Origin of the sequence: Streptomyces sp. NPDC060002, assembly GCF_042737245.1 — a bacterium.
Lineage (GTDB): Bacteria > Actinomycetota > Actinomycetes > Streptomycetales > Streptomycetaceae > Streptomyces.
The window spans coordinates 1-56,363 of the sequence record NZ_JBHWUW010000017.1 but is presented as its reverse complement, the minus strand read 5'-3'; the positions used below and the strand labels follow the sequence as shown (position 1 = coordinate 56,363).

Here is a 56,363-nt window from a genome sequence, read left to right as displayed (position 1 = left end):
TGGCATGGAGAAACGCGAGGAGCAGACTCCGGCCGGCACAGCCGACACAGCCGACACGGCCAGGCGGAGCCCCGCAGGCCAGAACCCCGCCGGCCAGAACCCCGCCCCCTTTCCCGGGCTGGACCTGCCCGCCCCGGGGGGTGAAGCGGCACCGCAACCGGTCCTCCAGGCCGTGGCCCGGGACGGTACGCCCATCCGCCTGAGCGGCCCGCTGGAGAGGCTGCCGGTGTCCGACACCGCACGCGCCCTCGCCGCCTCCGGCCGGGCCGGGGAGTCGGACACCACCGAGATCGACGCGGGCGGCCACAGCTACCGCCTGCTGACGACCGCGCTCGGCGAGAGCCGGGGCGCCCTGCAAGTGGCGGTCCAGGTCGACCAGACCCGCGACGTGCTGGCCGGCATGGCACGCCAGATCGCGGCGGTCAGTCTGGCGGTCATGCTCGTCGCGGCGGCCGCGGGCCGGCTGCTCGCCGGACGCGTCACCCGACGTCTGGCCCGGCTGGCCGAAGTCGCCGAAGAGGTCAGCACGGACGGCCGGGTCACTCACGACGCCTCAGAACCGGTGGGCGGACGCGACGAGGTCGGACGGCTGTCCGCGTCCTTCAGCAGGATGCTCGGCCGCATGGTCGCCGCCCGCGAGGCCCAGGAACGGCTGGTGCACGACGCCGCCCACGAGCTGCGGACCCCGCTGACCAGCCTGCTGGCCAACGCCACCGTGCTGCACCGCGTCACCGAGCTGTCCCCCGACTCCCGCGACCGGCTCCTCGACGACGTCCAGAACGAGACACGCGAACTCGGTCACCTCGTCGACGAACTCGTCGAACTGGCACTGGCAGGCCGCCGCGGGGAGACCGAAGAACCCGTGGATCTGGCCGAGGTGGCACGCCGAGCCGCGCGGCGCGTGTACCGGCGCACCGGACGCCTGGTCCACGTGGACGCCGATGACTCCGTGGTACGCGGCAGCTCCCCGGGCCTCGAACGCGCGGTGGGCAATCTGCTGGAGAACGCCGCCAAGTTCGACGCCGACGGCGGCGAGCCCATCGAGGTGCACATCCGCCAAGGGGCGATCACCGTCCGCGACCGGGGGCCCGGCATCGCCGCCGAGGACAGCGGCCGGGTGTTCGACCGCTTCTACCGGGCCGACAGCGCTCGCGGTCTGCCCGGCTCCGGACTCGGCCTCGCCATCGTCCACGACGTCGCCGCGGCCCACGGCGGATCCGTGTCGGCGGGTACGCGGCCAGGCGGCGGCGCCGCGGTGGGCTTCACCGTGAGCCGATCACGTCTCCTGCCGGCCTCCCGCCCACGGACGAAGACCGCGACCGCGGACTGACCGCACTGCGTCACCGGCGCCACGCGGCGGCCCGGCCCGGCCTGCCCACGCCCGCGCTCCCGCATCCGGGAACGCCACCTCGGTCGATGTCAGGCGTGACCGTCTGCCGCAGCTGCCATGGACAACTGGGCTGCCTGCTCGGTGGTGTTCGGAGGGACGACCAGCAGATCCCAGCGTCCTCGGCCGGGCGCGAGCAGGACGACGGTGTCCGGGGCGGACGCCGTCACGGTTCTGCGCAGTCGTACGACCTGGTTGCAGACGAGTGTCCGGCCGGGCGTCGCGGACCAATTCGCCCCGCTGACAGTGACGCTGGTGATCTGACCCCACTCGGGCGGCAGTCCGCCCAGGAGGCGGGGGAGCTCGGCGAGCAGATCGTAGGAGCGGGGCCACCAGGCGCCGTCGATGGGCCGTGGCATGGTGCTGCGGGGCGCCAGGCTCAGGCGGAGAAGGGGATGGGAGGGAAGCGGGGGCTGAAGCGCGGTGGTCATATGTGCTCCTGTCTGCTGCCGTGCGGCGATCGGATCAATGGCCGGTGGCAGGTGGTTGGCGGTCGGCGGCCGGTGGCAGGTGGTCGGCGGCAGGTGGTCGGCGGCCGGTGGCAGGTGGTCGGTGGTCGGCGGCAGGTGGCCGGTGGTTTGCGGCCGGTGGTTTGCGGCCGGTGGCAGAAGGCCGGTGGTCGGCGGCCGGTGGTCGGTGGCAGGCGGCCGGTGGCAGAAGGCCGGTGGTCGGCGGCCGGTGGTCGGTGGCAGGCGGCCGGTGGCAGAAGGCCGGTGGTCGGTGGCAGGCGGCAGGCGGCAGGCGGCCGGTGGTCGGGCGGGTTCAGGCGGCGTCACCGTCGCGTAGCGCCGCCCGCCGCCGTTTCGCTCGGGGCCGCGCCGAGCCGGGCCGGGCCGTCCGGTGGGTAGGGGGAGGCTCCGTCGCGACCACGGGGCGGCACGACGGTGTTCGACGGCGGCTCCGCCGGGGTGATGGGAGAGGGGAGCGACATGCCGGGCTCCTCGCCTCGTCGGGATGAACCCGCCGGGCTCTTCGGCCTCGTCGGGGTGGAACCGCTCCGTCGAGGGCGCGGCCGGGGGCGCGTTGCCCTACGCGGGGACGGATGCCGCGGGGGGTCAGCTCCTTCTGCCGTACACGATCGGCTGCCCGCGCGAGTCGTCGTCCTCGCACCTCGCGGGAGAGCCGCCGGTTTCGTCGCAGGCGAAGAACCAGCGGAGCGCGTCGGAGACCTGCCGGGCGACCGCCGGATACGACGACATGCTCGGCGCGGCCGGGGCACGGTCGGACAGGTGAGCTGCTTCGGCGGCCATACGGCGGAACCTGCCTCGAGCGCGAAGCACCCGGTGTGGTCGAACCAGGAGGACGAGACCGGCCTGAACGCCGGTGTACGAAGGATCCTCGTTCCCCCAAGCTACTCCCTCGCGTCCCGGAACGACGCGGGAGGAAGGGGCCCGCTTCGAAGACGCGGATCGCGTTTCGCGGCTCGGGAGGCACGGGTACCCGGGGTTCGCACAGCACATCGGACAGGGCTGAGGCGATCGCTATGACGGACAACAACACCACCACCAGCGCGGGCCCGGCCGGTCGGCCCGATGCCGGCGTGAGCACGCTGAAGGGCCGTACCGGGGCCGGGGCTCCGGCGAAGACTCGGGGCAAAACCACCATGGCGGACGGTGTGGTGGCCAAGATCGCGGGCATGGCCGCCCGTGAGGTGCCGGGCATCCACCATCTCGGCGGCGGCATGGCCCGCGCTTTCGGCTCCATGCGGGAACGCGTCCCCGGCGGAGGCGGTGGCGGTGGCGTCACGCGAGGAGTGAAGGTCGAGGTCGGCGAGCGCCAGGCCGCCGTCGACCTGAACCTCGTCGTCGAGTACGGCGTCCCCATCGTCGACGTGACCGGTGACGTGCGCTCCAACGTCATCGGCGCCGTGGAGCGGATGACGGGCCTGGAGGTCGTCGAGGTCAACATCGCCGTCGACGACGTCCACCTTCCCGACGACGAGGAGGAGGGAGAGGAGTCCGAAGCCGGTGAGGGCCGCGTGAGGTGAACCGCGGACGTCGCCCGACAGCTGCTCGGGGCGGGCCTGCTCGACGAGGTGCGCGTCCGTCTCGTCCCCCTGCCGACGGGGCAGGGCACGCCGCCGTCCGCCGGGGAGCGGGCCGAGCCGGTCCCGCAGGGGCACCCCTCGTGGGGTCCTCGCACCTCCACCTGCGCTACCGGTCGGCGACGGCCCAGCGGTAGGTCCGCAGTAGCAGGGGGCGGGGCCCGGAGGCCGGAGTCGGCGGGACAGCCGTCCGGCGGTCCTCGGGCCGCGAAGCCGCGGTGCCCACCCCACCTCCGCAACCGCCACCGCCACCGCCACCGCCACCGGCTGCAGGGCGCCGCCGGCTGCATGCCGTCGTCACCGGCGGCTGACGCGCGTCACGCCGTCGGGAGCCTGACCGACTGGCTGTGGCGGAAGAAGTTGCGCGGGTCGTACGTCTTCTTGACCTGCTGGAGCTTGGCGTAGTTGTCCTTGTAGTACAGCTCGTACCAGGGGACGTCGGAGGTGTTGTACGTCGGGTCGCTCAGGTCGATGTCCGGGTAGTTGACGTAACAGCCGTCGGTCACGTCGTTGAGGACCGGGACGCCGCCCGTGCCTGCGTAGACGCCGTGGTAGAACTCGCGCATCCAGCGCAGCGAGTCGGCCTCGTCGGCCGGGTCGGTCCACCAGATCGACCAGGCCGCCTTGTACGCGGCCCCGCGGTGCGGGAAGGCGGTGGCGTCCGGGGCGACGGCGTTGATCCTGCCGCCGAAGGAGCTCAGCTGCACGTTGGCGGTGGTGTTGGCCAGGTCGTCCCGCGTCAGGTGCTCGTAGAACGCGTCGATCTGCGCCGCCGGCATGGCCGTGCGGTAGTACGCGGACTTGTTGTCGCTGTTGAGGCTGGGGTCGTTCAGCGTCGGGTTGGTGGTGCCGGCGTAGCGGGCGGCCTGGAGCCATGACATCCGGCGCGGCTCGGCGAACTCGGGCATGGCCGCCATCTCGCCCATGGGGGTGACCATCGGCTCGCTCGCCACGTCCAGGCCCTCGGTCATCGCGGCCAGGAAGTCGTCCAGTACCCGCCGCGCGTCCGGGACGGTCGCGTCGAGCTGGGTGACCAGGCCGATGTAGCCGCTCGACTTGTGGGTCAGCCACAGCGCGCTGAACAGGTGGTCGTGGACGGTGCCGGGCGCGAGGTGCTCGGCGTGCCAGTCGCCGTAGTTCGTGATCAGGCGCGCGAAGCGTTCCCTGGTCATCTCGGCCCATGGCCAGGACGCGGCGTGCAGCAGCACCTCGGCGGGCGGCTGCGGAAGCAGCTTCGCGGGGTCGGTGCCGACCGCCCCCGGGGAGCGGAACCAGAAGCGGGTGATGACACCGAAGTTGCCGCCCCCGCCGCCCGCGTGCGCCCACCACAGGTCGCGGTGCGGGTCGTTCGGCTCGCGGGTCGCCACCTGGACCTTGACCGAGCCGTTGGCGGCGACGGTCACCACCTCGACGCCGTACAGATGGTCGACCACCAGGCCCAGCTGGCGGCAGAGCAGGCCCCAGCCGCCGCCGCTGACGTGGCCGCCGGCGCCGACCTGGAAGCAGACGCCGGCGGGGATGGTGACTCCCCAGCCGCGGTACATGCGCTCGTACACGTTCAGCAGCTGCGCGCCGGCCTCGACGCAGACGGCGTTCTTCTCGGAGTCGAAATAGACCCTGTTCATCTTGGCCATGTCGAGGACGACCCGTACGTCGGAGTTGAAGACCCAGTCCTCGTGGCAGTGGCCGCCGCTGCGCACCGTCAGGCGCTTGCCCGCCTTCACGGCGCTCTGGACGACGGCCTGGACCTGCGCGGTCGTCTCGGCGAGGCATATCCTCTCGGGCGTGGCGGACCAGCGCTGGTTGTAGCCCCGCACCAGGTCCTGGTACCGCTTGTCGCCGGGGGTCACCGTGGTGATCGGCTCCGCCGCGGCCGCGGCTCCCTCGGCCGCCGCGGCCGGTGTGGAAAGGCCCGTCCCGGTCAGCAGCGCGGCACCGCCGGCGGCCGCGCCCCCTGCCAGGAAGTTCCGCCTCTGGATGCCTTGATCGTGGCGTGCCATCGTCCCATCCCCCTCGTCCCGACGCATCAACACGCCCACGCTATGGACCGGTTGGGGCCGCGGCACTCAGAAAGTTGCGCTTGTACTCGGCTCCCCGCTCAACCGGCGCGCAGCGCCCTCACCTCGCCGGGTCCGTACACCGGGTGCGGCTGGGCGCGGAGCGACCGGCGGATCCGTTCGTGCCGGCAGACCCTGCGGACCTCCGGCGGCAGCAGCAGCGCGCCGGGATGCGGGGCCGCGGGGCGAGCCAGTTCCCGGGCGACCCGTTCTGTCAGCCATCCGTCGTCGGCGCGGTGCCGCGCGTCCGGGAAGAGCTCCGCCAGCCGTGCCCGCGTCGCGTCCGCCGGGCCCTCGAGCACCGCGCACACGCCCTTCTCCGCCACGGCGACCAACACCGGCCCCTCATCGGTGACGCCCACGGCCGAGCGGATCTCGACGCCCGCCCCGCCCGCGCGGAACGCCTGCGGGGTCATGCCGAGGATCGCCGAGGAGACGGCGTAGAACTGGCCGTTGGTGCTGAAGCCCGCCTGGTAGATCGCGTCGGCGACGGTCCGCGCCCGGATCAGCATCTCCCGCACCCGCCGGGCCCGCACCGCCGTCCAGTAGGTGTGCGGCGTGAGGCCGGTCAGCGACCTGAACACGCGGTGGAAGTGGAAGCGGCTGTAGCCGGCGCTCTGCGCCAGGTCGTCCAGGTTCGGCGGCTCCACCGCCGCGTCCATCAGCAGACAGGTGCGGGCCACACTGTCGGCGTGCCGCCGGTTCTGCCGCTCGCCCGGCCGGCAGCGACGGCAGGGCCGGTAGCCCCGCGTGTGGAGTTCGTCCAGCGACGCGTGGAACTCCACGTTCTCGCGCCGGGCCAGCCGCGCCGCGCACGAGGGTCTGCTGTAGATGCCGGTCGTCTTCACCACGTAGTAGAAGCGTCCGTCGGCGGCCTCGTCGCGCTCCCGGACCGCACGCCAGCGCTGCTCATCGCTTTCGTACATGCGGGCCTCTGCCGTCCGTCACGCGCTCGTCCGGACAGCCGGTCCGAAGCCGGGCCTCGGTCTCTTCTGCCGTGCTCACCTCTGCCGTGTTCATGTCTGCCGTGTTCATGGTCCGGAGCGTGCCAAGCCCGGTTGGTGCCCTGGTGGGGCACCGCTGGAGGAGGGCCGCCGCAGACCCCCGTGCGGCGGCCCTCGGATGCCTTCAGACCGCTCGGGCGGGCAGCCGCCCCTCCTGGACGGCGGTGACGAGTGCCTCGTGATCGCGCTCGTTCTGGTCGGCGTACTGCTCGGCGAAGGTCACCAGCGCCCGGTCGAAGCTGTCGCCGCCGCCCAGGTAGGCGGCGATGGCGATCCGGTCGCCGGATCGGGCGTGGGCCCGGGCCAGCGTCGCGCCGCACAGCGCGCCGAAGGTGCGCATGCCGCGGGGCACCATGTCCTCGGACACGGCGACCCACTTCCAGTCCCGCAACTGCCGTACGTAGAAGTCCCGTCGCCGGCCGTCGATGCCCTCGACGCGCTCCCAGCCCAGGAAGATGTCGCTGGTGGCCTGCATCAGCCGCTGTCCGGCGACCACCCGCTCGCCCTGCGTCCGGTACGCGCTCACCCCGGCGAAGGGCGCCAGCACCGACTCGTCGGCCTCCTTGGCCTGGAGGAACAGCGGATCCTCGTCGTCCTTGCCGAGCAGCAGCACGATCCAGCAGCGGGTGCCGACGCTGCCGACGCCGACGACCTTGCGGGCCATGTCGGCCACCCGGTACTGCTCCAGCAGGTACCGCCGGTCCGACTGGACGGACTGGCCGTAGCGCTCGATCAGCCGGCGGATGCCCTTCTCCACATCGCCGCCGCGTCCTTCGCCGGGCAGCAGGTCGTCGAGGCGGGTGATGAGCGGTGGGTCGGGGGCGATGAGGCGCCTGCCGTCGACGACGTGGGTGAGCTTGTCGAAGACCTGAAGGGTGTCGTGCGAGAGCGCCTTGGTCACGGCCTGCGCCCACCGCTCGCGGCCCCGCGCGGACAGGTCCGCCCCGAAGCGGTCCCGTACCCAGTCGACGTCGAACTGGGCGTACCAGACGGCGAGGTTGCCGAGTCCGGCGAAGGACCGCATGTTCTCCCGGTACGACCGCACGGTGGTCCGTACGATCGCGGCCCGCTCCTTGGTGCTGAAGCCGTTCGCCCGGCCCGCGATGGCGAGGCTGGTGGCCAGGCGCTTGACGTCCCACTCCCAGGGGCCCGGCAGCGTCTCGTCGAAGTCGTTGATGTCGAACATGAGGCGCCGCTCGGGTGAGGCCAGCAGCCGGAAGTTCAACATGTGGGCGTCACCGCACAGTTGGGTGCGCAGTCCCGTCGTCGGGGTGTTCGCGAGATCGGACGCCATGATGGCGGCGGCCCCCCGGTAGAACCGGAACGGCGACTCGGACATCCTGGCGTAGCGGATCGGTACGAGGTCGGGCAGCCGTGTCGCCGACTGCTTCTCGATGATCTTCAACGGGTCCGGCCGCTTCGGTCCGGGGGCGAACTCGGCGTGGCTGGAGCGGGGCGCGTCGGCCCGTGCGGCCTTGCCGAGCGCGGCCCGTTCCTGCGGGGGGCGGTGCCGCACGTCGTGTCCGTCCAGGTGGTTGTCGGTCATGGCTGCGGCTCCGTGGGGTTATCTCGCCGAACGCCCGGGGCGGTGGCGATGGTCATGGCCATGGCGAGGTTTCGGCTCCCTTCGGCCGATCCTGAACGGTCCGTGCGCCCGCGCCTCGGCGGGAGTGCGGTCGGCGCCGGCCGGTGCGAGGTCCCGGGCGCCCGCCGCGTCGCCGGTGTGTCCGCTTCCAGGTCACCAGAGATCCGCGCCGCGAACTTCACCCGCCTCGGGTGATCTCCCATCCCCGGCCACGGCACAGGCTCGAAGACGCAGTACCGCACGTCGCACATCCCCGACGAAGTGAGGAATCCGCCATGACCACGAGCACGGTGCACCGCAGGTCGTCCACGTCCGAGGCGGCCGCCGGCGGCCTGGTGACATTCGCCGGCGTCATGCTGTTCATCGCCGGTGTCCTCGATCTGTTCCGGGGCATCATGGCCATCGCCGACGACGACATCTACGTCTCCACCCCCAACTACGTCTTCAAGTTCGACCTGACGAGCTGGGGCTGGATCCAGCTCGTCCTCGGGGTGATCGCCATCGGCGTGAGCGTCGGCCTCTTCTCGCGTGCCACCTGGGCGCGGGTCGTCGCGGTCGGCATCGCGGGGCTGCTGATCATCGCGAACTTCCTGTCGATCCCGTACTACCCCGTCTGGTCGCTCACCCTGATCGCGCTGTACGCCTTCGTGATCTGGGCCCTGTGCACGGCCCCACGGGAACGCTGACGCGCGAGCGCACGCGTCACGGCGGGGCCACGGCCCGGCGAGCCACGGCCCCGCCGATCCCGCCGATCCCGCCGATCCCGCTGGCGGGTCGCGGGCGCGTTCCGCGTGATCGTGGCGAGAATGCGACCATGGCCCGCACAGCGAATACGCACGGGAGTTCGAAAACAGCGCGGATCGTCCTGCTCACACTCGCGGCGGGCCAGTTCCTGATGGCGCTCGACAGCTCCGTCATGAACGTGTCGATCGCCACCGTGGCCGAGGACGTGGACTCGACCGTGACCGGGATCCAGGGCGCGATCACGGCCTACACCCTCGTGATGGCGATGCTCATGATCCCCGGCGGCAAGGTCGGCGCGCTGATCGGCCGCAGGCGGGCCTTCATGATCGGCTGCTGCATCTACGGATGCGGGTCGCTGACCACGGCGTTCGCGCCGAACCTGACGGTCCTGCTGGTCGGCTGGGCGCTCCTGGAGGGGATCGGGGCGGCGCTGATCCTGCCCGCGATCGTGGCACTCGTCGCCGGCAACTTCGCCGTGGAACGCCGCCCCGCCGCCTACGGCCTCGTCGCCGCCGCCGGGGCCGTGGCCATCGCGCTGGGTCCCCTCATCGGGGGCGTGGCCACCACGTACTTCTCCTGGCGCTGGGTGTTCGCCGGGGAGGTGATCCTCGTGCTCGGCATCCTGGTGCTCGCCCGGCGGGTCGTCGACGCGGTACCCGACAGACGTCCGCGCATCGACCTCGTCGGGGCCGGGCTCTCCGCCCTGGGGCTCGGGATCTTCGTGTTCGGCGTTCTGCGCTCGTCCCAGTGGGGCTGGTTCCGGCCGAAACCCGACGCGCCTTCCTGGCTGGGAGTCTCGCCCGTCGTCTGGCTGATGCTCGCGGGCCTGTTCCTGATCTGGGTCTTCCTCCGCTGGGAGACCCGGCTCGTCGGCCGGGGCGGGGAGCCGCTCGTGGAACCGGCCCTGCTGGGGAACAAGCAGCTCACCGGCGGCCTGACGATGTTCTTCTTCCAGTACCTCGTGCAGATGGGCGTGTTCTTCGTCGTACCGCTCTATCTGTCGGTCGCGCTCGGCCTGTCGGCGCTCAAGACCGGCGCGCGCATCCTGCCGCTCTCGCTGACCCTGCTGGCCGCCGCCATCCTGATCCCGCGGCTCCTCCCGGACGTCTCACCGCGCCGGGTCGTGCGGCTCGGGATCCTCGCGATGTTCGCGGGGGCGGTGGTCCTGATGGCCGCGCTCGACGCGGACGCGGGCGCGGAGATCGTCACGATCCCGCTGCTGCTGATCGGTCTCGGCATGGGCGCGCTGGCCTCCCAGCTCGGCTCGGTCACCGTCTCCGCGGTGCCGGACGAGCAGAGCGCGGAGGTCGGCGGCGTCCAGAACTCCGTCACCAACCTCGGCGCCTCGATCGGTACGGCACTCGCCGGGTCGATCCTGATCGCCACGCTGACCACCTCGTTCCTGACCAGCGTCGAACAGAACCCGGCGGTCCCGGACCGGGTCAAGAGCCAGGCGGACGTTCAGCTCCGCAGCGGGGCGCCCTTCCTGTCGGACGCCCAGCTCAAGACCGTCCTCGAGGACGCCGACGCGACCGCGGCCGTGACCGACGCCGCACTCGACGCGAACGCCGAGGCACGACTCGACGGACTGCGCGCCGCCCTCGCCATCCTCGCGCTCACCGCCCTGATCGCGCTGTTCTTCACCCACCGGATCCCGACGACCCAGCCGGGCTCGGCCGAGCGGTAGCGGGGGCAGGCGCGGGGGCGGGGGCGGGGGCTTTCGTCGTCCACCGTGGCGGCGCTCTCCACGTCCGGCCGGGTCCTCCACTTCCGGCGGGGTCCTCCGCTTCCGGCGGGTCGGTCGGCGTTCGGAGCGAGCCCGTCATCGGCGTCAGTACCCGAGGTTCGTCACCCGAGACTCGGCACCCGAGGTTCGTCACACGCCGCACCGTTCGGCACCGGTCCCTCCCCTCGTGCGGACCGGTGACGAACGGTGCGGGCGGAGTCGACCACGCCATGACGGCGCGGTTCGCGCGCCGGGCGCGCGGTCGCCCGCGATACGCCCGGTTGATGCGCTTCTGCCTCCGGATCCTGCCAGCTGCGGCCCGAACCGAGGAGGATCCGATGTCCAGTCAGCCACTTAACCGCAGGTCAGCCATATAAAGTGGTTTTTCCGGTCCGGATTGCAGGCGCGGGGGAAGTTAGGGGTGGAGGCCTTGAGTTCCGACTCGGGCGCACGCACAGTCTTCGCGGAACGACTCGCGCTGCTGTACAAGGAAGCCGGCAACCCTCCCCTCAAGCGCGTGTCCGAGACGGTCGGCCGACTTCACCGGGTCGACGAGCGGGGACGACCCGTAAGGGTGTCCACCCAGCGGATCAGCGACTGGCGACGGGCCAAGAACGTGCCCGCCCAGTTCGCGGCCCTGGCCGCGGTGCTGCACGTCCTGATACCCGAGGCGCGGCGCGCCCGGCCCGCACCGGTGTCCAGCGGGCTGTACGACCTCGTCCAGTGGCAGCGGCTGTGGGAGCGGGCGGTGGCCGATCCGGTCGCCGGCGATGTCCCCGTCGCCCCGGTGACCGAGGAGGAGGGCGAGCGGTCGGCGGCCGAGGCTCAGGGTGTCCCCGGAGGGGTGTGCCCCTACCGCGGGCTCGCCTCGTACCGTGAGCAGGACGCCCGGTGGTTCTTCGGCCGGGAGCGGAGCACGGACGCCCTCGTCGCCCAGCTCCGCGCGGCGGAACGGACGGGCGGCCTGGTCATGCTGGTCGGCGCCTCCGGAGCGGGCAAGTCCTCCCTGCTCAGCGCCGGTCTCGTGCCCGCCCTCCAGAACGGTGCGGCGGCCGACCGGAACAGCGGCGGCCGGGCGACGAAGGCCACCAACTCCGCGCACTCCTCGAACGCGACGCACTCCTCGAAGGCGACGCAGGCCTCGAAGGCGACGGAGGCCGTGAGCGCCGCGAAGGTCCTTCAGCTGGTGCCGGGCGCCGATCCGCTCGCCGAGCTGACCAGCCGTATCCCCGAGCTCGCCCCTTTCACCGCCTCGGCCTCGGCCTCGGAGACGGCTACGGCCACGACTACGGCCGCTGACAAGAAGCCCGGCACCCCCGGCTTCACGAGGGCCGTACGGGAGGCCGTCACCGCCTGGGCGCAGCGAGACGCGGCACCCGCCTCCGAACCGTCCGGCCTCTTGGGCGTCTCCGGCCCCGCCGACCCGCACGCCCGCCCTGCCCGCCCTGCCCGTCCCGCCCGTCCCGTCATCATCGTCGACCAGTTCGAGGAGGCCTTCACCCTCTGCCCCGACGAGGCGGACCGGCGCCTCTTCATCCAGCTCCTGCACGCCGCCTGCACCCCCGCCGGCAGCGGCACGGCCGTCTCCTCCTTACCGCCCCCCGTCCTCGTCGTCCTCGGTGTCCGTGCCGACTTCTACGAGGAGTGCCTCAGCCACCCCGAGCTCTCCGACGCGCTCCAGCACCGGCACATGGTGCTGGGGCCGTTGTCCACTCCGGAGCTGCGCGAGGCGGTGACCGGGCCGGCCAGGGCCGTAGGGCTGGAGCTCGAGCCGGGGCTGGCGGAGCTGATCATCCGCGAGGTGACCGTCGACGGTCAGCGCGGAGCGCACGCGGGCGCGCTTCCCCTGCTCTCGCACGCCCTGCTCGCCACCTGGCAGCGCCGGAAGGCGGGACGGCTGACGCTGGCCGGCTACCGCGCGGCGGGCGGTATCCAGGGTGCGGTGGCGGCGACCGCCGAGCGGGCCTGGTCCGGGCTCGACCCGGCGGCGCGTACGGCGGCCCGGCTGCTCCTGATGCGGCTGGTCCGGCTCGGCGAGGACACCCAGGCCACCCGGCGCCGGGGCACGCGCCGGCAGCTGGCGGAGGAGTCGGCCGACCCCGGCAAGACGGAGGAGTCGCTCGAGGCCCTGGTGCGCGCCCGGCTCGTGACCCTCGACGCGGAGACCGTCGAGATCACCCACGAGGCGCTGCTGCACGCCTGGCCCCGGCTGCGCGACTGGATCGACGAGGACCGCAGCGACCATCTGCTGCGTCAGCGGCTGGAGGAGGACGGCCGGGCCTGGGACAGCTCGAGCCGCGACGCGGCGCTGCTCTACCGGGGTTCCCGGCTGGAACAGGCCCACAGCTGGGCGAAGTCCGCCGGCGACACCTTCCTGACCCGCAGCGCGGTGGAGTTCCTGGCCGCGTCGGTCAGGCTGCGCAGGCGCATCGTGTGGATCAGCCGGGGCGCGGTGTCGGCGCTGGTGGTGCTGGCGATCCTCGCCGTCGGCGCGGCCGTGGTCGCCTGGCAGCAACGCAACGACGCCGTGTTCGAGCAGGTCGTCGCGGAGGCCGACCGCGTCCAGTACACGGATCCGTCGCTGTCCGCGCAGCTCGACCTGGTGGCCCACGACCTGCGGCCGGGCGACGCGGGCACCAACAACCGCCTGATCTCGATCGTGAACGCGCCACTGGCCACGCCGCTCCTCGGCCACACCGGTGCCGTCTACCTCACCTCGTTCAGTCCGGACGGCAAGGTCCTGGCCACCGCCAGCTACGACCGGACCGTCCGGCTCTGGGACGTCGGCGACCGGTCCCGTCCCAAGCCTCTGGGCAAGCCCCTCACCGGCCACAAGAGCTGGGTGAGCAGCGCGGTGTTCAGTCCGGACGGCCACACCCTCGCCAGCGCGGGCGACGACGGCACCGTCCGGCTGTGGGACGTCCGGGATCCCGCCCACCCGCGCCCGCTCGGGAAGCCCCTGGCGGGCCACACCGGCACGATCTACCTGCTCGCCTTCAGCCCGGACGGGCGGACCCTGGCCTCCGCGGGCGAGGACCACACCGTACGGCTGTGGAATGTGACAGAACCGGGCCGGCCGACGGCGCTCGGCACCCTGACCGGCCACACCGCCGCCGTGCGTTCCGTGGCGTTCAGCCCCGACGGCCGGACCCTCGCGGCCGGCGGCGACGACGACACGATCCGCCTGTGGGACACGGCCGACCCGCGCCGGCCGCAGCGGATCGACCGGGTTCTGACGGGACACACCGACACCGTGCACTCCCTGGACTTCAGCCCCGACGGCGACACCCTCGCCAGCGGCAGCACGGACGACACGATCCGGCTGTGGAACGTGACCGACCCCGAGCGGGCGAGCCAGCTCGGCCCACCGCTCACCGGGCACACCGGCCCCGTGTGGTCGGTGGCGTTCAACCCCGCCGGGACCATGCTGGCCGCCGGCAGCGCGGACAGCACGGCCAGTCTGTGGAACGTCAGCGACCCGGCGTACCCCTCGCAGGTCGGCGAGCCGCTCGCGGGGGGCAGCGGGGAGATGTACGCCGTCGGCTTCAGCCCCGACGGCCGGACCCTCGCCACCGGCAACGGCGACAGCAAGGTCCGGCTGTGGTCGATCCCGACGTCGGACATGATCGGCCGCAGCGGCTCCTTCCGGCCGGACGGGCGGGTGCTGGCCACGGCCGCCCGCGACGGCAAGGTCCGGCTGTGGAACGTGGCGGACCCCGACCGGCCCGTGACACTGGGCGCGCCCTTCATGTCCGACGACGGCAGCGAGCGCACGCTCGCGTTCTCCCCCGACGGCCGTACGCTCGCGGTGCTGACGGCCAACCGCGCGGTGTACCTGTGGGACGTGACCGACCCGGCCCGGCCGGTCTCCGCAGGGCCGCCCGTCGAGCTGCGCACCCGGTTCCTGGGCCCCGACGCCCTGGCCTTCGCCCCGGACGGACGCACACTGGCGACCGCCTACGACGACCGGACCATCCAGCTGTGGGACGTCGGCGACCCCGCCCACGCCCGCGCGCTCGGCTCCCCGCTCACCGGGCACAAGGGGTTCGTCAACTCCCTCGTCTTCAGCCCGGACGGCCGCACCCTCGCCAGCGGCAGCGCGGACCACACCGTACGGCTGTGGAACGTGACCGACCCCCGGCGCACCACGGCCATCGGCAAGCCGCTCACCGGGCACGTCGGCCCCGTCAACGCGCTCGTCTACAGTCCGGACGGTCACACGCTGGCCAGCGGCAGCGACGACGACACGGTACGGCTGTGGGACGTGACCGACCCGGCGCAGGCGTCCCGGCGGGGCTCGCCCCTCACCGGCCACACCGAGGCGGTGGTGTCGCTGACCTTCAGCGAGGACGGCGACACCCTCGCCAGCGGCGGCAACGACAACACGATCCGGCTGTGGAACGTGACCGACCCGGCCGGGGCCTCCCCCATCGGGCAGTCGATGAGCCCCAACGCCAAGACCGGCAACTTCCTGTCCTTCAGCCCCAGCAGCCACATGCTCGGCGTCTCCAGCGGCGCCGACACCGTACGGCTGTGGAACCTGGACGTCGACGCGGCGATCACCCGGATCTGCGCGACCACGCGAGGCGTGCTGACGGCCGGCAAGTGGCACGAGTACCTCCCCCGGCTCTCCTACGAGCCCCCGTGCGAGGACTGACCGGGAGAGTGATCCCGATCACAACGACAGGCCAGCTGAGAAGTCGGCTCCCGTCGACCCGGCAGCCTTGTTAGCCTTGGCCATAGCCCGGTCGCTGGTGCATCCCCCGTCGCCAGCGACCGGGCCTTTTCCTGCCCGGCCCTTCTCCGGCCCTCCGGCCGCTTTCCCGCCCGGCCCCTCCCCGCGAGTCCTCGGTGAACCCTCGGCGGGTTCCGGTGACCGGGAGTCGTAGGCTGGCGACGTGCCGATACCCAGCAAAGTGAGCGCGGTCCGCGACGGCGGGGGGCGCGAGCGCCCACAGCGCCCGGAACTCCCGGCACTTTGCCTGGAAGTGCCCTCATGAGCCGGCGCATCGTCATAGTCACCGCCGTGCACGCCCCTTCGGCCCGGTATCTGCCCGAGGCCTACGAGTCGCTGTGCGCACAGGAGTTGCCCGCCGGCTGGGACTGGCACTGGGTGATCCAGGAGGACGGCGCGACGGACGAGGTCGCGCACCGCGTGCCCGCCGACGCCCGGGTGACCTTCCGTCAGGGGCGGCCGGGCGGACCCGGAGTCGCCCGCACGATCGCGCTCGCGCATGCCGAGGGCGAGTACGTGAAGGTCCTGGACGCCGACGACCGGCTCGCGCCCGGCACCCTCGCCCGCGATCTGGCCGCCCTCGAACGCGATCCGGGCCTCGGCTGGGCGACCTCCAGCGCCCTCGACCTCCTGCCGGACGGCTCCACGGTCGGCTTCCCCGGCGATCCCGCCGAGGGGCCGATCGAGCGGGGGGCCGTACTCGACCACTGGAAGGCGAACGGCTTCCGCGCGCCCGTGCATCCCGCGAGTCTCTTCGTACGGCGGGACCTGCTGACCGCGCTCGGCGGCTGGATGGCCCTGCCGGCGTCCGAGGACACCGGCGTCCTGCTGGCGCTCAACTCGGTGAGCCGCGGCTGGTTCTCGGCGCGGACCGGGCTGCTCTACCGGAAGTGGGACGGCCAGGTGACGGGCCAGTCCGCGCACGTCGACCCCGCCGAACGGGAGGCGCGCATGGCGGTGGTGGAGGCGCGGACCCGGGCGCTGGAGTCCTTCCGCTGGAGCTACCCGCCCCGGGGAACCCCTGGAGACTGACGGCCCGTCGCCGGCAGCGCTCGGCCGTCATGCGACGCGTCCGCCCTCCGGCCGGATCACTCGACCGGCCCGCCGGCCAGGGCCACCCAGTGGGCGACCCTGCGCAACGTGGCCTCGTCCACCTGGTCGACCAGGGTCCGGACGGCCGTCACGTCGTCCGGCGCGAGATCGTAGAGGCCGGCCTTGCTCAGGCCCGCCATGAGGACCTGGTGCCGACGGTCCTCCATGCGTTCCGCGAGCTTGGCATGACCGGGCCGCGCGGCGCCGTCGCCCGACGACGGGGGCACGGCCTCCGGCGCGGACGCGGCCCGGGACGGGTCGAAGCGCTGCCACTCACCGTCCTTCGGCCCCCACAGGGCGACGGCGAAGTCATCGCCCCGGGCACGTTTGACCTGCGTCATCTCGCCGATCGCGTACAGCACGGGCGTGCGGTCGGGGGATTCGGCGCCCGGTCGCCAGGACACCGACGCCGGGTCGTAGAACATCGCCACCCAGCGGGGTGCGCCCGGCGGCTGCGGGCTCCGGGGAGCACGGGTCGGACGGTCCGGTTCGGTCTCCATGGCGCTCGCCCCTTCCGTATCGGCATCGGTATCGGCATCGGCCCGGGTTCGGCTCGCCAGGGCGACCATAACTGACGGACCGTCAGCTAACCAGACGGCCGAGGGTGGATTGCCCGGCGGCCCGGGGTGGATTGCCGGGCGGCCCGGGGTGAGTTGCCCGGCGGCCGGGGGTGGATTGCCCGGCGGCCCGAGACGGGTTGCCGGGCGGCCCGGGGTGGGTTGCCCGGCGGCCCGGGACGGGTTGCCCGGCGATTGCACGAGCCCGCTCCCGGAAGGGCCCGGAGGTCTAGATGCCGCCGGCGCTCTCGCGGGTGAGCGCCACTTCCCGGTCCTCGTTGCAGCGCGGGAGGACGGCGAGGTCCGCGGCCGGGTGCCTCTGGTGGGCCTGGAGAGCGGCGCTGACCAGCGTCATGAGCAGGTCGATGTCCGTCTCGCACTCCAGATGGACGGTGACCCAGGGCGAGCCGGGCAGCAGCCGGATCGCGGTGGAGTGCCTCAGGTCCCTCTCGAACCGGCGGATCGCCTTGCCGGTGAGATGCAGGTCGACACTCCGGTCGGAGTGGAAGTGCGCGATCTCGACACCGCCCGAGCGCAACGCCCGACCGGTGCCGCAGCTGGGCCTGACCTCCGCGAGGTCGGGCCAGGTCGCCAGTCGTGTCAAGGCACGCGAGGCCGCCGTCATGGCCCCCATCATGAAGCGCTCACCGCCCGGCCACCAGAGGTTGAGGGAGCCTTAACCGGGCTGTATCGCGGAGAGATCCACTCCCTCAGTTGTTCCACGACTCGTCGTAGGGGTCCCGGGGGGTCGGGGTCGGTCGGGCGGTGGTGACGCTGATGAAGGGGATCGGGCCGTTGTTGACCGGGTCGTGGGTGGTGCGGGGGGTGTAGGTGCCGGTGACGGTCAGCCAGGTGTCGGGCTGGAGGACCGGGGGGATGTCGCCCGTCAGACCGACCTTGACCGGCTGGGCGTCGGCGGCGCAGCAGTTGAGGGCCATGCGGACCAGGTAGGGCGTGCCGTCGTGGTCCAGGGCGACGAAGCCGGTCAGGCGGACCTCGCGGCCGGTGAGGGTGTGGCCGTGGTCGTATACGGCTCGGCCCGCGTAGTCCACGACGCTCAGGGGCAGCGGGTCCGTGGCGGAGAGGGACGGGTAGGCGAGGGGCTCCTGGAGGGCCGTACCCGTGCGGGTCGCGCTGTACGAGCCCAGGGCCGGCGGGGCGACCAGGATCAGTGCCAGGAGGGGGAGGATCAGGAGCCAGGAGACCCGGGGTTCGGGGTGGGCGTGTTCGGGGTGGGCGTCGGCGTGAGTGTCCGCGTGGGTGTCCGCGGCTGCTCGGTGCTGCTCCTGCCGGCGTTTCGCCTTCGTCCTGCGGTGCTCGTACCACGCCGTCGCCAGCGCCGTGACGATCAGGATCGCGCCGGACGCCAGCAGCAGCGGGCGCAGGCCCGCCTTGACGTAACGGAGGTAGAGGTCGGTGGTGCCGGCGTGCAGCAGGGCCGCGCCGAGGAGGAAGAGGACGGCCGCCTGGGACTGTCGGTTCACAGCAGCACCCATCCCGTCAGGACCGCCGACGCGATGGCCAGCACGAAGGTCGCCGGGGCGAAACGCAGCGCGAAGCCCCGGCCGAAGGTGCCCGCCTGCATCGCGAACAGCTTGAGGTCGATCATCGGGCCGACCACCAGGAAGGCGAGCCGGGCCGTGAGGGAGAACTGGGTCAGCGACGCGGCGACGAACGCGTCCGCCTCCGAGCAGATGGAGAGGACCACCGCGAGGACGGCCAGCGTCAGGACGGCGACCGCCGGGTTCTCCGCGGCCGTGCGCAGCCAGCTCTCCGGGGCGACGGCCTTCAGGGTCGCCGCCGCCATCGCGCCCAGGACCAGGAAGCCGCCCGCGTGCATCACGTCGTGCCGGACCGAGTCCCAGAACGCGGCCCCCTTCGTCTCCCCCTCGTGCGGCGCGTGGGCCGGCAGGCGCAGCCAGTCCGTGCGGCCCAGCCGTTGCCACAGCCAGCCCATCACGCACGCCACGAGCAGACTGGCGACGAAACGGGCCAGCACCATCTCGGGGTTGCGGGGGAAGGCCACGGCCGTCGCCGTCAGCACGATCGGGTTGATCGCCGGGGCGGAGAGCAGGAAGGCGAGGGCCGCGGCCGGGGTCACACCCCGGCGGACCAGGGCGCCGGCCACCGGGACCGACGCGCACTCGCAGCCCGGCAGCAGCGCGCCCGCGACCCCGGCGACCGGGACGGCGAGTCCGGGGCGGGACGGCAGGGCGCGGGCGAAGAAGGAGGGCGGCACGTAGACCGCGATCGCCGCGGACAGCAGCACCCCCAGCACCAGGAAGGGCAGGGCCTGCACCACCACCGCCACGAACACCGTCGTCCAGCTCTGCATCACCGGGGCGGACAGCGCACGGCGGATGGGGCTCTGGAGCAGCACCATCAGGAGCAGCACCATGGTCAGGACCAGGGGCGAGGTGAGACGCCCGGGTTCGTCGGGCCTCTCGGGCGCTGCCTGCGGTCGGTCCCGGCGGGCGCCCTCCTCGGGCGGCGCCGCTCTGGTGATGGCCACGGGTCGCGCACCTCCGGCTTCCGTGTTCTGCCTGATGCCTGTTTCTCGCATTCCCTCCCCTTTCATACGGGAGTTCCGTACGGGGTGTTCACCCGTGTTCACCTCATCCGTGGAACCTCCCGCCCCGGTGAGGCAGTCTTCTCCCTCGTGGGGAGCGTTCCGAATCAGGGTCAGCCGCCGGGCACCGCCGGCGCGCACATGGTGGTGTGCGGTGACGACGGTCTGGCGCACCGGCTCGCGGCCGAGCTGCGGGGGGTGTACGAGGAGCAGGTCACGCTCGTCGTGCCGCCCGCCGACCGGGTGGCACGGCCACCGGTCGTGGGGCGGGCCCGCGCCGTGTCGGCGGCGCTGCTCGACCGGGTGGTGAGCGCGGCCGTCAACCGGGCGGCGGGCAACGGCACGCCGACCGCCCCGAGCGAACCCGCGAGCGGGCAGCGGACCCTGGAGGCCGTGGAGGCCACCGAGGCCGTGCTCGCCGAGGCGGGTGTGGAACGGGCCGCCGCGCTGGCGCTCGTGTACGACGACGACGAGACCAACATCCGTGCCGCCCTCACCGCCCGTCGGCTCAACCCCCGGCTGCGGCTCGTCCTGCGGCTCTACAACCGGCGGTTGGGCCAGCACATCGAGGAACTCCTCGACCAGGCTGCCGCGTTGGCCGCCGGAGGCGCGCCGGGAGACGGCGCGGCGAGCGACGCCTCGACCACCGTCCTGTCCGACGCGGACACCGCCGCACCCGCACTGGCCGCAACCGCCGTCGTCGGCACCAGCAAGGTCGTCCAGACGGACGGACTGCTGCTGCGGGCCGTGGAACGGCTGCCGGCCGAGCCCGGGGGGCCCGACCTGCCGGGTCTGCCCACGCTCGCACTGCTCTCCGCGAACGCCAACGACCCCGCCTTCGCGGACGGTTCCGAGGCCAGCGGTGAGCAGGGGCCGCTGCTGCTGCCCGACGCGGCGGCGGTGCGGGACGCGGCCGGGCGGCGCGGGTCGGTGGTGCTGGAGCAGGTGTCGTACTCCGCCGGGCCCGCGCTGCCGTCCGGGCGAGGGATGGGGATGGTGCCGTCGTTCGCCTCACTCTTCTCGCGGCGGCTGCGGATCTCGCTGGCCGGGCTGGTGGGATGCGTGTTCGCGCTGGCGGTGGCGTTGTGGCTGGCGACCGGCATCCATCCGCTGGGGGCCCTGTACCTGACGCTGCTCGACCTGTTCTCCGTCAACGACCCGGCCATCGGCTCGAGCACCGACCGCCAGATCCTCCAACTCCTCTCCGGACTGGTGGGGTTGCTGTTGCTACCGGTGCTGCTGGCGGCGGTACTGGAGGCGCTCGGGACGTTCCGCGGGGCGGGGGCGTTGCGCCGGCCTCCCCGGGGGCTCGGCGGGCACGTCGTACTACTCGGACTGGGCAAGATCGGCACCCGGGTACTGATCCGCCTGCGCGAGCTGAACATCCCCGTGGTCTGCGTCGAGGCGGGACCCGAGGCGCGCGGCCTGGCTGTGGCCCGACGGCTCCGGGTACCGGTCGTCCTGGGCGACGTCACCCAGGAGGGCGTTCTGGAAGCCGCGAAGATCCGCCGCGCGCACGCACTGCTGGCGGTGACCAGCTCCGACACCACCAACCTCGAAGCGGCCCTCTACGCACGCTCGCTGCGCCCCGACCTACGGGTGGTACTCCGCCTGTACGACGACGACTTCGCCACCGCCGTGTACCGCACCCTGCGAGCCGCCCACCCCCAGGCCCTGACCCGGAGCCGGAGCGTGTCGCACCTGTCGGCGCCGTCGTTCGCCGGGGCGATGATGGGGCGGCAGATCCTGGGGGCGATCCCGGTGGAGCGGCGGGTGTTGCTGTTCGCCACGCTGCAGGTCGGGGGGCACGCGCAGTTGGAGGGCAAGACGGTCGGGGAGGCGTTTCGGGCGGGGTACTGGCGGGTGCTGGCGCTGGACACCGGCCGTGAGGGCCAGGGCGGATCCGGACTGCTGTGGGACCTCTCGGACGGGCATGTCCTGCGGGGCTCGGACCGGGTGGTGCTGGCGGCCACCCGGCGGGGTCTGGCGGAGCTGCTGCGACGCAGACGGCGAGGCGGGTCGGGGGCGTAGGGGTGGGCGGGGGCGTAGGGGTGGGCGGCGATTCATGGCCCCGCCGGCGGGCCTTCACCGTGCGTGGCGGTCGGCACCTCGGCTGCAGTCGCGGTGCCGGGCTCGCGCGGTGACGCGAAACCAGGCGAGTCAGGCTCGCCGCGCGGCTCCTTCGGGCCAGACCACGTCGACAGGGAGGCCCGCGTCCAGCGCCTCCAGGACGGTGTCCGCCGTGCCGCCCCCCTTGCCGCTCGGGGGTTCGCCGTTCCAGACCGCGACGAGCCGTTGGGCGCGACGCAGCAGTGTGCGGTTGGCGTCCTCGTACGCTTTGCGGTTCGCGGTCTCGTGCTCCAGGACGAGTACCTCGTCCGCGGCTGCGGTGAACCGGTCAAAGGTGGAGGCGTGGTCCGGCTTCACCTTGTTCTGCCGGTAGTCCCGCGAAGGAATCACCGCGATCAGACGGCCACCGAGTCCCAAGACGATCTCCGCGAACAGGGAGTCGGATCCCTGGGCGAGGCATGAGACGCCCGTCAGGCCGTCGCCCGCGTACGGCTGGAGCGTCTCGCGCAAGGCGTTTTGCACCAGGGGAACGCTGGCCTCGGTCAGGTCCATGTGTCCGGTCACGGCGATGGTGGTCACGGCACTCCTCAGTTCGACAGCAACTCGCGGATCCTCGCCCGCGCTTCGGCGACCGTGTTGCAGCAGCACATGGACATGACGTTCGGACGCAGGCTCACATAGGACCGGCCTTGCCCCTACGCTGGCAGTGACGAAGCCTAGGAGGGGCAAGGCCGTGATGTCTCGAGACGCTACCCCGGGCCCGTACGCCGATCCGCTGAAGTTCGGCCAGCGTGTGCAGATCCTCCGCGAGCGCCGGGGGATGACCCAGTCTCAGATCGCCGACCTTCTCGGCATGTCGCCTCACACGTACCGAAAGATCGAGAACGGGCAGCAGAAGCCTCCCGGCCTTGAAACAGTACTGCGCATCGCCCAAGTCCTGAGGGTCCGCGACCTGGCGGACCTGACTGGCCTCCCCGAAGCGCACGTCGACCTGTTCGTCGGCCCAGGACACCCGCGGCTGGCCGGCGTCAGGGCCGCCATCGACAACTTCGCCCTCACCACGGGAGTCGAGCCACCACCTCTGGCGCACATTGACGCCCGGCTGCGTGCCGCGTGGAAGTCGCGGCACGCATCCAAGAATCATCGCGAAGCGATCGGCGCGCTGCTGCCCGACCTGATCCGCGACGCTCAGGTCCTGGTCAGGAGCGCCGACTCGGCTGCGGATCGGCGTGCGGCGCAGGTTCTGCTCGCGGAGACCTACAGCCTCAGTCAGTTCTTCATCGCCTATCAGCCTGACAGCTCGCTGCTGTGGCGGGTTGCCGAACGCGGCATGACCGCTGCTCAGGAGAGCGAAGACCCGCACGCGATCGGTGTCGCCTCCTGGCTCCTGGCCCAAGCACACCGCGACAGCGGACCACGACACTACGACGCAGCCGACGCCGTCAACCTTGAAGCGGTCCGGTTCCTGAAGCCGCTGCTTCCCGACGGCTCGGACGACGTTCTGGCGATCGCCGGCGCCCTGGAGTTCGAGCTGGGTTACACCGCCGCCCGCCGACGGGAGACGGGCGCCGCGTGGCGGCACTGGGACAAGGCGAACGGCATGGCCGGACGGCTGCCCGCCGACTACTACCATCCGGTCACTTCCTTCTCCCGGGCCGTGATGGGCGCGCATGCGGTGACCGTTGCCGTCGAGCTGCACCAGGGCGGCGAATCCGTACGGCAGGCCGCCCGGGCAGACGAATGCGTCATCAAGTCGCGGCCTCGGCGGGCCCGGCATCGGATCGAGGAAGCTCGCGGCTATCAGCTCGACAACCAGCCGGACGTGGCGGTCGCCTCGCTGGAGAAGGCATTCGAAGCCGCGCCGGAGACGGTTCGTTACAACGGCTACGCCAAGGCGATCCTCCTGGAGGAGATCGAGTCGACGCAGGCGCCTCGTCGTCGGCGCGCCTCGGAGCTGGCGGTCAAGGTCGGCCTTCTCGCTCGCTGAGGGTAGCGACCGAATTACGGTCGGCGATCACCTGCGGACGGTCCTACGGTCCAAAGCGTCAGACCCCGGCGAGGTGGTGAGACCTCCCGGGGCGTGGCCCACGCTACGTAGGAGCGCCGACATGACAAACCGTACTGCCCCGCCCTTGAGTTGGCCTCCGAGTACCGGGATGACGATCCGGTGAGGGCGATCACCGGCCTGTTCGTGAACGTAGCGGCGGTCACCGCCCCAGTCCTCGCCCCGGCGCCGGCGCGGACGCCGCACCGACTCACTCGACGCACCCCCATGGCGGCCGCTCCGGGACAGGGCCGCACCCCGAACGCCCCGCCCTGGTGGGCGGAACCTGGAAGGGTCCAAGCCGCCGGGCGCGGGGTGCTGCATCACCGCATCGACAGCCACGACCAAGGAGGACATGACATGCGCAAGGCCCGGATCATCACCGCTGTGGACACAGGACACAGCGGAGCAGGACACAGCGGAGGTGGAGGGGACGGGGGCGACGGACACCCCGGCCAGCCCTGGACGCCGCCGCAGGAGCCGCCGTCCCCTGACGGCGACACCCCACCCGGTGACGGGACACACCGCAGGTGACGCTCGACTCCGCACAGGTGGACCGCCCCAGCCGCAAGGAGCTGGGGCGCGTCCTCGTGGAAACGCGTGCGCTGTCGTCGGACTGGGCTCCGACCTTCGCGGCCGTGGATCGAGCCGCATTTCTGCCCGACCTGATGTGGCCGTTCGACATGGACACGGGCAGGAGCGTCGGCGTGGACCGGGCGGGCGACCCGGACGCCTGGTACGCCGCGGCGGACAGCAACGCCCCCATTGTGACCCAGTGGGATGACGGTAAGCACTCCGGCAGCAAGCCCGGAAGGGTGTCCACCAGTTCCTCCTCCATGCCCTCCGTCGTGTACGCGATGCTTCAGACCCTTGAAGTGGACCAGGCAATGCGCGTGCTTGACGCCGGCACAGGCACCGGCGAGACGGCAGGAGCCCTGACACACCGGCTCGGTCGCCGGAACGTGACCACGATCGAGGTGGATCCGTCGGTGTCGCGACAGGCCCGCGAGCGACTCCGGGCGGCCGGGCTGTACCCGGAGGTGGTTGTGGGCGACGGGTTCGAGCGCCATGCGGCCGCAGCACCTTACGACCGCGTTCTGGCCACCGTCGGAGTCCGGGAGATCCCCGGTGCATGGATCGAGCAGACCCGGCGGGGCGGCCTGATCGTCGCCCCGTGGGGCACGCACTACAGCAACGCGGATGCCGTCACCCGGCTCGCCGTCGGTGCCGGGGAGGCGTCCGGGCGCTTCACACGTCCCGTGGAGTTCATGAAACTACGTGCTCAGCGACTGTCGTTGCCGAAGCATGGCGAGTACATCCCGGCGGAGGGCATGGAGGGGGCCCACACATCCGCCACGGAGATCACGGAGGCGGAGTTCGTCACCGGGAGGTACACGGCTCTTCCCTTCGCTCTGGGGCTCCGCGTACGGGACTGCGCCCAGGCTGCGGCCGACAAGCGCGACGGAGCCCGCCCGGTGTGGTTCTACGGGCTCGATGACCGCTCCTGGGCGTGCGTGATGTTCCGCGACGGGGAGAAAGAGGCCCGCGTCTGGCAGTCGGGGCCCCGCCGATTGTGGGACGAGGTGGAGGCGGCCTACCGGTGGTGGGTCGGCCGCGACAAGCCCGGGCACACGCGTTTCGGCCTGACAGTCACCGCCGAGGGACAACGGGCCTGGCTGGACGATCCGGCCCGCTCCTGGCCTGTCTGAGGTGGGCATGGACGGCCGCCCCCGACGGTCCGTTTCCGACCGATCGCCGAGAGCGGACGTCGCCCGCTCGAAGGATCCCCCGCCTACCCCAAGTGCCGCTCCGCGAACTCCAGTTCCAGTCGTACCTGCTTGATGCGCTCGTCCACCACCAGTGAGCCGTGGCCCGCGTCGTAGCGGTACACCTCGTGCACCGCTCCCCTCGCCTCCAGGCGCTTGACGTAGTTGTCGATCTGGCGGATGGGGCAACGGGGGTCGTTCACACCGGCCGAGATGTAGACGGGCGCCCGCACCTTGTCGACGTACGTCAGCGGGGACGATGCCTCGAAGCGCTCCGGGACCTCCTCCGGGGTGCCGCCGAGCAGCGTGCGGTCCATCGCCTTCAGGGCCTCCATCTCGTCGTGGTAGGCCGTGACGTAGTCGGCGACGGGGACGGCCGCGATGCCCACGGTCCACGCGTCGGGCTGGGCGCCGAGGCCGAGGAGGGTGAGGTAGCCGCCCCAGGAGCCGCCGGTGAGGATCAGCCGGGCGGGGTCGGCGAGGCCGGAGCTCACCGCCCATTCCCGGACCGCCTCGATGTCCTCCAGCTCGATCAGGCCCACCCGGTGCTTCAGGGCGTCCGTCCAGGCGCGGCCGTAGCCGGTGGAGCCCCGGTAGTTGACGCGGACGACCGCGTAGCCGTGGTCCACCCAGGCCGCCGGGGCCGCCGCGAAGGCGTCGCTGTCGTGCCAGGTCGGGCCCCCGTGGATGTCGAAGACGGTGGGCAGCGGGCCGATGGCGTCGGCGGGCCGCTGGACCAGCGCGTGGATGCGGCCACCGGGGCCCTCCACCCACACGTCCTCCACCGGGACCGAGCCCGGGGACTTCATGCCGGGGGGGTCCAGGACCACTTCGCCGCTCGTCGAACGGACCGCGGGCGGCCGGGCCGCGGACGACCACAGGTACTCCACGCTGCCGTCCGGACGGGCCGTGGCCCCGGAGACCGTGCCCGGCGGGGTGGTGATCCGTTCCAGCGCGGCGCTCGCGAGGTCGTAACGGAACAGTTCGCTGCGGGCCTCGAAGCTGTGCGCGATGAGCAGGCCCGAGCCGTCCGGGTACCACTCGGCGCTGACGTCGCCCGGCAGGTCCAGGTCCAGGTCCGTCTCCGAGCCCGTCGCCACGTCCCAGACCAGGGGCTCCCAGCGGCCGCGGCGCTGGTGGCCGATCAGCAGCCGGGTGTCGCCGTCGACCGGGGCGAAGCCCAGCACCTCCAGGCCCAGTTCCTCGACGCCGCCCTTGGTGTCGTCCAGCTCGGCGACCTTCGAGCCGTCGGGACGCAGTACCCGCAGCGCGGAGTGCATCGCGTCGCCGTGCTCGGTGTGCTCGACGGCGATGAGGGTGCCGTCGTGGGAGAGGTCGCCCACGCCCGCCGACTCCCGGTGGCGGTACAGCTCGAAGGGGGGCTCACCGATCCGCGCCACATGGATCGTCGTGCCCTCCTCGTCCGTGGAGCGGCCGACCACCGCGGTTCGGCCGTCCCGGCCGAGGGCCAGGCCGGCCGGGTAGGAGGCGTCCAGGCCCGGGGTGGCGTGCTCGTCGGCTCCGCCGGCGAAGGGCTGGCGGCGCCAGACGCCGAACTCGTCGCCGTCCTTGTCGTCGAACCACCAGATCCACGCGCCGTCCGGGGAGAGCACGCCGTCCGTCGTACCGTTGGCCCGGTCGGTCACCTGACGCTGGTGGCCCGTGGACCGGTCCCAGGCGTACAGCTCGTACGTCCCCGTCGCATTGGAAACGAACAGGGAACGGTCCGGCGCGTCCTCCGCCCAGTCGGGCAGCGACACCCGGGGCGCCCGGAAGCGCTTCTCCCAGTCCGGCATCTCCTCGTACTGCTCGGGTGCGGCGGACCCGTTGCTCTCAGTCATGACCCCATACTGCCCGCCCGCGACGGCAATGGGACGCCAAGGTCCCCAGGCTGTGGATAACTTCCCACCGACTTCGCACCTCCTTCCCACCGATGAGCCTCACGCGGGCCCTCCCGAGCGCTCCCGGGCCTCACCCCGCGGGGTGGCGCCCTGCGGCCGCCCCGTACCGTGGAGGGCGTGTACCGGTTCCTGCTGACGCCCCGCTGGTGGGGGATCAACGTCTTCGTGCTGCTGGCCATCCCCTTCTGCGTGTTCATGGGGTCCTGGCAGCTGAGCCGGTTCGAGGCGCGGGTGGACGACCACCGCAGCGCGAAGGAGCTGGCCGAGTCCGCCCGTACCGAGGGCGCGCGGCCGCTGGCCGAGCTGCTGCCCGTGGACAAGTCGACCTCCGGCCGGCGCACCACCGCCACCGGGCACTACGGCGAGCAGTTGCTGGTGCCCGACCGGCAGCTGGACGGCAGGAACGGGTACTACGTGCTGACCCTGCTGCGCACGGACGGCGGCAAGGCGCTGCCCGTGGTGCGTGGCTGGCTGCCCGGCAGCGCCGACTCCGCGAAGGCCCCGAAGCCGCCGGCCGGCCGGGTCGGCGTCACCGGCACGCTCCAGGCCTCCGAGACGCCGGGCGACAACGGGGTGAGCGCGCGGGGCGGCCTGCCGGCCGGGCAGACCTCGGCGATCAGCGCCGCGTCACTGGTCAACCTGGTGCCGTACGACCTCTACGACGCCTGGGTCACGCTCGACACCGCCGACGCGGGGATGACGGCGGTGCCCGCGACCGCGGCGGCCGGCACGGGGCTCGATCTGAAGGCGTTCCAGAACCTGGGCTACACCGGCGAGTGGTTCGTCTTCGCCGGGTTCGTGGTGTTCATGTGGTTCCGGCTGCTGCGCCGCGAGGTGGAGTTCGCCCGGGACGCCGAGCTCGGCATCCTCCCCGAGGAGCCCGAACCCGCCGAGCCCGGGGAGTCCGGGGAGTCCGCGGAGTCCGACGCCGAATCAGCCGGCCGCCCCGAGCAGCGGGTTCAGGAAGACGCCAGCACGCCCGTCCGGTAGATCGTCCCCGCGCACGCGCCGGACAGCGTGGCCACGCTCGTCGGGGAGCCGCTCTCGGCCGTGTAGGACACGTTCACGCTGCCGTCGACCGTGCCGTCCTCGGTGTACAGCTGGGCCGAGGTGCCGGAGGTGGTCTCGCCGGTCGTGCCCGACTGCTCGGTCGGGGTCGGTGAGGGGGACGCCGAGCCACCGCTGTCGCCGCCGCCGCTGCCGCTCGTGGTGGGGCAGGTCTCGGAGGGCACCCAGGCGAACTTCACCGCGTAGGCCGAGCCGGGGGCGAGGGCGTGCTGGGTGACGTAGAGGGAGGGGTCGGGCAGGCCGGCCGCCACGTCCCCCGAAGCGTGTTCCACGACGGTGATCTTCGCGGCGTCGGCGGCGCCCTGGGCGCCGAAGGTCACTGAGACGGCGCCGCTGACGGTGCAGGTGGCGCTGGACGCGTTCTGGACGAGGAAGGCGCCGTAGACGGTGCCGGCCGAGTCGGGGACGGCGACGCTGGGGGTGCCGGCCTCGAGCTGGTCCGCGGCGCAGGCGGGCGCGCTCGCCGCGGACTCGGAGGCGGGGCCGGTGCCGCTGGAGGCGGTGCCGCCCTCGGACTCCTTGCCCTGGCCGGAGTCGGTGGCGCCGCCCTTGCCCTGCTCACCGGCCTTGCCGGAAGAGTCGCCGACCTTGCCCGAGGAGCCGCCGTCGGGGTTCTTGCCCTGGTCCGCTCCCCCCTGCGCCTGTGAGGCCTGGCCGGCGATGGAAGGGTTGGCGTCGGAGCCGCCGGCGTTCGAGACGTGCAGGACGGCCGGGACGGCGGTGCCGAGGAAGAGGGCCGCGGCCGCCATGCCGACGGCAGCCTGCCGCTTGCGGGCCCGCCGGACGGGGACGGCCCGCCGCAGGTGGTCCAGCGAGCCGTCGCGCGGCTCCATCTCCTGGACGGCGTCGTGCAGCATCCGGCGCAGTGCCAGCTCGTCCGAGCCGAGCCCGTCGGGGCTCTGGTCGTCGAGGTGGTGGTTCACGGTTGAGTTCCCAGCGTGCGATTGCTTCGGCTCTTGTGTGTGCGACGCGGACGTCGGCTCGTGCGGCGCGAACGGCTCGTGGCGCTCGTGACCGTCGTGGCTCCCGCGTGAGCCCGGCCCTTCGGCTTCACCGCTCACGCCGCCTCCTCCATGGCTATGCGCAGGGCGGCGATGCCGCGCGAGCCGTAGGCCTTGACCGAGCCGAGGGAGACGCCGAGGGTCGCGGCGACCTGGGCCTCGGTCATGTCGGCGAAGTAGCGCAGCACGAGGACCTCGCGCTGACGGCGCTGAAGGCCCTTCATGGCCTTGATGAGCGAGTCGCGCTCCAGCAGGTCGTAGGCGCCCTCCTCCGCGCTGGCCATGTCCGGCATCGGCTTGGAGAGCAGCTTCAGGCCGAGGATGCGGCGGCGCAGGGCGGAGCGGGAGAGGTTGACGACCGTCTGACGCAGGTAGGCGAGGGTTTTCTCCGGGTCACGGACGCGTTTGCGCGCGGAGTGGACGCGGATGAAGGCCTCCTGGACGACGTCCTCGCAGGAGGCGGTGTCGTCGAGGAGGAGGGCGGCGAGACCGAGCAGCGAGCGGTAGTGGGCCCGGTAGGTCTCGGTGAGGTGGTCGACGGTGGTGCCGGCCGCCTCGGTGTTCTCGGCGGCGACGGTCGCTTCGGCGGTTTCGGCGCCGTCACGCTGGCTGGGGACGCGGGCGGGCCGCGCTGCGGGCATGGGCGCGATCACCGGCATGCCGCCGGGCGTGCCGGGCATACGGGGTCGGAGGACGGCTCGCGGCGGCCGAAGGGCCGCGCCGCGGGGCGCCACTGGGAGTTCGAGTACCTCTGCCACGCCAGTTGGACACACTTCCCCCCGTGGAGGTTGTACGCGTCCGGCGTCACGTTTACGTCGACCAAGGCCCCGCGCACCCGTCTCATCTGTCCCGCTCTTCCCCTATATGCCATATGAACGGGCGTCCCCACGCCCAGATCGCCGCGTCCCCGAACGCTGTGATCGTTCACACGTCTACGCACACCCCGAGGGGTGACCGCAAAGACGCTCCCCGCCCTGCGCACGGTTGCGGAGAGCGGGGAGGAAAATCTTCGGATGCCAAAGGTGTCCGATACAAGTGGTTCGGACCGACGACCGTCTCACATTGCACTGGAGATCCTACAAACCCACCAAGCCCTGGACGGCGCTTTTATTCCCGGTAGCACCTCACGGCACGCCGACAGCACCTCACAGCCCGCCGGTGGCACCTCGCCGCACGCCGCGGTGGCAGCTCGCCACCCGCCGGTGCGGCCGTCTCACGACAGCTCGGCCGCCACCAGCTCCGCGATCTGCGCGGTGTTGAGCGCGGCCCCCTTGCGCAGATTGTCCCCGCACACGAACAGCTCGAGCGCCGTCGGGTCGTCGAGGGCCCGCCGCACCCGGCCCACCCAGGTCGGGTCGGTGCCGACCACGTCGGCGGGCGTGGGGAACTCCCCCGCCGCCGGGTTGTCGAACAGGACGACACCGGGCGCCGTCGCGATGATCTCGCGGGCGCCCTCCACGGTGACCTCGTCCTGGAAGCGGGCGTGGACGGTGAGGGAGTGCGTGGTGACCACGGGAACGCGCACACAGGTCACGGCCACCGGAAGCTTCGGCAGCCCGAGGATCTTGCGGGACTCGTCCCGCACCTTCATCTCCTCCGACGACCAGCCGTCCTCGCGCAGCGACCCGGCCCACGGGACGACGTTCAGCGCCACCGGCTCCGGGAAGGGCCCGGTGCCGTCGCCGACGGCCCGCCTCAGATCACCCGGGCCGGTCCCCAGCTCGGTGCCGGCGACCAGCGCGATCTGCCGCCGCAGCGTCTCCACCCCGGCCCGCCCCGCCCCGCTCACCGCCTGGTACGACGACACCACCAGCTCGCGCAGCCCGTACTCGGCGTGCAGCGCGCCCAGGGCGACGATCATCGACAGCGTCGTGCAGTTGGGGTTGGCGACGATCCCGCGCGGCCGGGTCCGCAGCGCGTGCGGATTGACCTCGGGGACGACCAGCGGCACCTCCGGGTCCATCCGGAAGGCGGCGGAGTTGTCGACGACGACCACGCCCTTGGCGGCGGCGACCGGCGCCCAGTGCGCCGCGACGTCGTCGGGCACGTCGAACATGGCGACGTCCACCCCGTCGAAGACCTCCTCCGACAGGGCCACCACCTCGACCTCCTCGCCGCGCACGGCCAGCTTGCGGCCGGCCGAGCGCGGGGAGGCAACGAGCCTGATCTCGCCCCAGATATCGGCCCGCTGGGACAGGATCCCGAGCATGACCGTGCCGACGGCCCCGGTCGCTCCCACGACCGCGAGGGTCGGCCGCACCTTGTCGGCCATCAGCGGCCGGTGCCCCCGTAGACGACGGCCTCGTCGCTGTCGGAGTCGAGCCCGAAGGCGGTGTGCACGGCGCGCACGGCCTCGTTGACGTCGTCGGCGCGCGTCACGACCGAGATGCGGATCTCGGAGGTCGAGATCAGCTCGATGTTCACGCCCGAGTCGGCCAGGGCCTTGAAGAAGTCGGCCGTGACGCCCGGGTTGGTCTTCATCCCGGCGCCGACCAGGGAGATCTTGCCGATCTGGTCGTCGTAGCGCAGCGAGTCGAAGCCGATGCCGGACTTGTTCTTCTCCAGGGCGTCGATGGCCTTGCGGCCCTCGGCCTTGGGGAGCGTGAAGGAGATGTCCGTCAGACCGGTGGAGGCCGCGGACACGTTCTGCACGATCATGTCGATGTTGATCTCGGCGTCGGCGATCGTCCGGAAGATCACGGCGGCCTCGCCCGGCTTGTCCGGCACACCGACGACCGTGACCTTGGCCTCGGAGGTGTCGTGTGCGACACCGGAGATGATGGCCTGCTCCACCGGCTTTTCCCCTTGCTGCTGTGTCTTCGGAACGAGTGGCTCACTGCTGACCCACGTGCCCTGGAGTCCGCTGAAGGACGAGCGGACGTGGATCGGGATGTCGTAGCGGCGGGCGTACTCCACACAGCGGTGGAGCAGCACCTTGGAACCGGAGGCCGCGAGCTCCAGCATGTCCTCGAAGGCGATCCAGTCGATCTTCCGCGCCTTCTTCACCACGCGCGGGTCGGCGGTGAACACGCCGTCCACGTCGGTGTAGATCTCGCAGACCTCGGCGTCGAGCGCGGCGGCGAGAGCGACGGCCGTGGTGTCGGACCCGCCACGCCCCAGCGTGGTGATGTCCTTCTTGTCCTGGCTGACACCCTGGAACCCGGCGACGATGGCGATGTTGCCCTCGTCCAGCGCGGTCCGGATGCGGCCCGGCGTGACGTCGATGATCCGGGCTTTGTTGTGGACGGAGTCGGTGATGACACCCGCCTGGCTGCCGGTGAACGACTGGGCGCTGTGGCCCAGGTTTTTGATCGCCATCGCCAGCAGGGCCATGGAGATCCGCTCTCCGGCGGTCAGCAGCATGTCGAATTCCCGGCCGCTGGGCATCGGGGATACCTGCTCGGCGAGATCGATCAGCTCGTCCGTCGTGTCGCCCATCGCGGAAACGACCACGACCACCTGGTGGCCGTTCTTCTTCGCTTCCACGATCCGCTTGGCGACGCGCTTGATGCCCTCGGCATCGGCTACGGAGGAGCCTCCGTACTTCTGCACGACAAGGCCCACGTGCGCTCCTCGCTCAGTTTGTCTGTTTCCGCACATACGCCCTTGTACTGCGGTCGGCTCAGTCTAACGAGCGCCCGAAAACCGCCTCCCGAGTCCCGCATGATGAGACACGGTGAGGCTCACGGAAGACGCCGGGACGGGGTCCGGGCGCCCGTCGTCGGGTCTTCCCTTCCCACTGACGCCGAAGTGATAGCTGTGAATTAAGTTTCAAGCACTATCGTGCGGCTGTGCACGTACTCCTGGTGGAAGACGACGAACCGGTCGCCGAGTCGCCGCGACGCGACTGAAGCGCTACGGCTTCGAGGTCGACCGGGTCACCACGGGCGCCGCCGCGCTCGCCCACCCCGGCCCCTACGACGTCGTCCCGCTGGACCTGGGCCTGCCCGACACCGACGGCCTCGACGCGTGCAGGGCCCTGCGCGAGCGCGGCGACGTCCCGATACAGCACCCTGCCAATTCTCAGGCGGCCTTCCGCCCCCGGTCACGGACCAGGCTGACACCGGCCCCGAGCGACACGACGCCCATCCCGACGGCCGTCATCACGCCCTGCGACCCGTCCACCACGAAGGGGGCGACGGCGGCGACCGTGAGGTTGAAGAGGAAGAGGAACCACAGAACGGGACGGGAGGAGAGCAGAGCCTTCATGACAGGGCTTCCTTAAAGGGAGTGTGATCCCGGAACGTCCGGTGAGATCCGGAGAAGTCCGAGGAGATCCGAGGAGATCGGAGTTTCGCTTGCGAGATCAACGATCCCGCCCCGGACCTGCGCAAACGAGGGAGCGCACTCCCGAAGGCATGGTGTAGTCAGGTACACCATGAGCGTCGGCGGCGCCGGAAGCGGTTTCGCCGCCCGCTTCACCGTCCTGATCTCTGCCCGGTACGGGTGCGTCGGCGGCCTGCGGCGCGGCCTGTCCGCGACCTGAGCGCGGGCTGCGAAGGCCCGCTGTCCACGAGTGAGTCGGTACCGCTGCGCCGTCTGCCGTACATCGCGTCCCAGGTGTCGGCGGATCCCGGGTCCGTCGTGGACTCACTGGCCGCCCATGGCTTCCAGGTCGACCGCGACCGGTCGAACCGACTCGACGCGGCGGACCGGGTACTCGTGCAGACCCTGACCACGCAGGACGACCGGCACCTGGCCCAGTCCCCCACCGATTTCACCGATTTCACCGGCATCGTCGACGACTCCGGCCTGCCGGCCCGTGACGTCATCCGGTTGCCCGGCCGCCTCGACGTGAACCTCGACAGGGTCCGCGAAGCCGTCCTCGATGCGCTGCCCGACATCCCCGGGGGCTCGACGTGGAGCCGGAGCCCACAGGTCTCTCCGGTGAGCGGGACGAGGTCAGCCCTTGACCGGGCCCAACTGGCCGCCGATCTCCTCCTCCATGACGCGGCCCGCCTCGAACTCCAGCGTTTCGTCGCCCAGGGTGGACTGGTCGGTGTCGAGGCCGTTCAGTTCCTCGAGGGGCTGGTCCAGGCGGATGTGGGCGAGGACCGAGTGCAGGGCGCGCAGGGTCGCCGAGGCGGTGGAGCCCCAGTTGGAGAAGTAGGAGAACTGCCACCACCACAGGGCCTCCGTGGTGCGGCCCGCGCGGTAGTGGACCATGCCGTGGCGCAGGTCGGCGATGACGTCGGCGAGGTCGTCGGAGATCCGGGCCGGAACGGGCGCCTTGCGGGGCTCGTAGGGGTCGAAGACCTCCGAGTAGACGTCGACCGGCTCCAGGAGGCGGGCGAGGTTCTCGCGGAGCTCGTCGGCGTCCGGCTCGAAACCCGGGTCGGGCTCGTAGCGCTCGTCGGGGACGATGTCCTCGTGGGCGCCGAGGCGGCCGCCGGCCAGGAGCAGCTGGGAGACCTCCAGGAGGAGGAAGGGGACCGCCAGGCTCGGCTCGTCGCCCTTCGCCACCTCCGTGACGGCTACCAGGAAGCTCTCGACCTGATCCGCGATCTGGACGACGAAATCGTCCGGGTTGTGGTCGGTCGCGTGCAGCGTGGCGTCAGACATCTAGGAGTCGTCTCCCCTCGAAGGCGCGACCGAGGGTCACCTCGTCCGCGTATTCCAGGTCGCCACCCACCGGGAGGCCGCTGGCCAGGCGGGTGACCTTCAGGCCCATGGGCTTGATCATGCGGGCGAGGTACGTGGCCGTCGCCTCGCCCTCCAGGTTCGGGTCGGTGGCCAGGATCAGCTCCGTGACCGTCCCGTCGGCCAACCGCGCGAGAAGTTCTCGGATACGCAGGTCGTCGGGACCGACACCTTCGATGGGGCTGATCGCTCCGCCCAGGACGTGGTACTTGCCGCGGAACTCGCGCGTGCGCTCGACCGCCACGACGTCCTTCGGCTCCTCGACGACGCAGATGACGCTCAGGTCGCGGCGCGGGTCGCGGCAGATGCCGCACAGCTCCTCCTGCGCCACGTTTCCGCAGGTCGCGCAGAAGCGGACCTTCGCCTTGACCTCCATGAGGGCATGCGCGAGCCGCCGTACGTCCGTCGGTTCCGCCTGGAGGATGTGGAAGGCGATCCGCTGCGCGCTCTTGGGACCGACGCCGGGCAGCCGCCCCAGTTCGTCGATGAGGTCCTGGACCACGCCTTCGTACACGGACTGCCGTCCTTCCTGGGGTGCCTTGCGGTACGTACGGTAGTTGGCCGAGGCCGGTCTTAGAAAGGCGGACCGGTCCTAGAAAGGCAGCCCCGGGATGCCGCTGCCGCCACCCAGGCCCTGGGCCAGCGGACCGAGCTTCTGCTGCTGGAGCGCCTGCGCGTTCTCGTTGGCCGCGTGGACGGCCGCGACGATCAGGTCGGCGAGGGTCTCGGTGTCGTCCGGGTCCACCGCCTTCGGGTCGATCCGCAGGGCGCGCAACTCGCCTGAGCCGGTCACGGTCGCCTGCACCAGGCCGCCGCCCGCCTGCCCGTCGACCTCCGTGTTCGCCAGCTCCTCCTGGGCACGGGCCAGGTCCTGCTGCATCTTCTGGGCCTGCTGGAGCAGCTGCTGCATGTTGGGCTGGCCACCACCGGAAATCACGATCAGCTCCTGTGTCCTACGACTGTCGGGCGTGCAGTCGAGCGGGTTTTTTCCCGCTCGGCACGAGCCTACGTGGTCTGTGCGGGTGTCGCCCCAGCACTCTTTCGAGTGAGTCAGGTGTGAGGCCTATACCTGATCAAGGCCTACTTCCGGGCGTAAAAGAGATGAAACCTTCCTCTTCGCCACCCATTGGGAGGTAGGAAAGGTCCGGCGCAGCAGCATCAGGCGTCACGGGTGTCACGCAACGTGAGCGGTCGGGATCGGTCGGGTTCAATCGGTCGGGATCAGTAGGGAGTGCCGGGTGGGTCAGCAGCCGGAGATGCAGCCCGAGGGTCCGCCTCAGGACGGGCGGAGTGAGGGCGCGGCCGGGCTGCGGCCGGGCGATCTGGCCGGGCGGACGTTTCCGCTCGGGGACTGGGGTGAGCCCGCCGAGCGGCTGGACGAGCTGTACCGGTGGGTGGAGCGCGGGGCGCTGGACACCGCCGCCTGGTACCTCGCGGACCGGGTGTGGAAGCGGCGGGCCGCCCGGGGCCTGCGCACCGGGGCGGCGGCGGGGGCGGTGTGCGCGGCCGCGCTGCCGTTGCTGGACCTCGCCCGGGTGCTGGACGGTGCCGCTGCCTGGGGGTATCTGGCGCTGCTGCTCGCGGTGGCGTGTGTGGCGGTGGACCGGTTCTTCGGGATGACGTCCGGCTGGATAAGGGACGTGGCCACGGCGCAGGCCGTGCAGCGCCGGCTCCAGGTGCTCCAGTTCGACTGGGCCTCGGAGAGCGTCCGGGAGGTGCTGGGCCCGGCGGAGGGCACGGCGGGCGATGCCGCGGAGCGGTGCCTGGCGGTGCTGCGCCGGTTCTCGGAGGACGTCTCGGAGCTGGTGCGTACGGAGACGGCGGACTGGATGGTCGAGTTCCGGACCGGGCCGGCGCCCATGGGGATCCAGGGGGCGGTCGCCTCCGGCGGGCGGGCGGAGGTGGGTGGGGGGTACGGACGGTTTCCGATGCCGCCGGGGGCGAACGCCCGGCCGAACATGCCTCGGCAGCGGCCGCCCGAGCCTCGGTGAGGGGGCCTTCTTCATCGCCCCGCCGCCCCCTCCCTTCCGGCCCGGCGTTCACCGCCGGGTGTAGGTCAGTTTCTCCCCGGTGCCGTTGTTCACGCGTCGCAGCGCGCCGTCGGCGAGCAGGGTGACCTCGGAGGCGGCGCCGGGGCTGCACGAGGAGAGGGGTTCACCGGCGGTGACCTTGGACGGGCCTATCGCCAACGGGCCTTTGCCGCCCGGCCGTTCGGAGAGGACGGCGCTGAACTCACAGTGGTAGCCGTCCCCGTCGGCGACGAGGGCGAGCACCGGGTCGCCCACCTCGCCCTGGGCGAGGGTCAGCCGGCGCGTGTTCGTGCCGCTCTCGTTCTCGATCGTGGTGGTCCAGGTGCCGAGGTAGGCCGCCGGGACCACACCGTCGGCCGAGGACGCGGAGGGGGACGCGGAAGGAGACGGGGACGAGTCCGGCGAGGGCAGGTCCGAGGCCTTCGCGGAGGAGTGCGTCGAGCCACCGGACGTGGTGGGCGCCGAGCTCGCGGTGGAATCGTCGTCGCCGTTCATGAACGCGTACACCGAGCCGCCCGCGGCGACCGCGACCACCAGGGCTGTCGCGACGAGCAGGGCGGTCGTCCGGCCGCTGCGGCGCGGCGGCTCCTGCGGGCCGGCGGGGTCGGCCGGCCCGTACGGGTCGTACGCGGGGCCGGTGCCGGGGCCCGCGGCGCCGTCCGCGTACGGGTTGTACGGCGCCCCCTGGCCCGGCGCCGCGGACCATGCGGTCGGCGGCTGGTGCGGGTGGCCGTAGGCCGGGGACGCGGCCGGCTGCGGATGCTGCCGGGGGTAGCCGTACGCCGGGTGGGCCGGGGCGGTCGGCCCGCCGGGCGGGAGGGGCTGCGCCGGGATGCCGTCGGCGCCCGCGGCCTGCGTGGGGCGGTGGTCCGGCGAGGGCGCGACCCCGCGCGGGCCGGAGTGCTGCGGGAAGGCCTCGGAGGCGGTCGCCGAGTGGTCGAGGAGGGTGGGGCGCGCCGCGTACCCGGAGCGGGACGGGTCCGCGCCCTCCGGGTCCTCCACCTCCAGCAGCCGCACGGCGTGCCGGCCGAGCTGCGCCACGAGGGCGCCGGGCAGCCAGGGGTCGCGGGAGCGGCCGTCGGAGACGGTGTCGTCGACGCCGGTGAGTTCCAGGACGCGGTCGAGGGAGGGGCGGGCGGCCGGGTCCTTGCGCAGACAGGCGCGGACCAGGACGGCGATGCCCTCGGGGACGCCCGAGAGGTCGGGTTCGTCCTCGGCGATGCGGAACATCAGGGCGTGCGCCCCGCTGTCGGCGGAGCCGAAGGGAAGGGTGCCGGTGGCGGCATAGGTGATGACCGAGCCGAGGCAGAAGACGTCGCTGGCGGGCGTGACCGGATCGCCGCGCAGCTGCTCGGGGGCCATGAAGCCGGGCGAGCCGATCACCGCGCCGGTCTGGGTCAGCCGGCTGTCGCCGGTCACGCTCTCCAGCGCCCGCGCGACGCCGAAGTCGATGACCCGGGGCCCTTCGATGGTGACCATCACGTTGGACGGCTTGAGGTCACGGTGGACGATCCCGGCCGCGTGGATGTTGGCCAGCGCGTGCGCGAGCCCGGCGGCGAGGATGCGCACCGACCGCTCGGGCAGCGGGCCGTGGTCGTGGCTCACGACCTGCTGGAGGCTGGGCCCCGCGACATAGCCGGTGGCGACCCAGGGCACGGCGGCCTCGGTGTCGGCGTCGAGGACGGGCGCGGTCCAGAACCCGCCGACCCGCTGCGCGTTGCGCACCTCCTGCCGGAACCGCGCCCGGAACTCCTCGCGCGCCGCCAGCTCCCGCCGGACCAGCTTCACGGCGACCGTGCGCCCCCGGTCCGAGCGGGCGAGGTAGACCTGCCCCATGCCGCCCGCGCCCAGCCGCGCGAGCAGCCGGTAGCCGCCGATGCGCTGCGGGTCCTCCGGGCCCAGCTTCTCCATCGCAGCGCCGCCTTTCCCGCACATGTGTGATCGAGACATGTGCAACCCAGCCGAGAATAATCCGGCCGTTCGGGGAGTGGTGCGGCGCGGTGTCTACGGTTGCGTAACAGCGGGCTCCAGCCCGTCCAGCACCTTGGACAGCCGTTCCAGTACGTGTACGGCCTCGGCGAGCTCCGCCTCCCCGTACGCCCGCGCCAGCCGGTCGGCGAGGGCCGCGTGCCCGGGGTCGATGCGGGCGACCGCGGCCCGGCCCGCTTCCGTGGGCGCGAGCAGCTTGGCCCGCCGGTGGGCGGGGTTGGGCCGGTACTCGGCCAGGCCTCGCTCCACCAGCAGGTCGGCGACGCGCTGGACGCTCTGCCGGGTGATGCCCATGGCGCGGGCGATGCCGGACACGGGCAGCGGGTCGCCGAGCACGGCGCCGAGCACCTGCCACCGGGCGGCGGTGAGCCCGGCGGGCCCGGCCAGTTCCTCCGCCACGGCGAGGAACTGGCCGTTCAGCCGGAACACCCCGAGGGCTCCGCGGCTGAGCAGATCCTGCCGTTCCCGGCTCACCGCCCGGCCGTCGCCTTCTCCAGTACGGCGTACGCGGCCGCGTCGGAGTCGTGGAACAGCCGGTACCAGGCGTCCAGCACCTCGCCCTCGTAGACGCCGAGGAGCCGGAAGATCTCGCGTGCGAAGGCGACCGGCTCGGTCGGCCCTGCGGTGATCAGATTCGCGTCGGTGACGGCGTCCGCCTCGACGTACCGGTCGCCGCCCCCGTAGCCGGTCGCCGCCAGGTAGAAGGAGACCGCGCCGGTGTGGTCCCGGTCGTCGAGCAGGCCCTCGCGGGCGAGTCCCGCGGTGGCCCCGCAGATCGCGGCGACGGGCACCCCCGCGTCGAGGAACGCGCGTGCCGTGCGGGCGAAGGGCGCGAGGTCGTCGGAGGTGTCCCAGAGGTCGGCGCCCGGCAGGATCAGCAGGGAGCTGTCCTCGGGCCGTACGGCGTCCAGGGCCAGGTCGGGCCGGATCCGCAGTCCGCCGACGCTGGCGACCGGCTCCTCCGACCCGCCGACCGTCCGGATCTCGTACCCGTTCCGTGCGAGGTACGCCGTCGCGAACCCCGTCTCCCAGTCGGCGAGCGTGTCGTACACGGCGAGATGCACCGGCTTGCGGCTCATGGCTCCTCCTCGTGAGCGGATCCTGCGGTTCTGACGAATCCCTATGACAGTAGACTGTCACTTCGACAGCAGGCTGTCAATCCACCCCGGGCCCCGCCCCTCCCCGGCCCCAGGCCCCTCCCCACGCCCGACAACCTGTCGCGGAATCGCCCCCTCCACGGAACAGGACGCCGATACCGCTTCCGCATCGCGGACATTTACGCTCACTGGCATGACCCCTCAGTCCAGCCCCCAGGCCGGCGCCGCCGTGAAGGCCGCGGACCGCGCGCATGTCTTCCACTCCTGGTCCGCCCAGGAGCTCATCGACCCGCTCGCCGTGGCCGGCGCGGAGGGGTCGTACTTCTGGGACTACGACGGCAAGCGGTACCTCGACCTCACCAGCGGGCTCGTCTACGCCAACATCGGCTACCAGCACCCGAAGGTCGTCGCCGCGATCCAGGAGCAGGCCGCACACCTGACCACCTTCGCGCCCGCCTTCGCGATCGAGGCCCGCTCGGAGGCGGCCCGGCTGATCGCCGAGCGGACCCCCGGCGACCTGGACAAGATCTTCTTCACCAACGGCGGGGCGGACGCGGTCGAGCACGCCGTGCGCATGGCCCGGCTGCACACCGGGCGCGCCAAGGTGCTGTCCGCCTACCGCTCGTACCACGGCGGCACCCAGCAGGCCGTGAACCTCACCGGCGACCCGCGCCGCTGGGCCTCCGACAGCGCGACGGCCGGGGTCGTCCACTTCTGGGCGCCGTACCTGTACCGCTCCCGCTTCTACGCGGAGACGGAGGAACAGGAGACCGCGCGGGCGCTCGAGCACCTGGAGACGACGATCGCCTTCGAGGGGCCGGGGACGATCGCCGCGATCATCCTGGAGACCGTCCCGGGCACCGCCGGGATCATGGTCCCGCCGCCCGGCTATCTCGCCGGGGTGCGGGAGCTCTGCGACCAGTACGGGATCGTCTTCGTCCTGGACGAGGTCATGGCCGGGTTCGGGCGCACCGGTGAGTGGTTCGCGGCCGACCTGTTCGGTGTGACGCCCGACCTGATGACCTTCGCCAAGGGTGTGAACAGCGGATATGTGCCGCTCGGCGGGGTCGCCGTCTCCGGCGCGATCGCTGAGACCTTCGCCAGGCGGCCCTACCCGGGCGGTCTGACGTACTCCGGGCACCCGCTGGCCTGCGCGGCCGCCGTCGCGACGATCAACGTCATGGCGGAGGAGGGCATCGTCGAGAACGCGAAGAACCTGGGCGCCTCGGTCGTCGGGCCGGGGCTGCGGGAACTCGCCGAGCGGCACGCCTGCGTCGGCGAGGTGCGCGGGGTAGGCATGTTCTGGGCCCTCGAGCTGGTGAAGAACCGGGAGACCCGCGAGCCGCTCGTGCCGTACAACGCGGCGGGCGAGGCCAACGCGGCCATGGCCGCCTTCGGCGCAGCCGCCAAGAAGGCCGGGGTGTGGCCGTTCGTGAACATGAACCGCACCCACTTCGTGCCGCCGCTCAACGTCTCCGAGTCCGAGGTCAAGGAGGGTCTCGCGGCCCTGGACGCGGCGCTTTCGGTGGCCGACGCGTACACGGACTAGGACCGGGCGAGGGCCGGGCGAGGACCGGTTCCGTCCCTTCGGCGGCCCGGTGGCGCGGAGGGTACTCGTCCAAGGTCTTGATTTCGTCGAACGCGTAAGGTGGCGTGCTCGTACATACCCACGAGCACGCCACTTTTCTCGCACCCGACGATGGAGACGCCCCGACCATGCCCGGCAGCACCGGCAACGGAGCCGTGACGCGCAGCACCCTGCGACAGCAGATCGCCGACGCGCTTCGCGACGAGGTGCTGGGGGGACGGCTCCAGCCGGGCCAGGAGTTCACCGTCAAGGAGATCGCCGAGCAGTACGGCGTCTCCGCGACCCCCGTCCGCGAGGCCCTCGTCGACCTCTCCGCGCAGGGCCTGCTGGAGGCCGACCAGCACCGGGGCTTCCGGGTCCACGAGTACTCCGCCGAGGACTTCCGGGGCATGATCGAGGCGCGCAGCCTGATCATCGAGGGGATGTTCCTCGCCCTGGACGAGGGCCGTCAGCGCCACCACGACTACGAGGACCCGCGGACCGCCGCCGCCATAGCGGGGGTGCGCCGCCGCGGCGAGGAGGCGCAGCGGGCCGCGGCCGCCGGTGACCTCACCGTCCTCATCGGCTACGACCTGCGCTTCTGGCGCGAGCTGAGCGCCCTCTTCGGCAACCCCTATCTCGCCGACTTCCTGCACCGGCTGCGGCTCCAGTCCTGGGTGTGCACGGTGCAGCACCTGCGCCGGCCGACCGATCTGCGCGGCCGGCTGTGGTCCGGCCACACCGAACTGGTCGACGCCCTGTACGACCGCGACACCGTCACCGCCCGGGCGATGCTCGCCGAGTACAACGACGACTCCATCGCCCTGATCGAGCGACTGGCTGCGGAATGAGCAGGGCGGACGCCCCCGGCACGCCCGCTCCCGCGCACCGCACCACGCCCGTCGAACTCTCCGTCGTCATCCCCGCCTTCAACGAGGAGCGCCGGCTCGGCCCCACCCTGGACGCCGTCACCCGCTACCTCGACGCGGGCGGGAGCCACTGGCGCACCTGGGAGATCCTGGTCGCCGACGACGGTTCCACCGACGCCACCCGCGAGCTCGTCACCGTCCGCCGCGACCCCCGGGTGAAGCTCGTCGCGGGCACCGGCAACCGGGGCAAGGGCCACGCCCTGCGCCGCGGCGTCGCCGCGAGCCGGGGCCGCCAGGTACTGGTCACGGACGCCGATCTCGCCACTCCCGTCGAGGAGTTGGAGCGCCTGGAGAAGGCGCTCGCCGACGGCAACGCGGCGGCGATCGGCTCGCGTGCCGTCCCCGGCGCCACCCTCGGCGACCGCCAGCACCGGACACGCGAACTCGCGGGCCGGGCGGGCAACCTGCTCATACGCCGGACGACCCTGCGGGGCACGCGCGACACCCAGTGCGGGTTCAAGCTGTTCGACGGCGACAAGGCCCGCGCCGCCTTCACCGCCTCCCGCCTCAACGGCTGGGCCATCGACGTGGAGGTGCTGCGCCACTTCCAGCGGGCCGGCTGGCCGGTCGCCGAGGTGCCCGTGCACTGGTCGCACCAGCCCGGCTCGAAGGTCCGCCCCGCGGACTACCTCCGGGTCCTGCGCGACCTGGTCCGGCTCCGGATCCCGGTGCCGGGACCCGCGGACATCGTTGCCGTCCTGCTGTTCCTCGCGATGGCGGTGGCCCTCTACTCCGGCCGCCTCCCCGACCCGGCCCACCGCTATCTCACCGACTCCCTCCAGGACCAGAACCAGTGGGAGTGGTTCTTCGCGGTGACCGCCGACAACATCGCCCACCTGCGCAATCCCCTGTTCACCGGCCTCCAGGGCGCCCCGGCCGGCGTGAACCTGATGGCCAACACCACCATGCTGGGCCTGTCCGTCCCGCTCACGCCCGTCACGCTGCTGCTCGGCCCGGCCGTCACGCTCAGCCTGGTGATGACGCTGGGCCTGGCCGCGACGGCCGTCGCCTGGTACCGGCTGATCGTGAAACGGCTCGTCCGCCAGCGTGCGGCCGCCTTCGCCGGAGCCGCGCTGGCCACGTTCGCGCCGCCCATGATCAGCCACGCCAACGCGCACCCGAACTTCGTCGTGCTGTTCATGATCCCGCCGATCATCGACCGCGCGCTGCGGCTCACGGCCGGTGAACGGGCCACCCGCAACGCGGTCGTCCTCGGCCTGATGGCGGCCTGCCAGTTCTTCCTCGGCGAGGAGCCGCTGCTGCTCGCCGCGATGGGCATGATCCTGTTCGCGGTCGCCTACGCGGCCGTACGCCCCGACGTCGCGCGGAAAGCCGTACGGCCCCTGCTGAACGGCCTGGCGGTCGCCGCCGCCGTCTGCCTCCCGCTCGTCGTCTACCCGCTGGCCTGGCAGTTCTCCGGCCCGCAGAGCTACACCGGCATCGACCACGGCAGCGCGCCCGGCGTCGCCAACTCCGTCCGGGCGCTGCTCTCCTTCGCCGAGCGTTCCCTGATCGCGGGCGACGCCCACCGCGCCGACGCCCTCTCCCTGAACCCCACCGAACAGAACGCCTTCTACGGCTGGCCGCTGGCGCTGCTCGCGTTCGCGATCACGGTGGGACTGTGGCGGCGGCCGGCGGTCAGGGCACTGGCCGGCACGGCGGCGGCCGCGGCCCTGCTGTCCCTCGGCTCGCGCATCCCCCTCCCGCTCACCGACACCACCGTCCCCGGCCCCTGGGCGCCGCTCGCCGGCCTGCCCCTCTTCGATTCGGTCATCGAGAGCCGGGTCGCGCTGGTCTGCGCCCCGCCGCTGGGCATGCTGCTCGCCCTGGCGATCGACCGCCTCGCACGGGCCCGCCGGCTGGGCACCCAGTACGCCGGTCTGCTCGCCGTCTGCCTCGCCCTGCTCCCCCTGGTCCCCGCCCCGCTGAAGTCCGCGCCGCGCGCCGAGGTGCCCGCCTTCTTCACCGACGGCACCTGGAAGACGTACGTCCGGGGCGACGAGACCCTGGTGCCGGTGCCGCTCGCCGAACCAGAGGACGCCGAGGCGCTGCACTGGCAGACGGCGGCCGGCCTCGGCTTCCGGATGCCCGGCGGCTATTTCAACGGCCCCCTGGGCGACGGCGACCGCACCGGCGTCTACGGCGTCCCGCTGCGCTTCACGGCGAGTCTGCTGCGGGACGTCCGGTACACGGGCGTGGTCCCGGTGATCGACGCCCGGGCCCGGGCCGAGACCCGCGAGGACCTCGCGTACTGGCGGGCCGGGGCGCTGGTGCTGGCCCCGCAGCCGCACGAGGACCGGCTGCGTGAGACGGTGGAGAAGCTGGTCGGCCGGCCGGGTAGGCGGGTGGCCGGAGTGTGGGTATGGGACCTGCACGAGGGGAGCTGACGCGGGTCGCACCGACTAGTCTTCCCTGACCGGTCACCGTACTGAGTGAGGAGCTCTCTTTGGCCTGTGACCTGTGGCTGGTGCCACTCGTCGACGTGTTGTGCCACACCCCCGACAATCCCTTCGCCGACGAACTCGCCCAGTACAACAAGGTGCTGGCCGAGGCGGGTCTGCCGCCCGTGCCGGTGTACCAGTACATGCCGGGGCTGTCCGGCGAGGTCGCCCCGGTGGCCGGCTTCGACTACGACGCCCTGCACTTCCTGCGCCGCGCCTACCTCCTCCAGGTGTGCGGGCTGCCGGTGACGCCGGTGGACGAGCTGGGCGGCGACTACGAGCAGCTCCTGGAGATGTTCGAGGCGACGGCCCAGCAGTCGCACCTGGTCTGGCACTACGACCACGCGGGCGCCTACGTTCCCGTCGACTTCCCGCAGCCTCTGTCCAACGACGAACTCCTCGCGGGCGGCGGACCCCTCGGTTCCGCGCAGTCCCTGCTGCGGGAACTGGAGTTCGTGGCCCCGTCGATCGGCATCGATCCGGCCAATCCGCCGCTGGCTCCCCAACCGCCCTCCGGACCCACGGAGTTGGAGGAACCCGCCATTCCGGCGCCCTACGATTCCAGCCCCTTCGCGCGCGAGCGGCACGTCTGGCTCGGGCTGCACGCGGCGGCGACCCGGAGTCTGGCGCAGGGGTCGATGATCGTGTTCAGCTGAGCGGTCGGGTCGAGCGCGGGCAGGCAGGCAGGTCCTGCGGGCGGTCAACGGCCTCGTGATATGCCCGTATGCGGCATTCGTCCCTCGCTGCGGGACCGGGGCGGCCGACGTCGGAAGACGGCCGTGCCGGCCTGCGTCGGCTTCCGCGGATCTCGTTGGTGGAGCTGCAGGCAACGGGCCATGGGCCGGTCAAGGACGTCCAGGACCGGCCCAAGCCGACGTACCGCCGTCGGGCCCCCGACGTACTGCCGTCGGCGGCCCGTCGGGCCTTTGTCGGGACTACAGGAACGAGTTGATCTCGATCGTCTCGTCCCGGCCCGGGCCCACGCCGATCGCGGAGATCGGGGCGCCGGACATCTCCTCCAGCGCCTTGACGTACGCCTGGGCGTTCTTCGGCAGGTCGGAGAAGGACTTCGCCTTGGTGATGTCCTCGGACCAGCCGGGCAGGGTCTCGTAGATCGGCTTCGCGTGGTGGAAGTCGGTCTGCGAGTACGGGAGTTCCTCGACGCGCTTGCCGTCGATCTCGTACGCCACGCAGACCGGGATCTGCTCCCAGCCGGTGAGGACGTCGAGCTTCGTCAGGAAGAAGTCCGTCAGGCCGTTCACGCGGGTCGCGTAGCGGGCGATGACCGCGTCGAACCAGCCACAGCGGCGGTCACGGCCGGTGGTCACGCCCCGCTCGCCGCCGATGCGGCGCAGCGCGTCGCCGTCGTCGTCGAACAGTTCCGTCGGGAAGGGGCCCGAGCCGACGCGGGTCGTGTACGCCTTCAGGATGCCGATGACCCGGCTGATCTTCGTCGGGCCCACGCCCGCGCCCGTGCAGGCGCCGCCCGCGGTCGGGTTCGACGAGGTGACGAAGGGGTACGTGCCGTGGTCGATGTCGAGGAGCGTGCCCTGACCGCCCTCGAAGAGGACGACCTTGTTCGCATCGAGCGCCTGGTTGAGGAGCAGGACCGTGTCGGTGACGTACGGAGCGAGCTTCTCCGCGTAGCCCAGCAGTTCCTCGACGACCTGGTCGACGGCGATCGCGCGGCGGTTGTACAGCTTGGTCAGCAGCTGGTTCTTGCCGTCCAGCGCCGCCTCGACCTTCTGGGTGAGGATCGACTCGTCGTACAGGTCCTGGACCCGGATGCCGACCCGGTTGATCTTGTCGGCGTAGGTCGGGCCGATACCGCGCCCGGTGGTGCCGATCTTGCGCTTTCCGAGGAAGCGTTCCGTCACCTTGTCGACAGTGACGTTGTACGGGGTGATGATGTGCGCGTTGCCGCTGATCAGCAGCTTCGACGTGTCGACGCCGCGCTCGTTCAGACCGCTCAGCTCGGAGAGCAGGACCGACGGGTCGACAACGACACCGTTACCGATGACCGGCGTACAGCCGGGTGACAGAATTCCCGAAGGGAGCAGGTGGAGTGCGTACTTCTGGTCGCCCACGACGACCGTGTGGCCGGCGTTGTTGCCGCCCTGGTAGCGCACTACATAATCCACCGAGCCACCGAGAAGGTCGGTGGCCTTTCCCTTGCCTTCGTCACCCCACTGAGCACCGAGCAGCACAAGTGCGGGCACGCGCGTACACCCCTTCCGGGTGGGGCATGTCCAAGGCCAGGGGCGTACGCGGTGGCTCTTTCCACCGCGTGCACCACGTGCACCGCGACCGTCGTCGGTCGCCGCTTGTCGGACCCGGATGCCCCGGAATAGACCAAGCCCCTGGCGCAATAGCGCAAGGGGCTCTTGCACAAAGATGCTACCCGAGGAAGCGAGGCAGGACCGAGGTGGCGACTTCTCCCACGTCCGATCAGCTGCTGGTGATCATCGATCCGGTCGCCCGGCGCACGGACGGGGAGTCCGTTCGAATCGCGAAAGACGTGCTCAGCGCGGGTGCGGCGAGTACGAAGGTGTGCCTCCCCGAGGGCCCGGAGGAATTCGCCCGGGTGCTGGCCCGGCGGGGCTCGCGGCGGCCGGTGGTCGTCGGCGACGACCGGGCGCTGATGCGGACGGTGGCCCTGCTGCACCGGCAGCGGGCCCTGGCCGAAACCGTGCTGTCGGTGGTGCCGGTGGGCGCCGCCCTGGGCGTCGCGCACGCCCTGGGGGTGCCCACGGGGGCGGTGGCGGCCGCCCGGGCCGTCCTGGACGGCGCCGAGCGGCGTCTGGACGTACTGGTGGACGACAGCGACGGGGTGGTGCTGGGCGCGCTGCGGATCCCGCCGGTGCCGCTCGCTCCGCAGTCGGAGCCGGCCGTGGCGGAGGCAGGGCTCGCGCAGGGCGGCGGCCACCCCTGGCTGCGGACCTACCAGTCCCTCGTCCGGACCCTGGTGCCGGCACGGCCGTCGCGGCTCTCCGCAGCCCCGGCCCCGCCCGGCCCGGCCCGGCTGCGGATCGAGGTCGACGGGGTGACGCTGATCGACCTCGACCAGCCGGTGGAGGCGGTGTCGGTGACCCTGGGGCCCTCCGGCACGGCGGTCGTGCGGGTACGGCCGCTGTCCCTGGGCGCGGTGGTGGTGCCTCTGGAGGCCCGGGGGCGGACGGTGACCGTCTCGGGCGCGGACTTCCGCTACCGGGCGGACGCGATGATCGCGGGACCGGTACGGCGGCGCACCTGGACGGTGCGCGAGGGGGCGTTGGGGCTGATGCTGCCGGGGCGGTGAGTCAGGCCGGGCCACCACATCAGCCAGGCACCTGTGCCGTACGTCTCCTCGGGGGCAAACCAGCCGCCGCTCATGGCGGTCACTCGGCTACAGCGTCGTCGCCGGATTCGTCCTTCAGGGCCACGCCCGTCCGCCCCAGCTCCCGCGCCCTCGCCAGCAGCGCGGCCAGCTTCGCCGCCGCCACCTCGTAGGCCAGTCCCAGTGGCGGGCGGATGTTGGACAGGCAGTTGCGGTCGGCGTCGGTCGTGACGCCCGGCACGGGCCGGTGGGTCAGGTACGCGCCCAGTGAGTCCGCCGCCGACATGCCGGGGCGTTCGCCGACGAGGAGCACCACGGCCGTGGCGCCCATGGCGTGCGCGATGTCGTCGCCGAGGGCCACCCGGGCCTGTTCGGCGAGGACGACGGGCGCCACCCGGGTGCCGGACGGCAGCCGCGCGGTCGTCGCCCGGATCATCGCCGCCGCGTGCTCGTGCACCGCCCGGCTGGAGAGCCCGTCGGCGACCACGAAGACGACGTCCCACTCGCCCGTGGGCAGATGGGCCCGGTCGACGGGGTGCAGACGGCGGCCCAGGTCGGGGCGCTGGAGGTAGGTGAGGCGGTCGGGGGCGGCGCTGCGGACCCGGACCACCGGGGTGCCGGTCAGCCGCGCCGCCACCGCGTCCGGGTCGAACGGCGAGTGCACCGCGTCCCGGGCGGCGGCGTGCGCGGCCTGGAGCTCCAGGCGGTGCCGGGTGGGCAGCGCGGAACCGGCCCGGCCCAGGCCGATACGGGCCTGGGTGCGCAGGCGAAGCGACGCCCACAACTCGCCCTGGCCGTCGCCCGAGCCGCCCTGTCCATCGCTCAACCCGCCCTGGCCGTCGTCGATCCGGCTGTCTGTCACCTGGCTGATGGTCATGCCGCGAGCTCCCGTCCGGTGGCGCGTCCGGCGGTCCCGGCGGAGGCGATCTCCGTCAGTGGGTGTGCCGTTCCGGACAGTTCGCGGATGCCGCCGCGCTCGTCCAGCAGCCCGATCGATTCCAGCCATGCCTCGAACTCCGGTGCCGGGCGCAGTCCCAGCACCTCCCGCAGGTACAACGCGTCGTGGTACGAGGCCGACTGGTAGTTGAGCATGATGTCGTCGCCGCCCGGGGTGCAGATCACGAAGGAGGCGCCGGCCACGCCGAGCATCGTCAGCATGGTGGCGATGTCGTCGTCATCGGCGTCGGCGTGGTTGGTGTAGCAGATGTCCAGGCCCATGGGCAGGCCGAGCAGCTTGCCGCAGAAGTGGTCCTCGAGGGCGGCGCGCAGGATCTGCCGGCCGTCGTAGAGGTACTCGGGGCCGATGAAGCCGACGACCGTGTTCACCAGCAGCGGGTCGTAGCGGCGGGCCACCGCGTACGCCCGCGCCTCGACCGTCTGCTGGTCGAGCCCGTGGTGCGCGCCGGCGGAGAGGGCGCTGCCCTGCCCGGTCTCGAAGTACATGACGTTCCGGCCGACCGTCCCCCGGTCCAGGGCCAGCGCCGCCTCGTACGCCTCGTCGAGGAGGCCGAGGGTGACCCCGAAGGAGGCGTTCGCGGCCTGGGTGCCGGCGATGGACTGGAAGACGAGGTCGACGGGGGCGCCCCGCTCCATCAGGTCCACGCTGGTGGTGACGTGGCACAGCACGCAGGACTGGGTGGGGATGGCGTACCGGCCGATCACCCCGTCGATGAGTTCCAGCAGGTCCCGTACGGCCTTCGGGCTGTCGGTGGCCGGGTTGACGCCGATCACCGCGTCGCCGGAGCCGAGCAGGAGGCCGTCGAGGAGGGCGGCCGCGACGCCCGCGGGATCGTCGGTCGGGTGGTTCGGCTGCAACCGGGTGGCCAGCCGGCCGGGCAGCCCGATGGTCGACCGGAACGCGGTCACCACCCGCACCTTGCGCGCCACCGCCACCAGATCGGCGTTCCCCATCAGCTTGGAGACGGCGGCCGCCATCTCCGGCGTGAGCCCGGGGGCGAGAGCGGCCAGCGTCACCGCGTCCGCCGCCTCCGACAGCAGCCACTCCCGCAGCTGACCGACCGTCATCGACGCCACCGGCGCGAAGGCGGCCGGGTCGTGGGTGTCGAGGATGAGCCGGGTGACGTCGTCGTCCTCGTAGGGGATCAGGGGGCGGGTCAGGAAGTCGGTCAGCGGCACCTCCGCCAGCGCCCAGCGGGCCGCGACCCGCTGCCGGGCGTCGTGCGCCGCGAGACCGGCCAGACGGTCGCCGGAGCGTTCGGGGCTCGCGGCGGCGAGCAGCCGGGCGAGCGAGTCGAAGCGGTACCGCTCGCCGCCGAGGGTGGAGGTGTAGGCGCTCATGGCGGCGACCGTACGAGGCGCGTGTTGCCGCCAGATTTCTAAAGGTCTGGTTGACAAGCATTTAACGTCCCGACACCCTTGGCGGACTCATTCGGGCTACAGAGTTCCGGTCCAGCACACCCGTGGACGACCAGGAGAGGGGCCACCCCGATGGCAGTGGACGAGGGCGTCGCCTCAGCGGCGGACACAACGGCGGGCACAGCGGCGACATCAGGCGAGGAAGGCACTGTTCACCGGCTCAAGCCCAACGCCATCGGCCTGCTCGGGGTGGTCTTCATGGCCGTCGCGACGGCCGCGCCGATCACCGCGATGACCGGCAACGTGCCCTTCATGGTGTCGTCCGGCAACGGCATCGGGGCCCCGGCGAGCTACCTCGTCGCAATGGTCGTCCTGGCAATCTTTTCCGTCGGCTTCACCTCGATGGCGAAGCACATCACCTCGACGGGCGCCTTCTACGGCTTCATCTCCTACGGCCTCGGCCGCTCGGTCGGCCTCGCCTCGGGGCTGCTCGCGACCTTCGCGTACGTCGTGTTCGAGCCGGCCCTGATCGGCATCTTCTCGACCTTCGCCACCACCACGCTCCACGACCAGACGGGCCTCGACATCCCCTGGTGGGCGTTCGCGGTGCTGATGCTCGCCGTCAACGCGACGGGCACCTGGTTCGGCGTCTCCGTCGCCGAGAAACTGCTCGTCGTCCTGCTCGCCACCGAGGTGACGGTCCTCGCGGCGATGGCGATCTCGGTCGCCCTCCACGGCGGCGGCCCGGACGGCTTCAGCATCGATCCGGTCAACCCGGTCAACGCCTTCCAGGGGACCAGCGCGGGCCTCGGGCTCTTCTTCGCCTTCTGGTCGTGGGTCGGCTTCGAGTCGACGGCGATGTACGGCGAGGAGTCGCGCAACCCGAAGAAGATCATCCCCAAGGCCACGATGATCTCGGTGCTGGGCGTCGGCGTCTTCTACGTGTTCGTCTCCTGGATGGCCATCACGGGCACCGGCCAGTCGGACGCCGTGCAGGTCGCCACCGACAACCCGCTGGGCCTGTTCTTCAACCCCACCGAGCGGTACGTCGGCCACTGGGCCGTCGACGTCATGCAGTGGCTGATGATCACCGGTTCGCTGGCCTGCGGCATGGCCTTCCACAACTGCGCCGCCCGCTACATGTACGCCCTGGGCCGCGAGGGCGTCCTGCCCTCCCTGAAGAACACCGTCGGCCGCACCCACGCCCGGCACGGCTCCCCGCACATCGCGGGCCTGGTCCAGACCGTCGTCTCGGCCGTCCTGATCGGCGCGTTCTGGGCGGCCGGCAAGGACCCGTACACCGGCACGTACGTGCTGCTCGCGATCCTCGGCACGATGGCGATCCTGGTGGTGCAGGCGGTGTGCTCGTTCGCCGTGCTGGTCTACTTCCGCTCCCACCACCCCGAGAGCCGGCACTGGTTCAGGACGTTCACCGCCCCGCTCGTCGGCGGCGTCGCGATGCTCGCCGTGGTCACGCTGCTGGTGTCCAACATGGGGGTCGCGGCGGGGCCGGAGTCGGGTTCGCTGGTGCTGAAGGCGACGCCGTGGCTGGTCGCGCTGATCGCGGTGGCCGGCGTCGGCTACGCCCAGTACCTCAAGCGGCGGGACCCGTCCCGCTACCTGCTGCTGGGCCGCACGGTGCTGGAGGAGACGAAGGAGCGCTAGCGGGAGCGCCCGGCGGGAAGCGCTACCTGGCTCACCCGTCCACAACCTCCCGGGACCGCCGCCGGGTCGTCCGGGCACGGCCCCGGCCGGATGGGGAACCCGCCGCCGGGTCGTCCGGGCACGGCCCCGGCCGGATGGGGAACCCGCCGCCGGGTCGTCCGGGCACGGCCCCGGCCGGATGGGGAACCCGGGGCGGCCGACGCACGTCCGTCCCAGGCATGGGACAACGTACGCAGGCCGCCGGCGGCTGCCTCGCCATGGCACTCGGGTGGGGCGCGGGACTCACGGTGTGGTCCGTCGACGTCCGCGCCCGCCTCTGGCGCTTCGAGCAGGCACCCGACTGGAGCGTCCTCTACGAAGAACTGCCGCTCGCCCTGCTGGGCGGGACGGCCGCGGGCCTGGCTCTGTGGGCCGTGTTCGCCCGCCTCGCAGGCCGCCGCCTCAGAGGGTCACGCTGAGCCCCTCAAGACCCCGGATCACGAAGGCCGGCTTGCGCAGGGGCTCCGCCGCCAGGGCCAGGGTGGGGGCCCGTTCCAGCAGTGCCGTCATCGAGGCGGCGAGCTCGATCCGGGCCAGCGGGGCGCCGATGCAGTAATGGATGCCCGCGCTGAAGGAGATGTGCGGGTTGTCGGCGCGGCTGAGATCGAGCCGGTCCGGGTCGGCGAAGACGGCCGGATCGTGGTTCGCCGACCCGAAGAGCATGGCGATCTCGGCCCCCCGGGGCACGGTGGTCCCGTCGATCTCGATGTCGTCGAGCACCCACCGCTCGAAGAGCTGGAGCGGAGTGTCGTACCGCATCAGCTCCTCGACGGCCGTCGGGACGAGCGAGTGGTCGGCGCGCAACGCGGCCAACTGCTCCGGGTTCCTGAAGAGCGCCCACCACCCGTTGACGGTGGCGTTCACCGTCGCCTCGTGCCCCGCGTTGAGCAGCAGCACGGCGGTCGAGATCATCTCCTGCTCGGTGAGCCGGTCGCCCTCGTCGTGCGCGGCGATGAGACCGGAGATGAGATCGTCGCCGGGCTCCTTGCGCCGAGCGGCGATGAGCTCCAGCAGATACTCGGAGAACTCGACGGAGGCCCGCACCGCCCGCGCCGCGGTCTCCTTCGACGGGCTGAGCTCGTACATCCCGCAGATGTCCGCCGACCAGGGCCGCAGCGGCCCCCGGTCCGACTCCGGGATACCGAGCATCTCCGCGATCACGGCGACGGGCAGCGGCTCGGCGACATCGCTGAGCAGATCGCCCCCGCCCGCCTCCACCAGCCGGTCCACCAGCTCCCCGGCCAGCCGCCGCACATACGGCTGCAGCCGCTCCACCGTGCGCGGGGTGAAGGCCTTCGACACCAGCCGCCGGATCCGCGTGTGGTCGGGCGGCTCCAGGTCGAGCATCCCGTGATCGTTGAGCGTGTGGAACGGCTCCTGCTCGGCCGGGGGAGCCGTCCGCCCGAAGTCCTCGTGCGTGAACCGGTGCTGATACGTCCGCCCGAGCCTGCGCTCCCGCAGCAGCGCCGAGACATCCGCGTGCCGTGGCACCAGCCACTGGTCGGTCGGCTCGTAATAAATCACCCGCCCCCGCTCCCGAAGCTCGGCATAGGCCGGGTAGGGGTCCGCCACGAACGCGGGATCCCAGGGATCGAAGGAGAGAGCGTCAACTACTGCCATGAACGGACGCTAGCCGGTGAGCGGGCTCCTGACCAGGGGGGTCTGGATGGGGCGACGCTCAGACACGGGCGCCGGCCGCGGCGACCGGGTCGCCCACTTCGGCGGCAGGTTCTTGGAGCACATCCCTGAGATCGAGTTCAAGTACGACGGCTCGGTGGAGCGCACGGCGCGGATCCTCGCCGACGCGGGCTTCGACGTGGACTGGGATGCGGGCGCGCGCGCCTTCATGAGTCCGTCGCCCAGGCCACTTCGAGGACGTAGAGACGGACCACGTCGTCCGAGGCCTCCCAAGGGGGATTCCTGGGGCGTGCGGGGGTCTGCCAGCACGCTTCTTCCTGGGGGAACGGGAGGCAGTGACCGGCCGCGCGGCTGCGTCTGGCCCATCTGCGCCAGCGCGCCTCGCGTGGGTCCGGCAGTCGCCATACGTACGGGTCCGGCGTCCGTACGTCCGGGACCGCGTCCCAGTCCCATTCGTTCGCCACGAGACCGTTCTTGTGCCGCAGTCCGGCGAACGCCTCATGAATCCGCCGGAACATGGGCCCTCTCCGCCCTTTCCGCGAGCGTGAACCGGGCCCACACGCACTTCGTGTGCCGCTGCTGTACGTGCCCCCAGGCACCGGCCAGCCGCTCGACGAGCGCGAGGCCGCGTCCGCCCTCGTCGTCCGGGCCGCAGGCGCGAGGCGCGGGCAGTCGGTCCCGGTCCGGGTCGTAGACCTCCAGGAACAGGTACGGCCCTTGGAGATACAACGTGATGCCGACCTGAGCGTGGGACACCCGGCAATGGGTCACCGCGTTGGTCACGAGCTCGTTCGCCGACAGGGTGACGGCGTCGGCGAGTTCACCGCTGACACCCCAGTCCGCGAGGACCTTCCGGACCTGATTCCGGGCGACCGACACGTGTCTTCTGTGCTTGGGGATACGGAAGGTCTCGGTTTCGGGCATGGGGGTGCCGTCCCTCCTGACGTCTCGTCAAGCTGCGCTCGTCCGTGGCGCCTGCTTGAAGGTAGGGCCGAATTCAGGACGCGTACAACCTCAACCAATGAATACATGCAGTCGTCGCACTCGATCGTGTGATGCAGCCGCGAGGTTGCCCCTGATGTGACATGGTTTTCGGAGCAGAGGGGAGAACTCATGCCCGCAGGTGGACGGCCGACGGTACGCAGCAGGCGCCTGGGCTTGGCACTCAAGAGGTTTCGGCAGGCAGCCGGCTTCGACCAGCCGAAGGCCGCCGAGCTGATCGCGTCAAGTCAGGCCAGGATCAGTCGCGTCGAGAGCGGGCATGCGACCCCGCGCGTCATCGAAGTGCGACTTCTGTTGGACGCCTACGACGTGACCGATACGGACGTCCGCGAAAAGCTGGAGGAGTTGGCCAAGCACTCGAAGAACCGCGGCTGGTGGCTCGAACACGCGGAACATCTGCGACCGGACTACTTGGACCACATCGCGTTGGAGGACGACGCGACGTACATCCGCCAGTGGCAACCGGCGCTGGTGCCCGGACTTCTACAGACCCCGGCCTACGCGGAGGCGATCATCGCCGCAGGGCCCGACTATGTCGCCCCGGACGTGCTCGACCAACTGGTGAAGGTAAGGGAGGCCCGCCAGACGAAGATCGGGGAGGGCGGAGCCTCGTATGCCGCCATCTTCTGGGAGACAGCGGTCGTACACCCCTTGGTGAGCACCGAGACCCACCGGGAACAACTGTCCTCGATCCTCACGGTCGCGAAGAGGAAGAACATCACTGTGCAGGTGTTGCCGCTCAGCGCAGGCGTCCTGGTGGCTTCGATCCCCGCCTTCTCCTCCTTCAGCTTCGACTCCGAACCGGCCGTCGAGGCCGTGACGATGGAGAACCTGCGGGGCACGTCCGTGCTTGAAGCGCCGGAGGATCTCGCGGCTTACGGCAATGCGTTCGACCTACTACGATCGGCAGCACTGTCACCCGAGGCGAGCGCGCGACTTATCCGGGACGTACTGCGGAGCATGAAGGAAGTCTGATCGTGACCGAGGTTGTGGGCCCTTTTCGGAAGTCGTCCTATTCCGCTCAGCAGGGCGACTGCGTCGAGGTCGCGCCCACAGCCACCGGCGGCCGTGCCGTCCGCGACAGCAAGGAACCGCACGGCCCCCTCCTCACCGTCTCCTCCAAAAGCTGGGCCGCGTTCCTCCGCCAGTTCGGGTGACGTGGAGCGGGCGCTCCACGGGAGTCGTGCCCCGTCCGGAGCAGTGGATTCACTTGCAGAAACGATCAACGGACCAGGCCCCGCCGTGTCCCCTAGGTTCTGTCTGATAATTGATCTTGTGGTGGGTCGTGGTGAGCTGACGGATGTGGCGTGGGAACGGATAGCGCCGCTGCTGCCGGGTGTTGAT

48 protein-coding genes and 1 pseudogene (1 of these 49 running past the window's edge) are annotated in these 56,363 nt (G+C 71.9%); 21 read left to right on the top strand and 28 right to left on the bottom strand.

The features are described 5' to 3' along the window. A protein-coding gene (locus ACFWBD_RS17535) for an ATP-binding protein (protein WP_385667468.1) crosses the window boundary here: on the top strand, positions 1–1,330 show its 3' portion. It extends 152 nt beyond the left edge of the window; the window shows 1,330 of its 1,482 coding nt (coding positions 153–1,482); the start codon falls outside the window, past its left edge; it ends in the stop codon at positions 1,328–1,330. An 89-nt stretch (positions 1,331–1,419) separates the two neighbouring features. Here the strand turns inward: ACFWBD_RS17535 and ACFWBD_RS17530 are convergent, their stop codons facing one another. Both ACFWBD_RS17530 and ACFWBD_RS17525 read right to left on the bottom strand, forming a co-directional pair. Then, positions 1,420–1,818: a DUF5994 family protein gene (locus ACFWBD_RS17530; protein WP_385667467.1), complete on the bottom strand. Its 399-nt coding sequence runs from the start codon at positions 1,816–1,818 to the stop codon at positions 1,420–1,422. 624 nt (positions 1,819–2,442) lie between these two features. Then, on the bottom strand, positions 2,443–2,637 hold the full coding sequence (locus ACFWBD_RS17525) for a hypothetical protein (protein WP_385667466.1): 195 nt from the start codon (positions 2,635–2,637) through the stop codon (positions 2,443–2,445). Positions 2,638–2,870: 233 nt separating this feature from the next. Here ACFWBD_RS17525 and ACFWBD_RS17520 point away from each other — a divergent pair, with 233 nt between their 5' ends. Beyond that, positions 2,871–3,374, top strand: a complete 504-nt coding sequence (locus ACFWBD_RS17520; protein ID WP_385667465.1) for an Asp23/Gls24 family envelope stress response protein — start codon at positions 2,871–2,873, stop codon at positions 3,372–3,374. A 374-nt stretch (positions 3,375–3,748) separates the two neighbouring features. Here ACFWBD_RS17520 and ACFWBD_RS17515 read toward each other — a convergent pair whose 3' ends face one another. The 3 genes from ACFWBD_RS17515 to ACFWBD_RS17505 all read right to left on the bottom strand — a co-directional run bounded on the left by ACFWBD_RS17515 (position 3,749) and on the right by ACFWBD_RS17505 (position 8,038). Beyond that, a complete protein-coding gene (locus ACFWBD_RS17515; RefSeq protein ID WP_385667464.1) occupies positions 3,749–5,431 on the bottom strand; it encodes an FAD-binding oxidoreductase in 1,683 nt (560 codons plus the stop codon). Between the two features lie 98 nt (positions 5,432–5,529). After that, on the bottom strand, positions 5,530–6,414 hold the full coding sequence (locus ACFWBD_RS17510; RefSeq protein WP_385667463.1) for a bifunctional transcriptional activator/DNA repair enzyme AdaA: 885 nt from the start codon (positions 6,412–6,414) through the stop codon (positions 5,530–5,532). Between the two features lie 202 nt (positions 6,415–6,616). After that, a complete protein-coding gene (locus ACFWBD_RS17505; RefSeq protein ID WP_385667462.1) occupies positions 6,617–8,038 on the bottom strand; it encodes a DUF2252 domain-containing protein in 1,422 nt (473 codons plus the stop codon). A 314-nt stretch (positions 8,039–8,352) separates the two neighbouring features. On the opposite strand from ACFWBD_RS17505, the gene ACFWBD_RS17500 reads away from it, so the two are divergent. The 4 genes from ACFWBD_RS17500 (at position 8,353) to ACFWBD_RS17485 (ending at position 16,314) form a co-directional block, all read left to right on the top strand. After that, complete coding sequence (locus ACFWBD_RS17500) at positions 8,353–8,763, top strand: hypothetical protein (RefSeq protein WP_385667461.1); 411 nt, start codon at positions 8,353–8,355, stop codon at positions 8,761–8,763. Between the two features lie 128 nt (positions 8,764–8,891). Beyond that, the gene (locus ACFWBD_RS17495; protein ID WP_385667460.1) at positions 8,892–10,508 is read left to right on the top strand and encodes an MFS transporter; all 1,617 of its coding nucleotides are present in this window, start codon (positions 8,892–8,894) and stop codon (positions 10,506–10,508) included. Positions 10,509–10,968: 460 nt separating this feature from the next. Next, entirely contained in the window at positions 10,969–15,204 is a 4,236-nt protein-coding gene (locus ACFWBD_RS17490; RefSeq protein ID WP_385667459.1) for a hypothetical protein, read from the top strand. Positions 15,205–15,543: 339 nt separating this feature from the next. Then, positions 15,544–16,314, top strand: coding sequence for a glycosyltransferase family 2 protein (locus tag ACFWBD_RS17485; RefSeq protein ID WP_385667458.1), 771 nt, complete (start codon positions 15,544–15,546; stop codon positions 16,312–16,314). A gap of 56 nt (positions 16,315–16,370) precedes the next feature. Here the strand turns inward: ACFWBD_RS17485 and ACFWBD_RS17480 are convergent, their stop codons facing one another. The 4 genes from ACFWBD_RS17480 to ACFWBD_RS17465 all read right to left on the bottom strand — a co-directional run bounded on the left by ACFWBD_RS17480 (position 16,371) and on the right by ACFWBD_RS17465 (position 19,443). Continuing rightward, positions 16,371–16,874, bottom strand: coding sequence for a hypothetical protein (locus ACFWBD_RS17480; RefSeq protein WP_385667457.1), 504 nt, complete (start codon positions 16,872–16,874; stop codon positions 16,371–16,373). A gap of 286 nt (positions 16,875–17,160) precedes the next feature. After that, on the bottom strand, positions 17,161–17,556 hold the full coding sequence (locus ACFWBD_RS17475) for a luciferase family protein (protein WP_385667456.1): 396 nt from the start codon (positions 17,554–17,556) through the stop codon (positions 17,161–17,163). A gap of 85 nt (positions 17,557–17,641) precedes the next feature. After that, the gene (locus ACFWBD_RS17470) at positions 17,642–18,415 is read right to left on the bottom strand and encodes a TIGR03943 family putative permease subunit (protein ID WP_385667455.1); all 774 of its coding nucleotides are present in this window, start codon (positions 18,413–18,415) and stop codon (positions 17,642–17,644) included. Next, complete coding sequence (locus ACFWBD_RS17465; RefSeq protein WP_385667454.1) at positions 18,412–19,443, bottom strand: permease; 1,032 nt, start codon at positions 19,441–19,443, stop codon at positions 18,412–18,414. Before ACFWBD_RS17465 ends, ACFWBD_RS17470 begins: the two co-directional genes overlap by 4 nt. A gap of 198 nt (positions 19,444–19,641) precedes the next feature. Here ACFWBD_RS17465 and ACFWBD_RS17460 point away from each other — a divergent pair, with 198 nt between their 5' ends. After that, complete coding sequence (locus ACFWBD_RS17460) at positions 19,642–21,531, top strand: NAD-binding protein (RefSeq protein ID WP_385667534.1); 1,890 nt, start codon at positions 19,642–19,644, stop codon at positions 21,529–21,531. A 129-nt stretch (positions 21,532–21,660) separates the two neighbouring features. Here the strand turns inward: ACFWBD_RS17460 and ACFWBD_RS17455 are convergent, their stop codons facing one another. Continuing rightward, positions 21,661–22,149 carry a hypothetical protein gene (locus ACFWBD_RS17455; RefSeq protein WP_385667453.1) on the bottom strand — a complete coding sequence of 163 codons (489 nt, stop codon included), beginning with the start codon at positions 22,147–22,149 and terminating at the stop codon, positions 21,661–21,663. A gap of 157 nt (positions 22,150–22,306) precedes the next feature. Between ACFWBD_RS17455 and ACFWBD_RS17450 the strand changes: the two genes are divergently transcribed. Beyond that, positions 22,307–23,557: a helix-turn-helix transcriptional regulator gene (locus tag ACFWBD_RS17450; protein WP_385667533.1), complete on the top strand. Its 1,251-nt coding sequence runs from the start codon at positions 22,307–22,309 to the stop codon at positions 23,555–23,557. Between the two features lie 587 nt (positions 23,558–24,144). Continuing rightward, entirely contained in the window at positions 24,145–25,323 is a 1,179-nt protein-coding gene (locus tag ACFWBD_RS17445; RefSeq protein WP_385667452.1) for a methyltransferase domain-containing protein, read from the top strand. Positions 25,324–25,406: 83 nt separating this feature from the next. On the opposite strand, the gene ACFWBD_RS17440 is transcribed toward ACFWBD_RS17445, so the two are convergent. After that, positions 25,407–27,221 (bottom strand): prolyl oligopeptidase family serine peptidase, encoded by a 1,815-nt coding sequence (locus ACFWBD_RS17440; protein WP_385667451.1) that lies wholly within the window; start codon positions 27,219–27,221, stop codon positions 25,407–25,409. A 177-nt stretch (positions 27,222–27,398) separates the two neighbouring features. On the opposite strand from ACFWBD_RS17440, the gene ACFWBD_RS17435 reads away from it, so the two are divergent. Further along, a complete protein-coding gene (locus ACFWBD_RS17435) occupies positions 27,399–28,271 on the top strand; it encodes an SURF1 family protein (protein ID WP_385667450.1) in 873 nt (290 codons plus the stop codon). On the opposite strand, the gene ACFWBD_RS17430 is transcribed toward ACFWBD_RS17435, so the two are convergent. The 4 genes from ACFWBD_RS17430 to ACFWBD_RS17415 form a co-directional block, all read right to left on the bottom strand. Further along, the gene (locus tag ACFWBD_RS17430) at positions 28,241–29,272 is read right to left on the bottom strand and encodes a hypothetical protein (protein ID WP_385667449.1); all 1,032 of its coding nucleotides are present in this window, start codon (positions 29,270–29,272) and stop codon (positions 28,241–28,243) included. The genes ACFWBD_RS17435 and ACFWBD_RS17430 overlap by 31 nt on opposite strands. Before the next feature lie 134 nt (positions 29,273–29,406). Then, positions 29,407–30,108 carry a SigE family RNA polymerase sigma factor gene (locus ACFWBD_RS17425; RefSeq protein WP_385667448.1) on the bottom strand — a complete coding sequence of 234 codons (702 nt, stop codon included), beginning with the start codon at positions 30,106–30,108 and terminating at the stop codon, positions 29,407–29,409. A gap of 455 nt (positions 30,109–30,563) precedes the next feature. Next, on the bottom strand, positions 30,564–31,622 hold the full coding sequence (locus ACFWBD_RS17420) for an aspartate-semialdehyde dehydrogenase (RefSeq protein WP_385667447.1): 1,059 nt from the start codon (positions 31,620–31,622) through the stop codon (positions 30,564–30,566). Then, positions 31,622–32,914 carry an aspartate kinase gene (locus ACFWBD_RS17415; protein ID WP_385667446.1) on the bottom strand — a complete coding sequence of 431 codons (1,293 nt, stop codon included), beginning with the start codon at positions 32,912–32,914 and terminating at the stop codon, positions 31,622–31,624. The genes ACFWBD_RS17420 and ACFWBD_RS17415 overlap by 1 nt, the downstream gene beginning before the upstream one ends. A gap of 227 nt (positions 32,915–33,141) precedes the next feature. On the opposite strand from ACFWBD_RS17415, the pseudogene ACFWBD_RS17410 reads away from it, so the two are divergent. After that, a pseudogene (locus ACFWBD_RS17410) lies at positions 33,142–33,356 on the top strand (response regulator); the annotation flags it as partial. A gap of 17 nt (positions 33,357–33,373) precedes the next feature. On the opposite strand, the gene ACFWBD_RS17405 reads toward ACFWBD_RS17410, so the two are convergent. The 4 genes from ACFWBD_RS17405 to ACFWBD_RS17390 all read right to left on the bottom strand — a co-directional run bounded on the left by ACFWBD_RS17405 (position 33,374) and on the right by ACFWBD_RS17390 (position 35,927). Next, positions 33,374–33,559, bottom strand: a complete 186-nt coding sequence (locus ACFWBD_RS17405) for a hypothetical protein (protein WP_384116918.1) — start codon at positions 33,557–33,559, stop codon at positions 33,374–33,376. 693 nt (positions 33,560–34,252) lie between these two features. Next, positions 34,253–34,912, bottom strand: a complete 660-nt coding sequence (locus ACFWBD_RS17400; RefSeq protein WP_385667445.1) for a DUF5063 domain-containing protein — start codon at positions 34,910–34,912, stop codon at positions 34,253–34,255. Next, on the bottom strand, positions 34,905–35,504 hold the full coding sequence (recR, locus tag ACFWBD_RS17395; RefSeq protein ID WP_385667444.1) for a recombination mediator RecR: 600 nt from the start codon (positions 35,502–35,504) through the stop codon (positions 34,905–34,907). Before recR ends, ACFWBD_RS17400 begins: the two co-directional genes overlap by 8 nt. 78 nt (positions 35,505–35,582) lie before the next feature. Continuing rightward, positions 35,583–35,927, bottom strand: coding sequence for a YbaB/EbfC family nucleoid-associated protein (locus ACFWBD_RS17390; protein WP_385667443.1), 345 nt, complete (start codon positions 35,925–35,927; stop codon positions 35,583–35,585). 319 nt (positions 35,928–36,246) lie between these two features. On the opposite strand from ACFWBD_RS17390, the gene ACFWBD_RS17385 reads away from it, so the two are divergent. After that, positions 36,247–36,981, top strand: a complete 735-nt coding sequence (locus ACFWBD_RS17385; RefSeq protein WP_385667532.1) for an SLATT domain-containing protein — start codon at positions 36,247–36,249, stop codon at positions 36,979–36,981. A gap of 48 nt (positions 36,982–37,029) precedes the next feature. Here the strand turns inward: ACFWBD_RS17385 and ACFWBD_RS17380 are convergent, their stop codons facing one another. The 3 genes from ACFWBD_RS17380 to ACFWBD_RS17370 all read right to left on the bottom strand — a co-directional run bounded on the left by ACFWBD_RS17380 (position 37,030) and on the right by ACFWBD_RS17370 (position 40,088). Continuing rightward, positions 37,030–38,931, bottom strand: coding sequence for a protein kinase (locus ACFWBD_RS17380; protein ID WP_385667442.1), 1,902 nt, complete (start codon positions 38,929–38,931; stop codon positions 37,030–37,032). A 93-nt stretch (positions 38,932–39,024) separates the two neighbouring features. After that, the gene (locus tag ACFWBD_RS17375; protein ID WP_385667441.1) at positions 39,025–39,483 is read right to left on the bottom strand and encodes a MarR family winged helix-turn-helix transcriptional regulator; all 459 of its coding nucleotides are present in this window, start codon (positions 39,481–39,483) and stop codon (positions 39,025–39,027) included. Next, positions 39,480–40,088, bottom strand: coding sequence for a type 1 glutamine amidotransferase family protein (locus ACFWBD_RS17370; protein ID WP_385667440.1), 609 nt, complete (start codon positions 40,086–40,088; stop codon positions 39,480–39,482). The genes ACFWBD_RS17375 and ACFWBD_RS17370 overlap by 4 nt, the downstream gene beginning before the upstream one ends. Positions 40,089–40,299: 211 nt before the next feature. On the opposite strand from ACFWBD_RS17370, the gene ACFWBD_RS17365 reads away from it, so the two are divergent. From ACFWBD_RS17365 to ACFWBD_RS17350, 4 genes are all read left to right on the top strand, one after another. Then, positions 40,300–41,655: an aspartate aminotransferase family protein gene (locus ACFWBD_RS17365; RefSeq protein ID WP_385667439.1), complete on the top strand. Its 1,356-nt coding sequence runs from the start codon at positions 40,300–40,302 to the stop codon at positions 41,653–41,655. Between the two features lie 167 nt (positions 41,656–41,822). Further along, on the top strand, positions 41,823–42,524 hold the full coding sequence (locus ACFWBD_RS17360; RefSeq protein ID WP_385667438.1) for a GntR family transcriptional regulator: 702 nt from the start codon (positions 41,823–41,825) through the stop codon (positions 42,522–42,524). Beyond that, a complete protein-coding gene (locus ACFWBD_RS17355) occupies positions 42,521–44,989 on the top strand; it encodes a glycosyltransferase (RefSeq protein ID WP_385667437.1) in 2,469 nt (822 codons plus the stop codon). The genes ACFWBD_RS17360 and ACFWBD_RS17355 overlap by 4 nt, the downstream gene beginning before the upstream one ends. Before the next feature lie 59 nt (positions 44,990–45,048). Then, a complete protein-coding gene (locus tag ACFWBD_RS17350; RefSeq protein WP_385667436.1) occupies positions 45,049–45,699 on the top strand; it encodes a hypothetical protein in 651 nt (216 codons plus the stop codon). Between the two features lie 279 nt (positions 45,700–45,978). On the opposite strand, the gene ACFWBD_RS17345 is transcribed toward ACFWBD_RS17350, so the two are convergent. After that, the gene (locus ACFWBD_RS17345) at positions 45,979–47,262 is read right to left on the bottom strand and encodes an adenylosuccinate synthase (RefSeq protein ID WP_351766989.1); all 1,284 of its coding nucleotides are present in this window, start codon (positions 47,260–47,262) and stop codon (positions 45,979–45,981) included. 206 nt (positions 47,263–47,468) lie between these two features. Between ACFWBD_RS17345 and ACFWBD_RS17340 the strand changes: the two genes are divergently transcribed. Next, positions 47,469–48,341: a diacylglycerol kinase gene (locus tag ACFWBD_RS17340; protein ID WP_385667435.1), complete on the top strand. Its 873-nt coding sequence runs from the start codon at positions 47,469–47,471 to the stop codon at positions 48,339–48,341. Between the two features lie 79 nt (positions 48,342–48,420). Here ACFWBD_RS17340 and eutC read toward each other — a convergent pair whose 3' ends face one another. Both eutC and ACFWBD_RS17330 read right to left on the bottom strand, forming a co-directional pair. Continuing rightward, complete coding sequence (eutC, locus tag ACFWBD_RS17335) at positions 48,421–49,236, bottom strand: ethanolamine ammonia-lyase subunit EutC (protein ID WP_385667434.1); 816 nt, start codon at positions 49,234–49,236, stop codon at positions 48,421–48,423. Further along, positions 49,233–50,657: an ethanolamine ammonia-lyase subunit EutB gene (locus ACFWBD_RS17330; RefSeq protein WP_385667433.1), complete on the bottom strand. Its 1,425-nt coding sequence runs from the start codon at positions 50,655–50,657 to the stop codon at positions 49,233–49,235. Before ACFWBD_RS17330 ends, eutC begins: the two co-directional genes overlap by 4 nt. A 150-nt stretch (positions 50,658–50,807) precedes the next feature. Here ACFWBD_RS17330 and ACFWBD_RS17325 point away from each other — a divergent pair, with 150 nt between their 5' ends. Next, positions 50,808–52,340 (top strand): APC family permease, encoded by a 1,533-nt coding sequence (locus tag ACFWBD_RS17325; RefSeq protein ID WP_385667432.1) that lies wholly within the window; start codon positions 50,808–50,810, stop codon positions 52,338–52,340. 218 nt (positions 52,341–52,558) lie between these two features. Further along, positions 52,559–52,798 (top strand): hypothetical protein, encoded by a 240-nt coding sequence (locus ACFWBD_RS17320; RefSeq protein WP_385667431.1) that lies wholly within the window; start codon positions 52,559–52,561, stop codon positions 52,796–52,798. On the opposite strand, the gene ACFWBD_RS17315 is transcribed toward ACFWBD_RS17320, so the two are convergent. The 3 genes from ACFWBD_RS17315 to ACFWBD_RS17305 form a co-directional block, all read right to left on the bottom strand. Continuing rightward, complete coding sequence (locus ACFWBD_RS17315) at positions 52,782–53,999, bottom strand: cytochrome P450 (RefSeq protein WP_385667430.1); 1,218 nt, start codon at positions 53,997–53,999, stop codon at positions 52,782–52,784. The two genes, ACFWBD_RS17320 and ACFWBD_RS17315, sit on opposite strands and share 17 nt — an antisense overlap. Positions 54,000–54,223: 224 nt before the next feature. Continuing rightward, positions 54,224–54,535 carry a hypothetical protein gene (locus ACFWBD_RS17310; RefSeq protein ID WP_385667429.1) on the bottom strand — a complete coding sequence of 104 codons (312 nt, stop codon included), beginning with the start codon at positions 54,533–54,535 and terminating at the stop codon, positions 54,224–54,226. Then, entirely contained in the window at positions 54,516–54,941 is a 426-nt protein-coding gene (locus tag ACFWBD_RS17305; protein WP_384116871.1) for an ATP-binding protein, read from the bottom strand. The genes ACFWBD_RS17310 and ACFWBD_RS17305 overlap by 20 nt, the downstream gene beginning before the upstream one ends. 189 nt (positions 54,942–55,130) lie before the next feature. Between ACFWBD_RS17305 and ACFWBD_RS17300 the strand changes: the two genes are divergently transcribed. Next, positions 55,131–55,994: a helix-turn-helix domain-containing protein gene (locus ACFWBD_RS17300; protein ID WP_385667428.1), complete on the top strand. Its 864-nt coding sequence runs from the start codon at positions 55,131–55,133 to the stop codon at positions 55,992–55,994. A 2-nt stretch (positions 55,995–55,996) separates the two neighbouring features. Next, the gene (locus ACFWBD_RS17295) at positions 55,997–56,176 is read left to right on the top strand and encodes a DUF397 domain-containing protein (RefSeq protein ID WP_385667427.1); all 180 of its coding nucleotides are present in this window, start codon (positions 55,997–55,999) and stop codon (positions 56,174–56,176) included. Positions 56,177–56,363: the final 187 nt, after the last annotated feature.

Bases quoted from the DNA above. Each gene is read 5' to 3' on its own strand.
- ACFWBD_RS17385 (WP_385667532.1), top strand. From the start codon at position 36,247: ATGCAGCCCGAGGGTCCGCCTCAGGACGGGCGGAGTGAGGGCGCGGCC.
- ACFWBD_RS17510 (WP_385667463.1), bottom strand. From the start codon at position 6,414: ATGTACGAAAGCGATGAGCAGCGCTGGCGTGCGGTCCGGGAGCGCGAC.
- ACFWBD_RS17355 (WP_385667437.1), top strand. From the start codon at position 42,521: ATGAGCAGGGCGGACGCCCCCGGCACGCCCGCTCCCGCGCACCGCACC.
- ACFWBD_RS17380 (WP_385667442.1), bottom strand. From the start codon at position 38,931: ATGGAGAAGCTGGGCCCGGAGGACCCGCAGCGCATCGGCGGCTACCGG.
- ACFWBD_RS17440 (WP_385667451.1), bottom strand. From the start codon at position 27,221: ATGACTGAGAGCAACGGGTCCGCCGCACCCGAGCAGTACGAGGAGATG.
- ACFWBD_RS17475 (WP_385667456.1), bottom strand. From the start codon at position 17,556: ATGACGGCGGCCTCGCGTGCCTTGACACGACTGGCGACCTGGCCCGAC.
- ACFWBD_RS17325 (WP_385667432.1), top strand. From the start codon at position 50,808: ATGGCAGTGGACGAGGGCGTCGCCTCAGCGGCGGACACAACGGCGGGC.
- ACFWBD_RS17460 (WP_385667534.1), top strand. From the start codon at position 19,642: ATGGTGGTGTGCGGTGACGACGGTCTGGCGCACCGGCTCGCGGCCGAG.
- ACFWBD_RS17515 (WP_385667464.1), bottom strand. From the start codon at position 5,431: ATGGCACGCCACGATCAAGGCATCCAGAGGCGGAACTTCCTGGCAGGG.
- ACFWBD_RS17330 (WP_385667433.1), bottom strand. From the start codon at position 50,657: ATGAGCGCCTACACCTCCACCCTCGGCGGCGAGCGGTACCGCTTCGAC.
- ACFWBD_RS17310 (WP_385667429.1), bottom strand. From the start codon at position 54,535: ATGTTCCGGCGGATTCATGAGGCGTTCGCCGGACTGCGGCACAAGAAC.
- ACFWBD_RS17480 (WP_385667457.1), bottom strand. From the start codon at position 16,874: ATGGAGACCGAACCGGACCGTCCGACCCGTGCTCCCCGGAGCCCGCAG.
- ACFWBD_RS17370 (WP_385667440.1), bottom strand. From the start codon at position 40,088: ATGAGCCGCAAGCCGGTGCATCTCGCCGTGTACGACACGCTCGCCGAC.
- ACFWBD_RS17495 (WP_385667460.1), top strand. From the start codon at position 8,892: ATGGCCCGCACAGCGAATACGCACGGGAGTTCGAAAACAGCGCGGATC.
- ACFWBD_RS17360 (WP_385667438.1), top strand. From the start codon at position 41,823: ATGCCCGGCAGCACCGGCAACGGAGCCGTGACGCGCAGCACCCTGCGA.
- ACFWBD_RS17420 (WP_385667447.1), bottom strand. From the start codon at position 31,622: ATGGCCGACAAGGTGCGGCCGACCCTCGCGGTCGTGGGAGCGACCGGG.
- ACFWBD_RS17520 (WP_385667465.1), top strand. From the start codon at position 2,871: ATGACGGACAACAACACCACCACCAGCGCGGGCCCGGCCGGTCGGCCC.
- ACFWBD_RS17365 (WP_385667439.1), top strand. From the start codon at position 40,300: ATGACCCCTCAGTCCAGCCCCCAGGCCGGCGCCGCCGTGAAGGCCGCG.
- ACFWBD_RS17450 (WP_385667533.1), top strand. From the start codon at position 22,307: ATGTCTCGAGACGCTACCCCGGGCCCGTACGCCGATCCGCTGAAGTTC.
- ACFWBD_RS17315 (WP_385667430.1), bottom strand. From the start codon at position 53,999: ATGGCAGTAGTTGACGCTCTCTCCTTCGATCCCTGGGATCCCGCGTTC.
- ACFWBD_RS17305 (WP_384116871.1), bottom strand. From the start codon at position 54,941: ATGCCCGAAACCGAGACCTTCCGTATCCCCAAGCACAGAAGACACGTG.
- ACFWBD_RS17320 (WP_385667431.1), top strand. From the start codon at position 52,559: ATGGGACAACGTACGCAGGCCGCCGGCGGCTGCCTCGCCATGGCACTC.
- ACFWBD_RS17300 (WP_385667428.1), top strand. From the start codon at position 55,131: ATGCCCGCAGGTGGACGGCCGACGGTACGCAGCAGGCGCCTGGGCTTG.
- ACFWBD_RS17485 (WP_385667458.1), top strand. From the start codon at position 15,544: ATGAGCCGGCGCATCGTCATAGTCACCGCCGTGCACGCCCCTTCGGCC.
- ACFWBD_RS17405 (WP_384116918.1), bottom strand. From the start codon at position 33,559: ATGAAGGCTCTGCTCTCCTCCCGTCCCGTTCTGTGGTTCCTCTTCCTC.
- ACFWBD_RS17505 (WP_385667462.1), bottom strand. From the start codon at position 8,038: ATGACCGACAACCACCTGGACGGACACGACGTGCGGCACCGCCCCCCG.
- ACFWBD_RS17525 (WP_385667466.1), bottom strand. From the start codon at position 2,637: ATGGCCGCCGAAGCAGCTCACCTGTCCGACCGTGCCCCGGCCGCGCCG.
- eutC (WP_385667434.1), bottom strand. From the start codon at position 49,236: ATGACCATCAGCCAGGTGACAGACAGCCGGATCGACGACGGCCAGGGC.
- ACFWBD_RS17400 (WP_385667445.1), bottom strand. From the start codon at position 34,912: ATGTCTGACGCCACGCTGCACGCGACCGACCACAACCCGGACGATTTC.
- ACFWBD_RS17500 (WP_385667461.1), top strand. From the start codon at position 8,353: ATGACCACGAGCACGGTGCACCGCAGGTCGTCCACGTCCGAGGCGGCC.
- ACFWBD_RS17530 (WP_385667467.1), bottom strand. From the start codon at position 1,818: ATGACCACCGCGCTTCAGCCCCCGCTTCCCTCCCATCCCCTTCTCCGC.